General features: G+C 40.0%; 41 protein-coding genes and 2 pseudogenes. 27 read left to right on the forward strand and 16 right to left on the reverse strand.

The genetic code is table 11. The features are described 5' to 3' along the window. Positions 1-42: 42 nt before the first annotated feature. Both B3394_RS18190 and B3394_RS18195 read left to right on the forward strand, forming a co-directional pair. Positions 43-159 (forward strand): annotated as a pseudogene (locus B3394_RS18190) (hypothetical protein); the annotation flags it as partial. A gap of 780 nt (positions 160-939) precedes the next feature. Continuing rightward, positions 940-1,155: pseudogene (locus B3394_RS18195) on the forward strand (T9SS type A sorting domain-containing protein); the annotation flags it as partial. A 225-nt stretch (positions 1,156-1,380) separates the two neighbouring features. Here the strand turns inward: B3394_RS18195 and yajC are convergent. The 4 genes from yajC to B3394_RS13865 all read right to left on the reverse strand — a co-directional run bounded on the left by yajC (position 1,381) and on the right by B3394_RS13865 (position 4,276). Further along, positions 1,381-1,656 (reverse strand): preprotein translocase subunit YajC, encoded by a 276-nt coding sequence (gene yajC / locus B3394_RS13850; protein WP_177734277.1) that lies wholly within the window; start codon positions 1,654-1,656, stop codon positions 1,381-1,383. 7 nt (positions 1,657-1,663) lie between these two features. Continuing rightward, on the reverse strand, positions 1,664-2,122 hold the full coding sequence (locus tag B3394_RS13855; RefSeq protein WP_177734276.1) for a DUF1573 domain-containing protein: 459 nt from the start codon (positions 2,120-2,122) through the stop codon (positions 1,664-1,666). An 18-nt stretch (positions 2,123-2,140) separates the two neighbouring features. Further along, positions 2,141-3,085, reverse strand: coding sequence for a transcription antitermination factor NusB (gene nusB / locus B3394_RS13860; RefSeq protein WP_286925633.1), 945 nt, complete (start codon positions 3,083-3,085; stop codon positions 2,141-2,143). Between the two features lie 87 nt (positions 3,086-3,172). Further along, positions 3,173-4,276 (reverse strand): Glu/Leu/Phe/Val dehydrogenase dimerization domain-containing protein, encoded by a 1,104-nt coding sequence (locus tag B3394_RS13865; protein WP_177734274.1) that lies wholly within the window; start codon positions 4,274-4,276, stop codon positions 3,173-3,175. A 200-nt stretch (positions 4,277-4,476) separates the two neighbouring features. Here B3394_RS13865 and B3394_RS13870 point away from each other — a divergent pair, with 200 nt between their 5' ends. The 4 genes from B3394_RS13870 to B3394_RS13885 all read left to right on the forward strand — a co-directional run bounded on the left by B3394_RS13870 (position 4,477) and on the right by B3394_RS13885 (position 8,868). Beyond that, positions 4,477-6,225 carry an ABC transporter ATP-binding protein gene (locus B3394_RS13870; RefSeq protein ID WP_286925634.1) on the forward strand — a complete coding sequence of 583 codons (1,749 nt, stop codon included), beginning with the start codon at positions 4,477-4,479 and terminating at the stop codon, positions 6,223-6,225. 72 nt (positions 6,226-6,297) lie between these two features. Beyond that, positions 6,298-6,672, forward strand: coding sequence for a PUR family DNA/RNA-binding protein (locus B3394_RS13875; RefSeq protein WP_177734272.1), 375 nt, complete (start codon positions 6,298-6,300; stop codon positions 6,670-6,672). 138 nt (positions 6,673-6,810) lie between these two features. Next, positions 6,811-7,500, forward strand: a complete 690-nt coding sequence (locus tag B3394_RS13880) for a response regulator transcription factor (protein WP_177734271.1) — start codon at positions 6,811-6,813, stop codon at positions 7,498-7,500. Next, positions 7,501-8,868 (forward strand): sensor histidine kinase, encoded by a 1,368-nt coding sequence (locus tag B3394_RS13885; RefSeq protein ID WP_177734270.1) that lies wholly within the window; start codon positions 7,501-7,503, stop codon positions 8,866-8,868. A gap of 161 nt (positions 8,869-9,029) precedes the next feature. On the opposite strand, the gene B3394_RS13890 is transcribed toward B3394_RS13885, so the two are convergent. Next, positions 9,030-10,019, reverse strand: a complete 990-nt coding sequence (locus B3394_RS13890; protein WP_177734269.1) for a helix-turn-helix transcriptional regulator — start codon at positions 10,017-10,019, stop codon at positions 9,030-9,032. Positions 10,020-10,161: 142 nt separating this feature from the next. On the opposite strand from B3394_RS13890, the gene B3394_RS13895 reads away from it, so the two are divergent. Both B3394_RS13895 and B3394_RS13900 read left to right on the forward strand, forming a co-directional pair. Continuing rightward, positions 10,162-10,992: a siderophore-interacting protein gene (locus tag B3394_RS13895; RefSeq protein ID WP_286925635.1), complete on the forward strand. Its 831-nt coding sequence runs from the start codon at positions 10,162-10,164 to the stop codon at positions 10,990-10,992. Between the two features lie 47 nt (positions 10,993-11,039). Continuing rightward, positions 11,040-11,819 carry an ATP-binding cassette domain-containing protein gene (locus B3394_RS13900; RefSeq protein ID WP_286925636.1) on the forward strand — a complete coding sequence of 260 codons (780 nt, stop codon included), beginning with the start codon at positions 11,040-11,042 and terminating at the stop codon, positions 11,817-11,819. Positions 11,820-11,947: 128 nt separating this feature from the next. Here B3394_RS13900 and B3394_RS13905 read toward each other — a convergent pair whose 3' ends face one another. Together B3394_RS13905 and B3394_RS13910 are read right to left on the reverse strand one after the other, a co-directional pair. After that, entirely contained in the window at positions 11,948-14,983 is a 3,036-nt protein-coding gene (locus B3394_RS13905) for a PAS domain S-box protein (protein ID WP_286925637.1), read from the reverse strand. A gap of 2 nt (positions 14,984-14,985) precedes the next feature. Beyond that, positions 14,986-16,128, reverse strand: coding sequence for an FIST signal transduction protein (locus B3394_RS13910; RefSeq protein WP_177734265.1), 1,143 nt, complete (start codon positions 16,126-16,128; stop codon positions 14,986-14,988). Positions 16,129-16,600: 472 nt separating this feature from the next. Between B3394_RS13910 and B3394_RS13915 the strand changes: the two genes are divergently transcribed. From B3394_RS13915 to mgtA, 6 genes are all read left to right on the forward strand, one after another. Further along, entirely contained in the window at positions 16,601-17,305 is a 705-nt protein-coding gene (locus tag B3394_RS13915) for a DUF4919 domain-containing protein (protein ID WP_286925638.1), read from the forward strand. Next, positions 17,306-18,457, forward strand: a complete 1,152-nt coding sequence (locus tag B3394_RS13920) for a helix-turn-helix domain-containing protein (RefSeq protein WP_286925639.1) — start codon at positions 17,306-17,308, stop codon at positions 18,455-18,457. A 150-nt stretch (positions 18,458-18,607) separates the two neighbouring features. Further along, positions 18,608-20,992, forward strand: a complete 2,385-nt coding sequence (locus B3394_RS13925; RefSeq protein WP_286925640.1) for a TonB-dependent receptor domain-containing protein — start codon at positions 18,608-18,610, stop codon at positions 20,990-20,992. A 191-nt stretch (positions 20,993-21,183) separates the two neighbouring features. Then, complete coding sequence (locus B3394_RS13930) at positions 21,184-21,405, forward strand: hypothetical protein (protein WP_286925641.1); 222 nt, start codon at positions 21,184-21,186, stop codon at positions 21,403-21,405. After that, complete coding sequence (locus B3394_RS13935; RefSeq protein ID WP_286925642.1) at positions 21,389-22,105, forward strand: MgtC/SapB family protein; 717 nt, start codon at positions 21,389-21,391, stop codon at positions 22,103-22,105. Before B3394_RS13930 ends, B3394_RS13935 begins: the two co-directional genes overlap by 17 nt. Before the next feature lie 19 nt (positions 22,106-22,124). Beyond that, the gene (gene mgtA / locus B3394_RS13940; protein ID WP_286925643.1) at positions 22,125-24,812 is read left to right on the forward strand and encodes a magnesium-translocating P-type ATPase; all 2,688 of its coding nucleotides are present in this window, start codon (positions 22,125-22,127) and stop codon (positions 24,810-24,812) included. 101 nt (positions 24,813-24,913) lie between these two features. Here the strand turns inward: mgtA and B3394_RS13945 are convergent, their stop codons facing one another. Next, positions 24,914-25,846, reverse strand: a complete 933-nt coding sequence (locus B3394_RS13945) for a DUF4421 family protein (protein WP_177734258.1) — start codon at positions 25,844-25,846, stop codon at positions 24,914-24,916. A 53-nt stretch (positions 25,847-25,899) separates the two neighbouring features. Next, positions 25,900-26,241: a winged helix-turn-helix transcriptional regulator gene (locus tag B3394_RS13950; protein ID WP_273247094.1), complete on the reverse strand. Its 342-nt coding sequence runs from the start codon at positions 26,239-26,241 to the stop codon at positions 25,900-25,902. Positions 26,242-26,451: 210 nt separating this feature from the next. On the opposite strand from B3394_RS13950, the gene B3394_RS13955 reads away from it, so the two are divergent. The 4 genes from B3394_RS13955 to B3394_RS13970 all read left to right on the forward strand — a co-directional run bounded on the left by B3394_RS13955 (position 26,452) and on the right by B3394_RS13970 (position 29,843). Beyond that, on the forward strand, positions 26,452-27,090 hold the full coding sequence (locus B3394_RS13955) for a peroxiredoxin-like family protein (RefSeq protein ID WP_286925644.1): 639 nt from the start codon (positions 26,452-26,454) through the stop codon (positions 27,088-27,090). Then, a complete protein-coding gene (locus B3394_RS13960) occupies positions 27,087-27,881 on the forward strand; it encodes a DNA alkylation repair protein (RefSeq protein WP_286925645.1) in 795 nt (264 codons plus the stop codon). The genes B3394_RS13955 and B3394_RS13960 overlap by 4 nt, the downstream gene beginning before the upstream one ends. A gap of 45 nt (positions 27,882-27,926) precedes the next feature. Next, the gene (locus B3394_RS13965; RefSeq protein WP_286925646.1) at positions 27,927-28,832 is read left to right on the forward strand and encodes a LysR family transcriptional regulator; all 906 of its coding nucleotides are present in this window, start codon (positions 27,927-27,929) and stop codon (positions 28,830-28,832) included. A gap of 66 nt (positions 28,833-28,898) precedes the next feature. Further along, positions 28,899-29,843 carry a YeiH family protein gene (locus B3394_RS13970; protein WP_286925647.1) on the forward strand — a complete coding sequence of 315 codons (945 nt, stop codon included), beginning with the start codon at positions 28,899-28,901 and terminating at the stop codon, positions 29,841-29,843. Between the two features lie 46 nt (positions 29,844-29,889). Here B3394_RS13970 and B3394_RS13975 read toward each other — a convergent pair whose 3' ends face one another. After that, a complete protein-coding gene (locus B3394_RS13975) occupies positions 29,890-30,234 on the reverse strand; it encodes a tRNA-binding protein (protein ID WP_286925648.1) in 345 nt (114 codons plus the stop codon). A gap of 93 nt (positions 30,235-30,327) precedes the next feature. Between B3394_RS13975 and B3394_RS13980 the strand changes: the two genes are divergently transcribed. The 3 genes from B3394_RS13980 (at position 30,328) to B3394_RS13990 (ending at position 33,125) form a co-directional block, all read left to right on the forward strand. Then, positions 30,328-30,885: a thioredoxin family protein gene (locus tag B3394_RS13980; protein WP_177734251.1), complete on the forward strand. Its 558-nt coding sequence runs from the start codon at positions 30,328-30,330 to the stop codon at positions 30,883-30,885. A gap of 272 nt (positions 30,886-31,157) precedes the next feature. Beyond that, positions 31,158-32,726 (forward strand): FMN-binding glutamate synthase family protein, encoded by a 1,569-nt coding sequence (locus tag B3394_RS13985; protein WP_414654274.1) that lies wholly within the window; start codon positions 31,158-31,160, stop codon positions 32,724-32,726. A gap of 12 nt (positions 32,727-32,738) precedes the next feature. Continuing rightward, entirely contained in the window at positions 32,739-33,125 is a 387-nt protein-coding gene (locus B3394_RS13990; RefSeq protein WP_177734249.1) for a GreA/GreB family elongation factor, read from the forward strand. 47 nt (positions 33,126-33,172) lie between these two features. On the opposite strand, the gene B3394_RS13995 is transcribed toward B3394_RS13990, so the two are convergent. From B3394_RS13995 to B3394_RS14020, 6 genes are all read right to left on the reverse strand, one after another. After that, positions 33,173-33,721 (reverse strand): hypothetical protein, encoded by a 549-nt coding sequence (locus B3394_RS13995; RefSeq protein ID WP_177734248.1) that lies wholly within the window; start codon positions 33,719-33,721, stop codon positions 33,173-33,175. Positions 33,722-33,822: 101 nt separating this feature from the next. Next, a complete protein-coding gene (locus B3394_RS14000; RefSeq protein WP_177734247.1) occupies positions 33,823-34,842 on the reverse strand; it encodes an MvdC/MvdD family ATP grasp protein in 1,020 nt (339 codons plus the stop codon). 93 nt (positions 34,843-34,935) lie between these two features. Then, the gene (locus B3394_RS14005; RefSeq protein WP_177734246.1) at positions 34,936-35,907 is read right to left on the reverse strand and encodes an MvdC/MvdD family ATP grasp protein; all 972 of its coding nucleotides are present in this window, start codon (positions 35,905-35,907) and stop codon (positions 34,936-34,938) included. A 56-nt stretch (positions 35,908-35,963) separates the two neighbouring features. Then, positions 35,964-36,242: a microviridin/marinostatin family tricyclic proteinase inhibitor gene (locus B3394_RS14010; RefSeq protein WP_177734245.1), complete on the reverse strand. Its 279-nt coding sequence runs from the start codon at positions 36,240-36,242 to the stop codon at positions 35,964-35,966. Between the two features lie 339 nt (positions 36,243-36,581). After that, entirely contained in the window at positions 36,582-37,514 is a 933-nt protein-coding gene (locus B3394_RS14015; protein ID WP_177734244.1) for a peptidylprolyl isomerase, read from the reverse strand. Positions 37,515-37,589: 75 nt separating this feature from the next. Then, positions 37,590-38,747, reverse strand: a complete 1,158-nt coding sequence (locus B3394_RS14020) for an MFS transporter (RefSeq protein WP_177734243.1) — start codon at positions 38,745-38,747, stop codon at positions 37,590-37,592. 184 nt (positions 38,748-38,931) lie between these two features. Between B3394_RS14020 and B3394_RS14025 the strand changes: the two genes are divergently transcribed. The 6 genes from B3394_RS14025 to B3394_RS14050 all read left to right on the forward strand — a co-directional run bounded on the left by B3394_RS14025 (position 38,932) and on the right by B3394_RS14050 (position 44,643). Further along, positions 38,932-39,732, forward strand: coding sequence for a class I SAM-dependent methyltransferase (locus tag B3394_RS14025; RefSeq protein ID WP_286925649.1), 801 nt, complete (start codon positions 38,932-38,934; stop codon positions 39,730-39,732). 4 nt (positions 39,733-39,736) lie between these two features. Next, positions 39,737-40,183 (forward strand): DUF1569 domain-containing protein, encoded by a 447-nt coding sequence (locus tag B3394_RS14030; RefSeq protein ID WP_177734241.1) that lies wholly within the window; start codon positions 39,737-39,739, stop codon positions 40,181-40,183. A gap of 7 nt (positions 40,184-40,190) precedes the next feature. Beyond that, complete coding sequence (locus tag B3394_RS14035; RefSeq protein WP_286925650.1) at positions 40,191-40,925, forward strand: hypothetical protein; 735 nt, start codon at positions 40,191-40,193, stop codon at positions 40,923-40,925. A gap of 45 nt (positions 40,926-40,970) precedes the next feature. After that, entirely contained in the window at positions 40,971-41,648 is a 678-nt protein-coding gene (gene trmD / locus B3394_RS14040) for a tRNA (guanosine(37)-N1)-methyltransferase TrmD (RefSeq protein ID WP_177734239.1), read from the forward strand. A gap of 169 nt (positions 41,649-41,817) precedes the next feature. Beyond that, positions 41,818-42,168: a 50S ribosomal protein L19 gene (gene rplS, locus B3394_RS14045; RefSeq protein WP_177734238.1), complete on the forward strand. Its 351-nt coding sequence runs from the start codon at positions 41,818-41,820 to the stop codon at positions 42,166-42,168. A gap of 252 nt (positions 42,169-42,420) precedes the next feature. Continuing rightward, the gene (locus B3394_RS14050; protein WP_286925651.1) at positions 42,421-44,643 is read left to right on the forward strand and encodes an NADP-dependent isocitrate dehydrogenase; all 2,223 of its coding nucleotides are present in this window, start codon (positions 42,421-42,423) and stop codon (positions 44,641-44,643) included. Positions 44,644-44,827 lie beyond the last annotated feature (184 nt).

Raw genomic sequence — 44,827 nt, forward strand, 5'->3', positions numbered from 1 at the left:
GCAACGGATGCTAACGGATGTAGTACAACACAATCGTTCACAATTACTGAGCCTGCTGCTTTAGTAGCTTCAGCTTCAGCTCAAACGAATGTTGCTTGTAACGGTGGATCTAATGGTTCTGCTACTGTAGCAGTAACGGGTGGAACAGGTGCTTATACTTATGTTTGGGCTCCAACTGGTGGAACTGCTGCAACCGCTTCTGGTCTTGCTGCCGGTACCTATACCGTAACAGTTACAGATGCTAACGGATGTAGTGCAACACAATCGTTCACAATCACACAACCGGCTGCTGTTAACATTACTTCTCAACCGGGTAACAGTACTATTACTGTTGGTGGAAATGCAACTTTCACAGTTACGGCAACTAACGCAACTGTTTATCAGTGGCAAGTGAGTACTAACAATGGTGGTACCTGGAATGATATCAATAACGGTGGAACAAACCCTGTAGTTTCAGGAGCAACAACCAGTACCCTTACATTAACAAATGTACCGGTATCGTACAATGGATATCAGTTCAGAGCGAATGTGGCTAACGGTACTTGTACTGCAATTGCTACAACCGCTGGTGTATTAACGGTTAACAATCTTGTTATTCTTGCTGTTAATGACAATTTCACTACTACTCCTGTTTATGCTGGTTCTGGTGGTGTTGCTGGTGATGTTACGTTAAACGATACCTTAAACGGTCTTCCGGTTAACGATAACGACATAACCATCACATTAGTTAACAACGGTGGTTTAACCGGTGCTACAATCAATGCCAATGGTGAGATAAACGTACCTGTAGGAACTACTCCGGGAACGTATACAATGACTTACTCTATCTGTGAGGTTGCAAACAGTACTAACTGTAGTACTGCAACAGCAATTGTTTTAGTTGAGCCAGGAATGAGTGTTAAAGATTTCGGCACAATGCTGGTTAACATCTATCCTAACCCGGCTACTACTACAGTAACGATTAAGTTGATGAACAACATTTCTAATGCAAGCGTGACTGTGTTCGATATGAACGGACGTCAGGTGTTGCGTCAGAATTTACACAACGAAGAGAGCAGCATTAATGTTGATCAATTCGAAGCGGGTGTTTACATCTTCAACATCGTAACCGATCAAGGTAAAACAACTAAGAGACTGATCAAAACAAACAAATAGTTCTGATCGAACTCAATAAAAAGAAAACATCCGCTATATGCGGATGTTTTTGTTTTTAGGGGAAGGTGGTTGGGGAAGCAAAGGGCAAAGGGCAAAGAGCAAAAGGCAATAGATAATGATAAATTAGGAATCAGGAATGATGGATTAGGAATGATGGATTAGGAATGGGCATAAAAAAAGCAACTCTTTCGAGTTGCTTTTTTTATGTTGTAATCAAAGTAAGAATTATTTCTGAGCGTTTACTTTCATACTTAATTCCATTGAAATAGCGGAACGCTCATATTTAAGTTTTCCGGCCATCGTTTCAATTACGATTGTATCCTCATAAAGTTCAGCGATTTTTCCATGCATACCGGATTTGGTAACAATCTTATCCCCTACTTTAATATCTTTTTCAAATTGTTTTTCTTTTTTCTGTCTTGTCTGTTGCGGTCTGATCATTAAGAAATAAACCACCACGAACATTAATATTATTGGTAAAAACTGACTTATTTGTCCCATATTTAAATTATTTAGCCTTTGGCGTTACTTCAGCCTTGATTGTAACTGTTTCAGTTCCTTTAGCTGTATTGGTTGTTAATGTAACTGTTTTTTGTTGTTGTCCCGGTTTTCCTGTAGAATCAAAAGTAACTTTCAACGGTACAGAAGCTCCCGGTTTGATTGGTTCTTTTGGCCATTCCGGTACTGTACATCCACAGCTTCCCTGTGCATTTACAATAATTAAATCGGCTTCTCCTTCATTGGTAACTGTAAATACAGTTTCCGCTTTATCTCCTTCGTTGATTGTTCCGAAATTGTGCTCTTCTTCGTTGAATTTAATTACAGGTAATTTCCCTGAAGCTTCGTTGTTTTTAGTGGCAAGCTCAACACTCGCATCATCAATTTTATCCGATGCATTTTCTTTTTTACAAGAAGTTGTTAGCACTAATGAAGCTATGGCTAACATTCCAAGAGTTTTGTTAATCATATTTGTTTTTTTACAATTTTACATTAAACCTCTGCCGGTTTTGATCAGTTTATTTTCTTTTTGATAATCTTTAACCAGATTATCTAAAATTCCGTTGATAAAAATACTACTTTTTGGAGTAGAATACTCTTTCGCAATTTCTAAATATTCGTTAATTGTTACTTTTACCGGAATAGACGGGAATTTTAAAAATTCACAAATCGCCATTTTAAGGATAATGGCATCAATCTCGGCAATACGTTCTGCATCCCAGTTAGGTGTCTTATCAATAAATTCTTTGGTTAATTCCGAATTGTTAAGGATCGTTTTGCGGAATAAGTTTCGAACAAACTCCTTGTCATCAATATCCTTATACAGCTTCGGTACAATAACAGCATCCGGATTGGTATCTTTAATTTGCTTTAACTGCTTCTGAATAGCGGTATTTACCAATGGAATATCATCCACCCATGTTAGTTTGTTATCTTCCAGATAATCGTATAACTTTTCATTCGGTGCAATTATTTCGGTAAAGATATCTTCTACAAACTGCTTGTCTTCCTCAAAGTCATTCACATCATTGCGCATGTAGTCGGCATACAACTTACTGTTTTTGATGTCCTCCAATAAAATAAGGATATAATCGTCGTTATTTTTCCAGTTGTTGATTTTTCTGTCTTCTAACGCAATGCTTAACGAATTGTTTTCGGAAAGGATTTCCAAAACGGCATTACTGACAAATTTTTTATTGGGATTGCGTTCTTCCTTAGTGGCAAGGTGCTTTTTACTCGATTTATCGATGAAATCCTCTTCTGCTCTTTTGATTTCTACCAGAGAAGAAAGCATAATGAGGTATAAATCCTGAATATTTTCTATACTATAGAACAGGAATTTCTCCTCTTTTTCAAGATTATCTGAACTATTTTGATGCATGGCATATATTGACTGCATCACTTTCACACGAATATGTCTTCTGTTTAACATCCTGCTGTAAGAACTTTTAAAAATTAAAGAAGCGAAAGAAAAATTCTTTCGCTCCGCAAAATTATGAAATATATTATTTGAAAACTACTACTTCGTGTTTTCTTTTTTTCTTGCATCAATACGATTCTGCGCCATTCTCATAGCTGCCTGGTGCGTAGTAATGTTATTCTCTTTTGCATAATTGAAAATATCCAATGTAGTATTGAAGATATTTTCTGTTCTGCGCATAGCTTCCTCTTTACCATATCCGGCGATTTCTCCGTATACGTTAATGATTCCACCGGCATTGATTAAGAAATCCGGAGCATATAAAATACCTCTTTCCTGTAATCTTGCACCGTGAACGTTTTCAACAGCTAACTGGTTGTTTGCTGCTCCGGCAATTACTTTTGCCTGGATTTTTTCGATAGTATCGTCGTTGATTGTTGCCCCTAAAGCACAAGGAGCATAGATATCCACATCAGCACTGTACAAATCAGCACCGCTGAATACTTTAGCACCATATTTAGCACCAACTTCCTGTAAACGTCCTTCGTTAATATCTGTAATCTGTACCAAAGCACCTTCCTTAGTGATTAACTCTACTAAAGTTTCACCTACGTGTCCGATACCCTGTACTAAGATTTTTTTACCTTCTAAATTATCCGAACCAAACTGGTATTTAGCTGCCGCTTTCATTCCCATATAAACACCATAAGCTGTTACAGGAGAAGGATTACCGGAACCACCTCTTGATTCTGAAATACCCGTTACATAAGGCGTTACATCACGGATAAGATCCATATCAGCTGTAGTAGAACCTACATCTTCTGCAGTAATATATTTACCGCTTAATGAGTTTACAAACTGTCCGAATCTCGTGATCATCTCCGGAGTTTTATCCGTTTTTGAATCACCAATGATTACCGCTTTACCACCACCTAAATCTAATCCTGAAATTGCTGATTTGAAAGTCATTCCACGAGACAGACGCAAAACATCGTTTAATGCTTCCCATTCGTTAGTGTATTTCCAGATTCTTGTTCCTCCCAAAGCAGGTCCTAAAACTGTGTTATGAACACCAATTATTGCTTTTAAACCAGTATCTTTGTCGTGACAAAATACGATTTGCTCATGATTATCAAATGAAACTTGACCAAAAACCGGGTCAATTTTATGAAGCTCATTAGCAGTTGTAACTTCTGTTATCATGTTTTAAATTTTATTTTGAGGTTGAAATTTATTCAAAAATAGATTGCAAAATTACACTTATATTCAGAATAATTCAACATAAATCGGTATTTTTAATTATTCATTAATAATTATTTTTAAAACCAACTTTTAAAATCACAATAAAAAACACAACATTTTAACACCAAAACAATATATAAAGCAAAACAATTCGTTTAAAAATGAAAGAACTACAATATTTAAACAAATATTTCATCAAATATAAATACCGCTTTTTATTAGGAATCATAATTACAATTGTAGCCCAATTCTTTACACTCTATACCCCTAAACTGGTTGGCGATTCTATAAAGGCATTGGAAAACAGTAAATTAGACGCTTCCGTGGTGCGGAGCCTGCTGTTGGAAAACATCATTTTGATATTGACCACTACCCTGATCGCCGGTTTTTTAACCTTCCTGATGCGCCAGACCTTAATTGTAATGTCCCGTCATGTCGAATTTGATTTAAAGAATGAAGTATTCCAGCAATACGAACGCCTTTCGCAAAATTTCTATAAGAAAAACAGAACCGGTGATTTAATGAACCGTATCAGTGAAGACGTTGGAAAAGTGCGCCAGTATGTGGGGCCGGCCGTGATGTATTCCATCAATACCGTTATCCGCTTTGCCGTTGTTACGGTACAAATGTATATTATCTCGCCAAAGCTTACCTTATATTCATTACTGCCATTGCCTTTCCTGGCCTACAGTATTTTTAAGATCAGCTCCGAGATCAACAAGCGCAGCACCTTATACCAGCAAAACCTCTCCAGGCTTTCCACCTTTACTCAGGAAATGTTTTCCGGAATACGGGTTATTAAAGCCTATTCCATTGAAAATGAAAAACAGGAAGACTTTATAAAACTATCGCAGGACAGTAAAAACAAAAACATGCAGCTGGCCAATGTGAACGCACTTTTCGGTCCGTTAATGATACTGTTAATCGGTGCCAGTAACCTTGTTGTGATTTACGTTGGCGGTATGATGTATATTAACGGCAGTATTCCGGATATTGGCGTGATCGCACAGTTTATACTTTACATCAACATGCTTACCTGGCCGGTAGCCTCTTTAGGGTGGGTATCCTCTATGGTTCAGGAAGCGGAAGCCTCTCAGAAGCGAATCAACGAATTCCTGAAAATTGAACCGGAAATCCAAAACACCGTACCGGAGAAAACCGAAATTGAAGGCGAAATTGCTTTCGAAGACGTTACCTTTGTGTATGAAGACACAAACATCAAAGCCCTGAACAATGTTTCCTTCCGTATCAAAAAAGGCGAAACACTTGCCATATTAGGTAAAACCGGTTCCGGTAAATCAACAATACTCTCCTTAATAAGCAGACTGTATGATGTTAATGAAGGTGCCGTAAAAATTGACCATCGAAACATTGATACCTTAAATTTATTTGATGTCAGAAACAATATCGGCTTTGTACCGCAGGATGCTTTCCTTTTCTCCGATTCGATTAAAAACAACATCAAATTCGGAAATGAAGAAGCAACCGACGAAGAAGTAATCGAAGCCGCTAAAAAGGCAGTCGTTCACAAAAACATCGTTAAATTCAAAAACCAGTACGATACCATATTGGGTGAAAGAGGTATCACGCTTTCCGGCGGACAGAAGCAGCGGGTATCCATTGCACGTGCCTTAATTAAAAACGCTCCGATACTACTTTTAGACGATTGCCTGTCGGCAGTGGATACCGAGACAGAAGAGGCAATTTTGAGCAATTTAATGGAATTCTGTAAAGATAAAACTACAATTATTGTCAGTCACAGGGTTTCTTCAGCCAAAAATGCCGACCAGATTATCATTCTTGACGACGGAAAAATAATCCAGCAAGGAACTCATAATCAATTAGTAAACCAGGAAGGCTATTATAAAGACTTATATTTTAAGCAACTTTCGGAAAAAGAATTACAATAAATGTTGGTTATTTTGGTTTTTTTTTAGATTTTTGAGTTCTACTTAACACAATTAATAATTGACAGAAGGATTATGAGAGAAAATGAAATGTTAGAAAAAGAAGAAATTTTTTCTAAAGTTTTACGAGCAGGAAGAAGAACGTATTTCTTCGATGTGAGAGCTACAAAAGCTGACGATTACTACATTACCATCACCGAAAGCAAGAAATTTACGGAAGATGATGGTTCATTCCATTTCAAAAAACACAAAATTTATTTATATAAAGAGGATTTTGTTGCTTTTAAAGAGATTTTAAATGAAATGACTTCTTATGTTTTAAACCATAAAGGAGAAGAAGTAATTTCTGAAAGACACCAAAAAGACTTTAAAAAAGAATATTTTTCAGAGAAAACAGAAGAAACGAAATCTTCCGGAAGCTTCACTGATATTGACTTTGATGATATTTAATATTGAATAGAACTATACGCTATAAAAGCCTGAAAAATTAATATTTTCAGGCTTTTTTATTTTTAGCTGCTTCCCTTCCGCTTCACTCGATTTATTATTTTATTTTTGTTAAAGCCTAATCCATTAGTCCCGATACCTATGCCTAAAATTTTAATTATTGAAGACGATACAAGAGTAGCCGAACTGCTAAAAAGAGGCCTGGATGAAGAAGGCTATGAAACCCAGCTGGCCTATGACGGGGAAATGGGAAAAAAGCTTTCCTTATACAACACTTACGATCTTGTGATCACCGATATCGTATTGCCCAAGATCAGCGGACTGGATTTGTGCCAGTCGATTAAAAACAGTAATCCCGGCTTGCCGATTATTATGCTGACGGCTTTGGGAACGACCGATGACAAGGTTGACGGTTTCGATGCCGGAGCCGATGATTACCTGGTCAAACCATTTGATTTCAGGGAATTAATGGCACGCATCCGGGTATTGCTGAAACGCAGTACAAACGCACCAAATTATACCGACAAATTCACTTATCAGGATCTGGAACTGGATTATAACACCAAAACCATTAAACGCTCCGGAAAAGAAATCAGCTTAACGCCAAAAGAGTTCAAGCTTCTGGAATACATGATGCAAAATGCCGAACGCGTACTGAGCCGGACCGAAATTGCCGAAAAAGTATGGAACACCCATTTTGATACCGGAACCAATTTTATCGATGTTTACATCAATTACCTCCGCAAAAAGATTGACAAGGATTTCGACAACAAACTGATCCATACAAAATCCGGTATGGGATTTATTCTGAAACTGGAAAGCAACGACTAAATGACAATTACAAACAGACTCAGCCTATTATTTACCTTTCTGACGGCTTCCATCGTGTTGGTCTTTGCAGTCATTATCTACCTGTCCGGCGAAAAAAGCAGGGAAAGAGCCTTCTATAAAAGCCTGAACAAAGAAGCCATCACAAAAGCCAACCTGTTTTTCAAGGCTAAAATTGACACCCAGACCCTACAGGCGATTTACACCAATAACCGTTCGATAATCAACGAAGTTGAAGTTGCCATTTATGACGATTCCTTTAACTTATTATACCATGATGATGTGGATATTGATATCGTAAAAGAAAATAAAAAAATGCTCCATTCCGTTTTGAAAAAAAAGGAAATCCGTTTCTATCTCGACAAATGGCAGGCTATCGGTTTAAAATACGAATATCAAAACAAGAACTATATTATCATGGCGGCGGCCTATGACCAGAACGGTTACCACAGTTCCGATTCCATTAAACGCACCATCCTTATTTTATTCTTCTCCTCCATCCTGTTTATCTACATCATGGGGCGCATCTTTTCCAAAAAAGCCTTATCGCCGGTGAGCAATATTGTAGCCAACGTAAAGGTGATCTCGGCAACCAATCTGGATTTAAGAGTACAAATACCCAATAGCAAAGACGAAATTGCTGAGCTGGCAACCACTTTTAACGAAATGCTGAACCGCCTGGAAAAATCATTTGAAGCACAAAAAGATTTTGTTTCCAATATTTCACACGAACTGCGCACGCCATTAACAGCTATGCTAACCGAACTGCAACTATCAGTGAGCAATATGCGCACCAACGAAGAATATCAAAAATCCATTACAAACGCCATAAATGATGCCCAAAAACTGGTCCGGTTATCCAACAGTCTGCTGGATCTTGCCAAAGCCAATTATGACCAGGCAGAAATCGGACTGAAAGAAATTCGTCTCGATGAAGTCTTACTGGATGCGCGGAACGATGTGATGCACAACCAGCCGGAATTTAAAGTAAACCTTATTTTTGAAAAGGAAATTGAAGACGACGATTTTATATCCGTAAAAGGCAATGAATACCTGCTGAAAGTTGCCTTTATGAATCTGATTGAAAACGGCTGTAAATTTTCGGAAGAAAAGGAAAGCACCGTAGCGATAACCTATTTTAAAACAAAAACAATAATCCGTTTTCAGGACAACGGTATCGGGATCAATAACGAAGATCTGCCAAATATCTTCACTCCTTTTTTCAGAGGTGATAACAAGAATTTTGCAGGAGGAAACGGGATCGGCCTGTCCCTGACCCAAAAGATAATTGCCTTGCATAACGGTAGTATTTCCGTAGTGTCCGAACCCGGCCAGGGAACCACCTTTACAATCGAATTACCCCATATTTAAGCAATTCTATACAGTAAAATAAAACCAACTTCTGCAAAGTACACGATCGAAATGAAAGAAAGCAAAGCTTTTATAGGTGAGATTGTTATTGAAAAAAGGAATTTATGGACCCGTTTTAAATCTTTATTTAAAAAACAGCCCTGGTAAGCCATCGCCTTTGTTTAGGCTTGTAGTTTTCCCGGTGTGATGCCATATTTTTTACGGAAAGCCGTGATAAAATGCTGCACATATTCATAGCCGCAGTAATCGGCTACTTCCTTAATAGTCCTTTCCTGTTCCAGTAGCAAATGTTTCGCTTTTTCCATCCGTAAGTCGTGCAGATAGCCAAAAACGGTAGTATTAAAAATTGCTTTAAAGCCTTTTTTTAATTTAAAATCGTTTAGTCCCACTTCATGCGCCAGCGCTATTAGCGTGTAAGGATTGCTGATGTTCTGCTCCAGTAAATATTTCGCATGATGGATTTTTTCGATATCCTGGAAATTCATCACCTCTTTTTTCTCTTTTAAGGTCGTTTCAAACTGGGCAAGCTGTAACATAAACAACTCAATAACCTTCGACTCGATAAAAAGACGTTTCAGCAAACCGGAACGTTTGCACTGCATGATTTCCGAAATGATAAGATTCATCTGTGGCGTAATAGCCATATTTTTCTCTTTCATTGCCGACATACTCCTTTTTTCAATACCGTTAAGAAACTTATCCAGTACGGTATTTTCAACATTCATAAAACGCTGAAAATAATCTTCTGTAAAATGCACTTCAAAAAAGTTATTCAGATCTTCCTGTTTGGAAAAATTAAAATACCCTTCAAAGTCTTTGGTATAAATAAGATTATGCTGCTGTGGTTCAAAACGAAAGATCTCTTTGGAGCCTAAAGTAGTGGCCTGGCTGGATCCGGAAAGCGTAAAATGCATTTCAAATACGGAATAATTACTCTCTATTTTTAAGGAAATATCTTCTTTGATCCGGGTTTGCCCTTTCGTAATGTGGATTCCCTCAAACCATAAATCTTCGATATCCGACGAACCGAATTTCGGATGAAATATAGCAGTGTTACTTTCGGTATAGGCTTTATCGCTTTTAAAATTCTGTGGCAAATCCCGCTCAAACAAAATATCATTGAGATCTGTATTCGTAATAACCATTTTCATTTAAAAATCCTTTTAGCGTTATCAATAATCCGTTTTGAGTACAACCTTAAAAGGGATAAAGCTGACCTTTGTTCAAAGATAAATATTATTTAGAAACAATCTAAACTATTAATTTATTTTTATCAAAATCATCAATCACACAATGGCAAATACTAAAGAAAACAAATTACTGCACATTATTAATGCAACACTTCAGGTAAAAGCTAAAAAGTATATAACGCCTAATTATTTACGAATTACACTAACAGGGGCATCTGTAAACCAATATGCAGCAGCAACCGTAGGGGAAAACAATAAAATTTTTATTCCGCCGGCAGGTGTTCGCGAGATTCATTTTCCGCATTTTGATAACGGAAAATGGGCACTTCCGCCACAAGAGGTCTGCCCGTCCATCCGTACCTATACCCACAGGGGGATTGATCTTGAAAAAGAAGAAATGTATATTGACTTTGTTGCTCATGGCGATTCCGGTCCGGCTTCTTCCTGGGCAATCCATGCCAATGTTGGCGATCCTTTAGGCGTGGCGATGTACGGCTTAAAAACGGAACTTTACCCGAAAGCCGACTGGTATTTGCTTGCCGGCGATGCTACGGCTATTCCCGTTATCAGTGTTATACTGGAAACCTTGCCCGAAACGGCAACCGGTATTGCCTATATACTTGTTGAAAACGAACAGGAAATACAAACCATTTCAACGCGATCGCAGGTAACGGTCAACTGGTTATTCCATAACGACAATATTTTGACTACTGCACTGGCAGATGCCGTTAAAAACCATCCGTTACCGGACTCGGGTGTCAGCCGTTTTGCCTATGTAGCAGCCGAATTTGCTACTGTAAAAACGATCCGGAACTATATGCGAAAAGAGCAAAAATGGGAACGCAGCGAACTTTATGCCTACTCTTACTGGAAAGCAGGCAATAGTGAAGAACAATCGGAAATGGAACGACGCGAGGAGTTCCAGCTAAAATAAACGAAGCCGTCCGGAATACCGGTAACAGCTTCCAAACAGGATACAAGATGAACTTTAATATAAACAGAATCATACAATTCTTAAACCGGCCATTACTGGAAGTGAATCAGGAAGAAAGCCCGGTCACCTTCGACATACAGTTTGATAATGTCGCTTTTAATGCCGATGGTGAAAAAGCCGTCCGGAGAATTTCCTTTCATGCCGAAGAAAAAAGCGCCACGGCATTAGTGGGATTATCTGCAACCGACAAAATAACGTTAACCACGCTCCTTTCCCACTTTTGGGATATTAAAAAAGGAACCATTAAAATTGGCGGTATTCCCATCAAAAATATCCCGCAGCAGCAACTTTCAGCATTTGTTAGCGAAATTTTCCAGGATAGTGAAGTATTGAACGACAGTATTTACAACAACCTTAAATCGGAAAATCCGGAAGCCACGGACGATGCCATATTTGATGCTACCGAAAAAGCTCAGGTCATTGATTTTGCCTGGGAACTGCCGGAAGGATTGCACACGCGGATAGGAAAATACGGGTACCAACTGTCTGTTAATGAAAAACTGCGCCTCAATATTGCCCGGGCAATACTAAAAAACGCACCGATACTGCTTTTAGATGAAGCTGCTTTTTCTCTGGATGCAGACCAGAACAACGGTATCCAGAAAACCATTCAGGAACTGGTAAAAAACAAAACCCTGCTTATCATTACCGACAGGCTGGAAACCATAAAAAATGCCGATCAGATCGTAGTCCCGGCAGAAACAGTAGAAAAACCGGATGAATTGTTTACTTCCAACGGATTATACTCGTTGCAGCAAAAACGATAACATCCTGTAAAGCACTTTAATTTTAATTTAATTTTTTTTGTTTACGCAAAGTTAAGTATGTACTGACTTTTTCGTTAAGCCTGGCGTTACCACTAACGCCAGGCTTATATTTTTATAGTAGCTCGGGATTACAGAAAATCCCGTTCGTTTTCTTTTAACTGCAAAATCACTTCTTCCAGTTTCGCCCTGATAAAGCCAAACAGTATTTTAATAGCCGTAACATTCTCTGCATTTTTAGCCAACTCTTCCAGTTGTTTCAGTTCGTTACTGATGGAATGAATCCGTAAGCTTTCCACACTCGGCCTTATTTTGTGCATAATACGGCCCACCTCTGTAAAATTATTTTCCGAAAGGGCAATTTCCGTCTTTTGGATGGTCTCGTTAACCTGCTCAATAAAAACCACCAGCAGCTCATTCATAAACTTATCGTTTTCACTGCTTAATCCCTGGATTAAACGCAAATCATAGAGCTTCGTTAAAGTGCCTATCTTTTCAATTTTACCGTTATTCGTATATTTTGCAATCATGTTAATCAGCACGTCTTCGTCAAACGGTTTGGTAACATAATCATTCATGCCTACTTTCTGGCAGCGTTCTACCTCGGTCTTAAACGCATTTGCCGTTAAGGCGATAATCGGTATATCCAGTTTCAGCTCTTCTCTTATAAGCGTTGTTGCTTCAATACCGTCCATTTCCGGCATCTGGATATCCATCAGTATCAAATCAATATTGGCGCCTGTTTTTAGAATTTCAATCGCTTTTAATCCGTTTTCCGCTTCAATAACATTGCATTTATAATGTTTCAGGGAATTTTGTGCCACCATCCTGTTCAGAATATTGTCCTCTACAAGAAGGATCGTAACATTTTCGAGATTCATCCATTCTTCCTGCTGGTTCGCCTTCTGGATCTTCTCTTCATCTCCTTTTTCCAGCTCCAGATACACATGAAATACCGTTCCTTTGCCTTTTTCGCTTTCAATTTCAATCGTACCGCCCATCAGCTCTACCAGTTCCCGGGTAATGAACAACCCCAATCCTGTTCCGCCATAGCGTTTTGTTGTGAGCGCTTTGTCTTCCTGTGTGAACTTTCGGAAAATATCTTTCTGGAAATCAGCGTCAATTCCAATTCCGGTATCGGAAATCGAGATCTTTATTTTTTGCCGGGCATCCGAACTTTCTACAAAACTGCAATCAACTGCAACGCCGCCCTGTGTCGTAAACTTAACCGCATTGCCGATAAGATTAAATAAAATCTGCTCCAATCGCAAAACATCCCCTTTTAAAACCTTCGGAATATGCTCCGAAACCGATTTGCTAAGGTATAGCTCTTTGGCTTCAGCCCGTGGCTTCATCACCGTTACCACGTTATTGATGGTATTCTCAAAAATAAAGTCTTCTTTTTCAAGGGACATTTCCCGGGCTTCAATTTTGGAGATATCCAGTACGTTGTTAATGATCGCCAGCAAATGTTTGGAAGCAATATTACTGTTGTTTACATATTCTTTTTGTGCTGCGGTCAGATCCTGTTTCGATAATTCTCTTAAAAAGCCGACTATCGCATTCAAAGGTGTCCGGATCTCATGGCTCATGTGAGCCAGGAAAGCTTCTTTCGATTTCGAAGCCTGCTGTGCCTTGATTTTTTCATTCTTCAGCTCAATTTCCATCCGCTTTTGTTCGGTAATATCCAGATGGATCCCTATGGACCCGATCCATTCGCCATTGTCGTCATAATTCGGTCCGCCGCTGATGGCCCACCATCGCAGTTCTCCTTTTTTATTTTTAATCGGCAGCTGATACAAATTCGAAATACCTTTTCTTCTCAGTTCCTGTTTGCTTTTCACCAGCTTCAGATCTTCATTATACATAAAAATCTCCGGGGCGCTCTTACCGATAATTTCATCCAGTTCGTATCCGGAAATCGAAAGAAAGCCCTGGTTTGCATACAAGATGATATCGTTCCGGTCCACTTCTATCAGCCCCATATTCATATTGGCAATAATGTTGCGGTATTTTTCTTCCTGTGCTTTAAGGCTGGTTTCCGCCTTTTTTCTTTCGGATATATCCTGAATAAAAGAACAAAAGAATTTTTCTTCATTGTGATTAATCGGCAGTATCGAAATTTCTATAGGAAACTCCTGTCCGTCCCTGTTCAGTCCGCTCAGTTCCAGCTGCCGGTTCAACACCGGCCCTTCGCCGGTTTCCAGGTAATGGTTCATCCCGTTAATATGTCCGCTTGCATACTTTTCCGGAATAATCGTATCGGTCAGGTTTTGCCCTAAAACCTCATCCTGGCTCCAGCCGAATATTTTCTCGGCCTGGCGGTTCCAAAAAGTGATTTTCCCGGCGCTGTCAATATTAATAATTGCATTCAACGCCGCATTCATGATCAGGCGGTTTCGCTCTTCATTTTGCTCAATCAGCGTTAACGTCTGCTTTTTCTCGGTAACATCCGTATATTTCCAGAAATTCCCCTGTAGTTCTCCATTGATAACAATCGGGATATAATCCCTTTCAAAAAAGCGGTTGTCTGTTGTCTCGATCAATTCATTCGTCACAATTTTGCCTTCTTCAAAAATCGTTTCCAGGCGGTTTACAAAATCGTCCGGTTTTCTAAAGATATGCCTGGAACGTTCGGCCGTAACGACACAATCCATTCCAACCATCGTTTCCGGACGCTCTTTTATCCCGAAAAAATTGCAAAACAGCTGATTGATAAATAAGATTTTCCGGTTTTCGTCTTCTACCATAACACCGGACTGAATATTTGCCAGCAGCATTTTAAAAAGCTCAACCGTGTGGTTCAGGCTCTTTTCGGATTTTCTTCTTTTTTCGATTTGCTCACTTAAATATCCGGAGATAAACAGCAGATCGTTTTTATCTTCATCTTTAATATCCTGATACGTATCGTCAATTCCTTTCAGACTTTCATACAGGTTTTCAATAGACCTTTCCTTAAGGTCATTTTCTCTTTTTAAATTTTCATGTACTTCATTGTATTCTTTTTCACTTTCCTGGAATGCCTGGTTCATAATCCCTTTATCTTTCTCATACGAGTTGTAAGAAGTATTAACAGACTCCAGAAAAGCCCTGAAATCATTATGCTGCCTGAAATCTTTCGGCAGGTATTTATTAATCTGTTTTTGTAATAGCTTATGATACGTCATGATCACTCAATTTCATTAAGTCCGGTAATTGTCATCGTTTGGTTATGAAGTTCACAATTAGAGAAAGGCCGCATCGGGGAAATTTCGCCATAAGAGTAAAACCCGGTCAGTAGTGTTGCGGCACCGAAAATATCGGAAACCGCTTCCACCTCTTCCTCTATCCTGTTTCCCAATATCAGTTTTCTTCCCACGCAGCTAATCAGTATAGCGAGCTTGGGAGCGGCATGCTGTATGGCTAAACACGTATTGGCGGCATCACTTGCCGCATCGACCAGTTTATCAAAATTTGCCTTCATAAATTGTACTTCACTTCCCACAGGCAAATCACCGGCAAAAGTCATGCTTTTATTGTTGTTGTCAATGGACAGTATGGTTCTTACTATCGTTTCCCCACTGTCTTTTAAAGTTAGTGCCAAAGGGAATAATAATGCCGATCCGGGCAGTTCGGAAGCATATATCCCCAGGTAGTTTTTATACAGGTCCAGGGCGTTCTTGTTGTCTATTTCATATAATATATTTTCACTCGATTTTGTTACTGTTTTTTTCAATCCGAAAGTCTCCCATCCGCCCAAGGAACCGTGTGAAAGCAAGAGTTTATCGCCATAAAAACCAATGGCAATTATCTTACCGGTTTGCGGAACACTGTTTAAACCCACATAGGTTTTTTCAAACCGGTCGGCATCACCGGCCAGTCCGCCGGTAATTAATACCTGTTTCGATTTGGCCGCATTCATCCCTTTAACCAATTCACTCCCGTTTACTTTTCCGCCATCAGACAGTACAAATATTAACCGCAGTCCTTCATCGGGAAGGTTTTCCACCAGTGCTTTCCCGGCGGTAAAACCGGAATCGTAATCCGCAATATCAATTTGTGATGTTTTGATCGCTGTAGCCGAAAATTCATGTGCCGTTAACGTGATCGTATCGTCTACTACTTCTTTCTGATAAATCTCTCCGGCAGAAGAGCAGAGCGCAATATCGGCCAGCGGAAACCGCTTTCTGAGAAAAGCATACGTATCGGGATCTGAAATTAATCCGGGTGCACCGAAGCCAATAAGCAATTGTGCGGCTTCATAATTCAAACCGTCGTCATTCTTTTCTTTTAAAAATGACGCCTCTTTATACAGGAGTAAAGCTGTTTTCATATTTTTCTAGTAAAACCGGTGGATAAATAATACTACTAAAGCAATCTAAATATCGCTGAAACGGTAGTCTCTTTAAACTTTTCACTATTGAATATGAAAATGTTACATTTTTGTATAACCTGAAAAAAGCAACTGTAGTCATAGGTAATTTAGATTTGGGATCGCTTTCACAAGTTACTAAAAAAGCGTGTATTTTATATATTTTTACACAATAATTTAATTTTTACTCAGAAAATTAAAAATTAAATTAACAACATGATAACAACACCCTTAAAATCAGTTATTTTTAGTAGCTGAACTTTTTATTCAGCACTTAAAAAATAACAATATCTTCCGGAACTATAGCAAACCCCGGCAATCCGGGTACTCCGGCTATCGCAGTATTGCAATCCGGGAAATTTCAAAAATATTTGCAATGATTCCTGAATAGTATAAAAACATAATACTATTTTTAGTCCTTAATTAATTTCTAATGAAAAGAGGCCTTTTAGTCACGCTGTTCGTATTGTTCGTAACCGTTGCTTTTGCTCAGGATTTTGAGTTTAAAGTTCCGGACTATAAACAGATACAGAAAGAAGTACAAAATAAAAAATCGGTTTATTATTATCCGCTATTAAAGGAACGGTTAAGCCGTTATGATGCATCGCTGACAGCAGCAGATTTCCAATACCTGTACTATGGTTATATTTTTGATAAAGACTATGACCCTTACAGGAACTTTTCTAAAGAAGACGATCTAGCCCTTTATTTAAACCGCGAGGTACTCGATCCGAAAGACTACGACAAAATTATCGAACTGACCAAAAGCGCTATTCAGGAATTCCCGTTCGATATCAGAATGATGAACATCCTGGCTTACCTCTATCATTTAAAAGGCGATGAAGAACAATCCAAAAAAGTATCCACTATTTTCCATGGTATTTTAAATACGATCATGCATTCCGGTGACGGGGTAACCTGTGAAACCGGTTTCCACGTTATTGTTGTGGGACATGAATATGTATTGCTCAACATGCTGGAATTAAACAACACCGGACAATCACTTGTTGGCAATTGTGATTTTATTAAAATTGCCGCTACCGAAACATTTAAAATAAAAGGCCTGTATTTTAATATTGAAAAAATGCAGGAGAAAAACCTTGGGATACTGACTTCAAAAAACAATAAAGATCGTTAGATGGATAAAATCAGTTTAATTACGCAGATCGCAAAAATCACCGTTTTTGTTTCCTTTCTTTTAGCGCTCTTCCTGATAACGGTACAAACCCGGAACAAATTGAGCAACCGGCTGTTTGCCTGCTTTATTATTCTGAGTGCTGTTGATATCAGCGGTTTTTTTATGTTCAGCTATACCGGCAGTCATCTCAATCTGGAAATGTTCCGGATCCTGATGTCGCTGTTAATCATGCCGTTTTTTTACCTGTACATGCTATCGGTCTGTTATTCCGATTTTCGCATACAGCCCAAGCATTTGCTGCATGCCGTTCCTTACCTCATCGGGAATATCGTTATGGCACCACGCCTGTATTTTGCCGATACTGCCGGTAAAGAACAACTGTTCAGCCACCTGACAAAATCTCCCGAAATGATCTTTATCCGCGTGGTTACAGAGCTGCAATTTGCCTTTTATATTATTGCCGTTTTCCTGCTTCTGAAAAAATTCAGGGAAATTTACCGGGAAAACTATACCGATCCGACGAGTGCCACATACAAATGGCTGTTCCAGATTACCGTTATCTCTACCGTTGCACACACTATCGTACTTGTAAAGAACACCGTTATTTATACCGATCATGACGGTATTTTTATCTGGCTGAACATAATTGTCGGCCTGATTGCCTTATCTGTATTATGCTGGTTTGTTCTCAAAGCCCTATACTATCCGGAACTATTCAGAAGCGTTGATTCAAAATTACAACTGGTAAAAGACATCGTTCATACGGAAGAGGCCAATCCGCATCCGGAAACCGTAGCGGAACAGGACACTCCCATCACGGCAAAAATCAATCAGCTTAAAAGCTATATGATCGCTCAGGAGCCTTATCTGGATCCGTCGCTGACAATACAGCAGCTGGCCGATCAGATTGAGCTGCCGGTAAAAGAGCTATCCGTTTTGATCAACCACCACATGGATCAGCATTTCTTTGATTTTGTAAACGAATACCGCATTCAGAAAGCCATGCACCTTTTAAGAAATCCCGAAAAAAGCGATGTAACGGTACTGGAAATTTTATATGAAGTGGGTTTTAACTCCAAATCGTCTTTTAATACCTCTTTTAAAAAATATACAAATCTAACGCCCACACAATACCGAAACACCTCATCTTAAAGGCTTTAAAAAAAGTCGAACGCCTCATTTAAGAAAGTCGAACCAATTTTATCTTCAAAAAATGGTTCGACTTTTTTTATCGGTCGCACAGGAACTTTCGCTACCGCAATTTTGCTTCAAATAATTAAAACCAACGCAAAAATTGAGATCATGAAAAAAGTAAACCTGTTTCTGTTATTACTATTACCATTATGCTGTATGGCACAATCATTACAGTTAAAAGGAAAAGTAACCGATGCCGCAGCACCGTTAGCATGGGCAAATGTTGTTATCACCAGTCCCGAAGGAAAAATAATTACCGGTATGACCACCCTGGAAGACGGCTCGTTTGAAATGGAACTGAATAAAGGCACCTACAACCTTAAAATTAGTTTTTTAGGCTATAACGACTGGCAGAAAGAGATCACGATGGATACCCCTGTCGATTTGGGTACTATCGTTGTTAGCGAAAGTGCCAATACCCTGCAACAGGTCGTGATTAAAACCAACAAGAAAATGGTGGAACAAAAAATTGACCGCCTGGTATATACTGTAGATAACAATGCCGCCGCTGCCGGTGGTGATGCCATTAATGCCATGAGTACCGCTCCGGGTCTTGTGGTGCAAAACAATGCCATCAGTATGCTGGGCAAAGGTGCTTCCCGTGTGATGATCGACGGAAGAATTGTAGCTCTGTCCGGTGAGGAGCTAATCAGCTTCCTGAAATCAATATCGGCCAGCGACATTAAGAATATCGAAATCATTACCAATCCACCAGCTAAATATGAAGCTGCAGGCGATGGCGGCCTGATTAACATCATCCTTAAAAAAGGTGCTTCAGATTCCTGGAAAAACAGCACTACGCTAACCTATGACCAGAATACTTACGGCTCCACTACGCTGCGCAATAATTTCCTGTACAACAAAGACAAATTAAAGTTCACTGTAAGCGGTACCGGAAAATCAGGAAATACCCAATCCAGACAGGATTTGGACACTTACTATCCCGGTGGATTATGGGAATTAAAATACAAAGGCAAACAAAAAACGGATCATGCTTCCGGACGCATCACTGCCGATTATGCTCTATCCGACCGTACCAGCATAGGCGCTCAGTACCTGGGGAATTTCAATAGCCCGGACAGTAAGGATAAAGCTGTGATCAATATCTTTAATACCGGAAAAACACTGGATTCTTTATTAATCAATAACGGCCGCAACAAACAGCATTCAAACAACCAGACATACAATGCCCACATCATCTCAAAATTGGATACGCTGGGCAGAAACATTGCCATAGATGTGGATTATTTCACTTTTGATGCTAAAATTGACAACCGTTTTACTGCCGAAACCTTTTCACCGGATACCGCTTTCCTGAACGTTAACCAGGCCGCCAGAAATATTTCTAACCAGAACATCAATAACTTTACTATAAAAGCCGATATGGAACATCCTTTGGCTTTTGCCAGCCTTTCTTATGGTGCCAAGGTAAGTTTCAGCAACAGTAAAGGTGCTATTCAATACTATAACACCATTAGCGGTAGCCCGGAACTGGATCCGAACCGTTCGAATACCTTTGAATACCGCGAACGCAATCAGGCCGTTTATATTAACGGAACTAAAAAAATAAACGACAAATTCAATGTACAATTAGGATTACGCCTTGAAAACACCCAAACGGAAGGATATTCCCAAACGTTAAACCAAAACAATACCAACAACTATTTCAAATTGTTCCCGACCGTTTATCTTTCTTATACCGAAAATGACAATCACAGTTTTCTTTTTAACTACGGAAAACGTATTAACAGACCCGGTTTCCGCGATTTGAACCCGTTCCGTGCTTACCTGAACAGCAACAGCTATTCCGAAGGAAATCCTTTTTTACAGCCTTCCTACAATGATAACTTCGATCTTACCTATACCTACAAAGGAAAATTGCGTACCAACGCCTTCTTTAATGTGATTACCAATGGTTATGGTGTGGTGTTCAGTTCCAATGCAGCAACAAACACTCAGATCATCAGTCGGGAAAACTACTTTAAAGAATACTATTACGGTATCGGAGAAAACTACACGGCAACGATCGCACCGTGGTGGCAAAGTCAGAACTTAATCTATCTATTGGGTTCCAAAACAGTATTTGCAACAAACATCCAGGCGGTTCCTATGAATAAAATGCAGGTGTATCTGGCCACAAACAATACTTTCTCCCTGAACAAGCAAACCAAATTACAGCTGGACTATCTGTATTGCTCTCCTTACAAAAGAGGATTGTATGAATACGGAACCGTTTCCGGGTTAAACCTGGCGGTAAAACGAAGCTTTCTAAACGATAATATGCAGGTTGCCATACTCTTCAATGATATCTTTAATACAACCTATTTAAAAGATTATACTTCAGTTGTAAATGGCATCAAACAAGTTTATAACGAAAACAACAGCAGCCGGTTTGTAAGAGTATCACTGACGTATAACTTCGGAAACAATAAAGTGAAAGTAGACCAGCGAAATTTCGGGAACGAAGAAGAGAAAAAAAGAACCGAAAACTAAACCTTCTCCCCGCTCTAATGATTTTCTAATATTTTTCTAAAACATCTCTAACAGCCCAATCCAATGGGCTGTTTTACTTTTGCATAGTTAATAAAACAAATTATGGACGATTATCCCAATTTAAGTACTAACGTTTCGCTGTAAAGAACATGACCGGTATTGTTCTTCAGGGAACAAAATCTTTATCAGTCATGAAATTTATATTTTTATTCGTAAAGCGTATAAAAAACAAGACGTTTTACAACAACAAGAAAACTCCTGTCACATCCGAATATTACGATATTCACCTCGGTATCGGGACTATGCCCTTTATCGCTATTGGTTCCGAAGAACAGACCATAAAGTCCGGTACGATTCCGAAACCGCAACAGTATCAACCGTCTAATCCTGCTACCTATGCTTTCGGTAACTGAATTTGCAGTGCGGTTAACACTCGCCTTCGTTTTAGGAGCCGCTATAGGCATTGAGCGGCAATGGCGGCAAAAAAGTGCCGGATTGCGCACCAATACCCTCGTATCCATTGGAGCAGCCGCCTTTATACTGCTGTCGGTTTCGATTACCGGCCATTCCGGCGATCCCAGCAGAGTAGCTGCACAGATTGTATCCGGAATCGGTTTTCTGGGTGCCGGCGTGATCATGAAGGACGGCTTGAACGTACAGGGTTTAAATACAGCCGCTACTTTGTGGTGTGCTGCTGCTGTAGGCGCTTTGGTCGGAATAGGATTATTCCCCCAGGCAATACTCACCACAGTTACCGTAATCATTACCCATTTATTATTGCGTACTGTAGGCACAAAGCTTAGTGTATTGACATTTATTCCTAAAAATACCTCCCTGCCTGCCGACTATAAAATTATCATTAACTGTAAAAACAATGTGGAAAACCACATCCGGGTATTGTTAATACAACAATTGGGGAACAATGAAAAAATAGTGCTCCGCTCCCTTGCCAGCAGCGATAATGAAAATCAGACCTCAATTTTAATCGTTGCAGAAATCACGGCAGCCGGCATACAGGATTATATCATGGAACAGATGGTAAGCCGGCTCACCATTGAACAGGAAGTAACCAAAGTGAGCTGGGAATTTACAGGACAACAAGCTGAAATATAAAAAGCAAAACCTTATCAAAATGTTGACAACAAAAATAAAAAACGGGAACAAAGCTTTTTCAAACTTTGAAGAAAGTGCCACTACCCGGCTTAATGCTATTGCAAAAGCCGACGGTAATCTTATATATGCCTTACTGGAAACCAGCGAAGCCGGATTGAGCCAGCAAACGGCGGAAGAAAAATTAAAAAAATTCGGTCCTAACGAAATCCAGCACGAAAAAGCGCCTTCCTGGTACAAACAGCTGTTCATGGCTTTTGTAAACCCGTTTATAGCCGTATTAATTGCTCTGGTGGTTATCTCTGCCGTAATGGATATTATTTTAGCCGCACCGGGCGAACAGGACTATAAAACGGTAATCGTTGTGAGTGTGATGATCATTCTCAGTTCCCTGCTGCGGTTCTGGCAGGAATACAGCAGCAATCAGGCTGCCGAAGCCTTAAAAAACATGGTTACCACAACAGCAACTGTATTGCGCAAAACCATCGGCAAACAGGAAATTTCGTTTAAAGATCTGGTACCCGGTGATATTCTCTATTTGAGTGCCGGCGACATGATCCCTGCCGATATCCGGATAATACAATCCAAAGATTTGTTTGTGAGCCAGGCAATACTCACCGGAGAATCCCTGCCTTTGGAAAAAAGAGAAGCTCCGGTAACGAATCCAACGGCAAAACCGCCTTTGGAACTGGAAAATATCTGCTTTATGGGAACCAATGTGGTAAGCGGAACCGCAACGGCTATTGTGGTTGCCACGGGAAACCTGACCTATCTGGGTGCAATCGGCAAAGCCATTAGCGGCAAACGTTCGGAAACCAGTTTTGATAAAGGCGTCAATAAAGTCAGCTGGCTGCTAATCCGCTATATGCTGGTTATGGTACCTCTGGTTTTTATCGTTAACGGACTGACCAAAGGCGACTGGTTTGATGCCCTGCTGTTTGCTATTGCCATCGCAGTGGGATTAACCCCGGAAATGCTGCCAATGATCGTTACCGCCAACCTGGCCAAAGGGGCAAAAAACATGAGTAAGCGGAAAGTAATCGTAAAACGCCTGAATGCCATACAGAACATTGGCGCAATGGACATACTGTGTACCGATAAAACAGGTACGCTCACTATGGATAAGATCATTTTAGAGCGGCATCTGAACGTTTTGGGCAATGAAGATGATGAGGTCCTCAAATGGGCATACTTTAACAGCTTCCACCAGACCGGCTTAAAAAACCTTTTGGATGTAGCCGTTTTAGAACATGTGGAACTACACGACTACCTGAAAGTGGAAGAAGATTACAAAAAAGTAGATGAAATCCCTTTTGACTTCCAGCGCCGCCGCATGAGTGTTATCCTGGAACAGAAAAACGGCAAACACCTGCTGATCTGTAAAGGTGCCGTTGAGGAAATGCTCGATTTGTGTTCCCATTCTTTTTATCCCGGTGAAAATGCCCGCATACACATCGAAAAAGATGCCATTGTTCCGATTGATGCCGGCATGCGCGAAACGGTCTTAAATACCTCAAGAAAGCTGAACGAAGACGGTTTACGGGTATTGCTGGTGGCAATAAAAGAATACGATAACCGTTCGGCTAACTACAGCGTAGCCGATGAAAGCAAAATGGTCTTAACCGGTTTTATCGGCTTTTTGGATCCGGCAAAACCTTCTGCCAAACCAGCTATTGAAAGTTTACAGAAACTGGGCGTACAGGTAAAAGTACTAACCGGTGATAACGATATTGTGACCCGGAAAATCTGCCGCGATGTTGGCATTCCGTTCCATCACGTTCTATTGGGAAATGAAATTGAGAAAATGACCGATGATGAACTTTCTTCAAAACTGGAAGCAACCAGTGTTTTTGCAAAGCTGAATCCGGTTCAGAAATCCCGGATTGTACAACTGTTCCAGGCACAGCAGCATACGGTTGGCTTTATGGGCGACGGTATCAACGATGCTCCGGCACTGCGAAATGCTGACGTAGGGATTTCGGTGGATACCGCTGTGGATATTGCCAAAGAAAGTGCCGATATTATCCTTTTGGAAAAAGACCTGATGGTATTGCGAAAAGGAGTTATTTACGGCCGCCGGACATTCGGGAACATTATCAAATACATCAAGATGACTGCCAGCAGTAACTTCGGAAACATGTTCAGCATGCTCGGTGCGAGTATCCTGCTGCCGTTTTTGCCGATGTTGCCCATCCATTTACTGATCCAGAACCTGTTATACGATATTTCACAAATATCCATTCCCTGGGACAGAATGGACGAAGATTTCCTGGAAAAACCGCAAAAATGGGATGCTGCCGGAATCAGTCGTTTTATGCTGTATATCGGTCCGATAAGTTCCATCTTTGATTATGCCACATTTGCCGTACTGTTTTTTGTATTCAAAGCGAATGCTCCCGAACATCAGAGCCTGTTCCAGACCGGCTGGTTTGTAGAAGGATTGTTATCGCAAACATTAATCGTACACATGATCCGCACGCGAAAAATACCGTTTGTACAAAGCTGGGCAACGGCTCCGGTTGTCGCCCTCACTTCTTTAGTAATGCTGATCGGTCTGGCAATACCGTTTACACCTTTTGCCAAAACGGTAAACCTGCAGGCTTTACCACTTGCTTATTTTCCATGGCTGATAGGCATACTAACCGGCTATTGCCTGCTGACCCAATTGGTAAAGACACAGTTTCTCAAAAAGTTCGGACAATGGTTGTAGGATACTGTAATCTGCCGTTATTATTTTGGTTTCATTGCCCAAAATAATAACGGCAGATTCGTTCTGTTTAACCGATCCTATACATCCGGCTTTTGAAACATTTAAAATCTTGGTATTTTTTTAAGTATCCGCGAATTACTGTCAAAACGTTTGATAAAAGTAAACTGGAAATTTCCGGAATTAAGGCTGATGTGGTTATCATCCTTATAACTCACATAAAGCTTGTTAAGCAAAAAGGATGCGTTAAGCGACCAGCTGTCGGCATTATAACCGAATGCGGATCTGAAAAAGACACTCGGATTCCAGATTAACGTATCGTTTATATTTTTAAACCCTACCGTCAAACCGGGAGTTACAGAGCCCGTCAGAAAAAAATGACGGTTAATAACCCATGTATAGGCATAGCCGATACTGGGTCCAACCTGGTAAAGGTCTTTATAGAATGCTAAAGAGGTTTCGGCGCGAACCCGTGTATAATAAATACCACCGCCCAGTAACAAACTTCCTGCCGACTTTAACTGCCGTTCCGTCTGGTCAAATGCCGATCGATAGGAAAACTTATTACCATTGAAAACATATTGCCCGAACAGCCCTACTTTGGTTAACTGCATGTCGGGATACATTCCGATGATGTTTTCCTTATTTGTATCTTCCAGGTAAAACCCTTTATAATCCTGTCCGAAGAAATCCAGTACTATTTTCTTTCCGTAATAATGATATTGTAAATCCAGCGAACGGGTTTTTCCCTTTTCCGGATCGGCCAGGAAATTAAAGCCGTGGCTAAAACTGAATGACGAACCGCCCCAGCTAAAGCCTGCACCAATATCAAAAGGATTATTAGGCATGTATTCATCCGTTTTATCGTTACCTGTTTCATGGGACAGCGAAGTGTATTTTCTGGCAATAAAAACCCTTCCGGAATATTCCTGGCTGAACGTACCGATATAGGTACTATCGGTCTGGGCAATGGCATTTTGCTCAAACGCCAATAAAATTAAAAAAAAGAGTATGTGTAATCGTCTGTTTGGCGACATCTGTAGGGCCTGGATTAAAATATACTGAAAGTAACGGGGAATATGCTTTTATATTATATTTTCTCCCGGTTTGCCATCAGTGTTTTCCCCCAATCGTTCAGGCTCCACAGCACTTTTACCAATTCGTCGCCCAAAGCCGTTAAAGTATATTCAACCCTTGGCGGCAGTTCGTTAAATGATTCCTTCCGGATCAACCCGCTTTCTTCCATTTCCTTCAGCTGCTGGTTTAAAACCCTTCGGTCCACAACGGCAATACCCCTTAGAAATTCACTGGGACGTTTCATTCCTTCATTCATTTGCCATAAAATCGGGATTTTCCATTTGCCGCTAATCGTATTGACGGCTTCTTCCAACGGGCATATTTTATTTTCGGTAATGCGGATTTTTGTTTTCATAACAATCGGTATCGGAGAATCACAAAAATACAAACAGGAATTACCGAAACAAAATGTAGCGGAAACATCCCGTGAAAAATATGCCGTTATTTTTTTACAGCTACTACGCTGATACTCTTAAAAGTTGACTTTTTCCACCCTATGGGGTAAAAAAGTGCGGTATTGTGCGTTTCACTGAAACTGGTGATTTTTACACAAAAAAGAAATCTTATGGAACATTTACAGGAGCAAATCGAAGCCCTCAACAAGCAATTGGCCATTCAGCTGCCGCCGGAAGTAATCGCCGCATTCAATGAAGCCATTGCCGGTTTAAAATCCCGGAATATTACCCAAAATGCTCTTAAAACCGGAGCGTCTTTTCCCGATGGAGCCCTGCTCGATCATAAAGGAGAAACTGTTTGGCTAAGCGGGCTGCAGCAACGCAAAAAACTGGTTATTGCCTTTTTCAGAGGTTCCTGGTGTCCTTACTGCAACCTCGAATTAAAAGCATTACAGGACGCCTATCCGCTTATACTGGAAAAAGAAGCCGAACTGATTGCTGTTTCTCCCCAAATGCCCGTTTATAATGCGGCACTGCTGGAAGAGCATCCATTCGGTTTTAAGATTTTTACCGATAAAGACAACGACCTTGCCAAACAATCCGGCATTGCCTTTACACTGCCCGATTCTGTTATTCCTTATTATGAAAGCCTCGGAATTAAATTGCAGGATTTCAACAATACCGCTGCTGCTGTTTTGCCTATTCCTGCTATATTTGTGATAAACGAAGATAACAGCATTGCCTACCGTTTTATCGATGCTGATTATCGGAACCGTATCGTTATTTCAGAACTAATAGCCGCGTTATGACAACAAGAAAAGGAGCCCGGACCATTGCCGCAATACCGCCATCAATTTTAGACCAGCTCAACAAGGGCGAAATTGAATCGGCCAACCTTAACGAATGGCTGGCCATCAACCAGAAGCAGCTGTTGGAAACCGTTTTAACACAGTACAACCGGAAGACCTATTTACAGGATATCCTGACGGACATTTCAAATTTAAAAAAGCAAACGGTCACAACCATCAATGAGGCTATTGGTGTAGGGCTGTTAACGCAAAGCTATATCCATAACGATACGGCGCTTTTTGATCTGCTGTCGCAACATCCGTCGGATACCGTGCGCTGCTGGGCAGTATTCTTTGTCGGTAAAGATGAGGCTACAGTAGCGGAAAAACTGGAACGGATGAAAGTTTTTGCCGCCGACCGTCATTTTGGGGTACGGGAACTCAGCTGGCTGGCGATACGTCCGGACATTACTGAAAATCTGGAAACAACCATCACACTGCTAACGCCCTGGACCCGGTCTGACAACGAATATATCCGGCGTTTTGCCAGTGAGTCCATCAGGCCGAGAGGCGTGTGGTGCAAACATATCGAAGCGTTAAAGGAAACTCCGGAATTAGCCTTACCCATATTGGAACCTTTAAAAGCCGATACTTCCAAATATGTGCGCGACAGTGTTGGTAACTGGCTTAACGATGCTTCCAAAACAAGACCGGAATTTGTGGTCAGCCTGTGTAAAAAATGGGAAAAGGAAAACAATTCCAAAGAAACAGCCTATATCCTGAAAAAAGCAAGGCGAAGTATTCTGAAATAAAAAACTATAAGTCGTATCTTTGAATAGTTACTCCAAATTGAAGTCATGTCGGATACCCGCTTAAAAATCTTTCATACAGTCGCCAGGCATCTGAGCTTTACAAAAGCTTCCGAAGAGTTATGCATTACTCAGCCTGCCGTTACCAAAAACATCAAAGAACTGGAATCTGAATTTGACATCCGTTTGTTTGAAAGAAAAGGTAATAAGATCGAATTAACCGAAGCCGGGCAGCTGCTTTTTAATCACTCGGAAGATATTTTTGAAATTTACAAAAGGATCCATTTCGATTTAAGTCTTTTAAAAGAACGCCATTCCGGTGAACTGCAGCTGGGCGCCAGTACCACGCTAAGCCAGTATATCCTTCCTCCCGTTCTCGCTAATTTTTACAGACATTTTCCGGATATCCGGATTTCGCTTATCAATGCCAATACCGAAAAAATTGAAAAAGCCGTTATCCAGAAAAAAGTAGCTTTGGGAATTGTGGAAGGAAAATCAAAAAATGTAGCCTTAAAATACACGCCTTTTTTAAAGGATGAAATTGTAGCCGTTGTGCACACTTCTCAAAAACTGGCAAACAAAGACAACCTCAGCATGGCGGAATTTTTAAAAACACCGCTGGTATTAAGGGAAGCCGGTTCCGGCAGTCTTGATATTATTTTACACGAACTGGGCAAGCATTCCGTTCACCTGAAAGACCTGAATGTTATTATGCATTTGGGCAGTACCGAAAGTATAAAGTCCTTCCTGGCAAATTCCAACTGTATTGCCTTTGTGTCCATTACAGCCGTTAGCAAAGAAATTGTAAACGGCGAATTTAAAGTTATTGACATTGAAGACCTCGACATCAAGCGCATTTTTTATTTCGCTCATTTACAAGGAAAAACGGAGCGCATCCCGGAAATCTTTATGCGGTTTACCCAAAACAGTATAACCGGAAGTTATAGCTTATAACTATTTATCATTGGCCTGGTGCTGTATATATTCCGAATTTTGTGCTTACAAACAACAAAACAAATCATGGAATCAACCAGCCCAGAAAACAAAATCAAAATACTGTTTTTCAGCATTTTTATCATTTTATGTCTTTTCCCTTTCTTTTCACCGCCAATAGCTTTATTGTCGGGTTTCCTGCTCACTTTGTTCCTGGGCAATCCTTTTCAGAAATTCAGCCACAGTGCCACCAGGATATTATTGCAGTTTTCGGTGGTGGGTCTGGGTTTCGGAATGAACATTACCGAAGCGGTCAAAACCGGAAAGGAAGGTTTTATCTTCACCATAGTATCCATCACTACAACATTGATCGTCGGATTGCTTGTCGGGAAGCTGTTTGCAATTAACCGGAAAACCAGTTTTTTAATTTCCTCCGGAACCGCTATTTGCGGCGGAAGCGCCATTGCTGCCCTGAGTCCGGTTGTTAAAGCCGGAGAAGAAGAAATATCCGTTTCTCTGGCAACGATCTTTATCCTTAATTCAATAGCATTATTTGTCTTTCCGCTGTTGGGACATGTCTTTCATTTAAGCCAGCCGCAATTTGGGATGTGGTGTGCCATTGCCATTCACGATACCAGTTCTGTGGTTGGAGCCGCCCAGCGGTTTGGCGACGAAGCCTTACAGATAGCCACTACTGTAAAACTGCAACGTGCCTTATGGATCATACCGGTTTCGGTTGTAACAGCGCTGGTTTTTAAAAATAAGGAAAGTAAGGTAGTCGTTCCGTATTTTATCTTCCTGTTTATTGCGGCCATGCTTTTCAACAGCTATTTTCCCGCTTTCCAGCCAATAAACGAAGTCATCGTCATGCTGGCAAAAAAAGGACTGACAATAACCCTGTTTCTGATCGGAGCCGGATTAACAAAAGAATCGCTGAAAAAAGCCGGTATAAAACCTTTGGCTCAGGGTGTCCTGTTATGGCTTTTTATATCCGTAGTATCGCTTGTAGTTATTGTGAATGCCATTGCTTAGTGAAGACTATAAAAATTAAAGGGAGCCTAAACTACTCCCTTTTATATTACGCTATTCTGGAACCGTTTTCAACTTTAAAATCCGGAGCCAGTAAAATAACATCCCCCTCTTCGGGAACCGCGCCTAAAACGAGGCACTCGCTCATGAATTTTCCAATTTGTTTTTTAGGAAAATTAACCACCGCTACAATTTGTCTTCCTATTAAAACGTCTTTTGTATATCGTTTGGTAATTTGTGCAGACGATTTGCGGATACCTATTACTGCTCCGAAATCGATCGTTAACTGAAAGGCCGGTTTTCGGGCTTCCGGAAAATCATTGACTTCCAGTATGGTACCCACTCTCATTTCTACTTTTTCAAAATCGCCCCAGCTTATTTTTTCTTGTTCCATAATTAATTTTAAACTATTCGTTTTCCAAAATTAGCAAATCATTTTACATTTATTTATCTTTAACTCTTTTAATAATTATACTACATTTTACAAATGGCACGTACTCCGTCAAACATGTTACCGCTTGGAACCATAGCACCTGAATTTTATTTAAAAGATACCAATTCGGCAGCGGCTTATTATTCCTTCTCCGATTTAAAAGGAGAAAAGGGCACCGTAGTTATGTTTATCTGTAACCACTGCCCTTTTGTACATCATGTTATCGACGAAGTTGTCCGCATTGCTAATGACTATCGCGTTCAGGGTATCGGTTTTATTGCCATATCCAGTAATGATGTTGTGAATTATCCGCAGGATGCTCCGGAGCTGATGACGGAATTTGCCTTTGAGAATAAGTTTGAGTTTCCATACCTGTATGATGAGAACCAGCTTGCTGCCAGAAATTATGATGCTGCCTGTACGCCGGATTTTTATCTATTTGACAACCTGGACAGATTGGTGTACCGCGGACAGCTGGACGACAGCAGACCAGCAAACGGAATTCCGCTAAGCGGCAGCGATTTAAGAGGCGCAATTGACGGTGTTATTTACAACCGGGTTATCAATCCGGAACAAAAACCCAGTTTGGGCTGCAATATTAAATGGAAATGATGCTTATCTAAAAAAATTAGCTACCTTTGCGCTGTGTAAATATACCAGCTATGTTGAGCAATCAGACTTTAACGGTAATCAGGCCACTGTTTTCTGCAAGGAAACGCAGTGTAGCTGTCCTATTTTCACACAACAAAGCCTTCATTAATTAGACCCCGTATATAACAGTTTTTTCTTTTTTATATATACGCGGGTACATTCCTTTCAAACTTTATACAGTAAATTAATTTAATTCGATAGAAAGATCTGTCGGACGCTTTTGCTTATTTATCATGACATCTAAAAAGTTTTTTGCAACGTTGGTTGCACGCCAAATTATCTGGTTCGTCACTATTTTGTTACTTTTAACAGGATTGTATCTTGTTCAATTCCACAATATCGCCTGGGAAGTCCTTTTAATTCCTATTGCTATTCTTGCGGTTATTGCTGTTGATACCTTTCAGTCCAAGCATTCCATTCGCCGTAACTACCCGCTGGTAGGACGGATGCGTTATCTTTTTGAATCCGTTCGCCCGGAATTCAGACAGTATTTCTTTGAAGGGGAACTGGACGGAAAACCATTTAACCGCAGGCAGCGTTCCATTGTGTACCAACGTGCTAAAAACGAAAAGCAAACCATTTCTTTTGGAATGCAGGATGATCCGAACCGCATTGGCTATGAGTGGGCAGCCCATTCAATATATCCCAAAAAAGCAAACGAAAAAGATTTCAGGGTTACTATTGGTAATACCCAGTGCCTGCAACCGTATAGTGCCAGCATTTTAAACATCAGCGCCATGAGTTACGGGGCATTGAGCAAAACTGCCGTTACCTCGTTGAACAAAGGAGCCAAAATGGGGAATTTTGCCCATAATACCGGCGAAGGCGGCATCAGTGATTACCATTTACAGGGTGGTGATCTGATCTGGCAGATCGGAACCGGATATTTCGGCTGCCGTAATCTGGATGGCAGTTTTTCAAATGAATTGTTTGCCGAAAGAGCTGCCTATCCGGAAGTTAAAATGGTGGAGTTAAAACTGTCACAAGGGGCAAAACCGGGACATGGCGGTTTACTGCCGGCTGAGAAAAACACTCCAGAAATTGCAAAGATCAGAAGTATCGAACCGTACACTACGGTACACTCACCGTCGGCACATACCGCTTTTAGCAATGCTATTGAACTGATGTATTTTATAAACCAGCTGCGTCAGCTTTCCAATGGGAAACCGGTAGGATTCAAGATCTGTATCGGACGTCAGGATGAGTTTATCAATATCGTGGAAGCCATGATGGAAACCCGCATTTTCCCTGACTTTATTACCGTTGACGGAGCAGAAGGCGGAACCGGGGCAGCACCTTTGGAGTTTATTGATTATATGGGTATGGCCCTTTCTGATGCTTTGGTGTTTGTGAGTTCCACTTTAAAAACCTACGGTATTCGCGAACAGGTTAAAATTCTGGCAGCCGGGAAAATCATTTCGGCATTCGACCTTGCAAAAGCGTTTGCTTTGGGTGCCGATGCCTGTTATAGTGCCCGCGGAATGATGTTCTCATTAGGCTGTATCCAGGCATTGCAATGCGACAGCGGTAAATGTCCGGTAGGGATTGCCACGCAGGATAAAGCGTTATACAAGGGAATTGATATTACCGACAAGAGCGTACGTGTTGCCAATTTCCATAAAAATACCATGAAAGCCCTGAGTGAATTTATCGGTGCCTGCGGATTTGAAAAACCAAAAGAGATTACGCCAGCCGTATTTTTCAGAAGAACGGAAGGCAGTGCCAACCGCAGTTTTGCAGACCTTTATTTTAAAGGAAAGCTGCAGGATCACAACAGCAAAAAAGAAATGTCAAATTTTTAAAAGATAAAAGTTATGAAACCAATACCCGTTTTATCATTGACCGACTATCAACTACTTCGTGAGTTGACAAAAAATAGCGGCGACAATAAAAGTGCAAAAGAAATCATGCAGCTGTCAAATGAATTGGATCGTGCTATCGTGAACAAAGATGATATTGTAGCCGATAATATTGTCAGAATCAACTCTTTTGTAGAAATTGAAGATACTAAGGCAAAACAACGCATGAAAATTCAGATTGTACTGCCACAATTATCAAACATTAAGGAAGGGAAAGTTTCTGTAATCGCTCCGTTAAGTATCGCACTGATAGGATTTAAAGAGAATGACGAAGTAGATTGGGAAATGCCTGCCGGAATAAAATCACTGCGCATCATATCGGTAACCAATCCTGTCGTTTAATGCTTCTTTACAAAACACCTTCTTTTGGGAACGGTGTTTTTTTTATGCTACTCCCGTTCTAAAATAATTTCCACCGGCCGGTTCGTTCTGGGTCCGAATTGCTGTGCCTGACGTTCGTTTTGTGCCGAACATAGAACATACATATTGAAACTGTTTAGCTGCAAAGACTGTGTTTTAAAACGTCCGCCGTTAGCTTCCCCGTCTGTATCCTCTACTTTAATAAAAAAATTATCGGCCGGAAACGTGTTCGCTACAGACAACAGGTAATTGTCTTTTGCAAAGGGAAAAAACCATCTTGTTTTCTGATCCTTTACTTCTTCGGTTACCCGGTTGCCGTTTTCGTCAATTTTATAGTTGGATGAAAAAACCAATGGCTTGTTGCTGTTTGTCCAGCTATAGATATTGTTGACATTGATGATTTCCTTTCCGGATTCGTCAGCAATAGTGATCTTTAAATTTTTAATGTTTTCTTTTTTCCCGTTTTCATGCACATTCAGTACCAGGTAAGATGTAAAATCATATCCGCAATGCTGGGCAGGCAATTGGGCTTTCGCCGTAAAAAAGGTAAACAGAAGAAGAAAACTTAAATAACGCATGTTCATAAATTATGGGCGTAAAAATACGAAAGCAAATGATAATTCAATAAAAAAAGCCCTCAAAATGAGGGCTTTTCTATTTATCAGTATGAGAGCTGTGGTTAAGCTAAACTTTCTTCAAAAACCGGTGTGTATCTGCGTTTGGCTTTGCCTAAAAGCACTTTCGCGATCTGGTCTGAAATCTGGTTGTCCGGCAACAATCGGTCTAACCAGAAAAATTCTCCTGCCGAGTTTATTTCCAGGAAATAATATTCATCATCCGGAGTTACAATAATATCAATGGCGCCGTAATTCACATCATACATGTCCATCATCTGTAATAATTTCACTCTCAGATCGGCCGGTAATTCATACGGTTTCCAGTCTTCCAGCAATTCAATACCTTCCCTTCTCCAGTCCAGTTTGGCATTATCCATTTTTTGAGAATCGATTTCAAAAGCATAAATTTCCTCACCAACTATCGTGATACGCAATTCTACTTTCTTATCTAATTTTTCCTGAAACTGCATCGGGCAATATTGCAGCGTCTCGATATTATCCAGGTCTTCTTCTTTTATTAAGTTGGTAAAAACAACATTTTCAACACCGTTTCTTTCAATGGCAAAAGAACTCTGCATTTTTGTGATAACGCCTCCCGGATGGTCTTTTACAAAACGTTTTGCTTCTTCCGGGCTATTGGTAATACAGCTTTCCGGAACTTTCATCCCCAGATAGGCTGCGATTTTCATTTGCTCTTCCTTACTGTCCAGACGTCTGTATTTGCTGTATTTCCCTAACTGGAAACAGTTCATGCTTTCCAGCATTCCGAAAAAAGTAGCGCGGATTTCGCCATAAACACTGCCCAGATATTCTCTTTCCAGAACAGTATCCAAACGGCCACCCAAATTATGGCTGCGTCGGTACCATAACGATGCAATATCATGTATGGATACCCGTTCTCCTTCATAATCAAGATATGTTTTCCACTCGCCGTTTTCATAGCAGGTGCTCAAACCGTATTTCAGAGGATATTCGTCTACATTAAAACGAATCGGCTCACCGCCGTGTTCTCTAATTTTTCTTGAAACAATATCAATACATTCATTATCCAGAGTATGCGTAATAATCAATACTTTTTCCATAAATATTTTTTTATGTTATGCCTCGTTTGCCAATAAGGTTCACTATATAACAGTTATTAATAATTTCCTGATTTAAAAAAGCAATTCTATAAACTATATTCTTGCTATGAGTTTTTCAGCGATGGTTTCTCCGATCGGATATCCCAGATCCCGCTGAATCATCCCCCATTCTCCTTGTGGGTTAACTTCTAAAAAAACATAATCGCCATCTTTCCGGCGGATTATATCGATTGCTCCAAAATACAGACCGATATTTTTCATCATCGTATCCAGAGCGGTACAAACGGTATCCGGCAGCACATAAGGCTCCCAGGACGGCTTGATATCATTGGCCGCGCGCCAATCGGTCTTACCGGCTTCCGATGCTTCGGCATTAATTTTTCCGGTATAAAAAGTACCGTCAATATAAATGACCCGCAATTCATACAGCTTCGCAATATTGCGCTGAAAAATCATCGGACAATAGGGCAAAGTGTCTAATCGTTCCAGGTCGGATTCCTGAATGAGCGTTGTTGGAAAAAAAGGAGTGTTTCCTTTCATACTGCGCGATAACGAGCCATGTAATTTGGCTATCATATTCCCCTGACAAACCGAATAAAAGAAATCTTTTACTTTATCCGGGTCATTGGTAAAAAGACTTTCCGGAATGATTAATCCTGCCTCGCGGGCAAAGGATAATTGTTCCAGTTTGTTCTCTCCTATTCTGTGATCGAGTTCCATCGGGTTCATCCAGGGAACATCTTTGAGTGATGCAAAGAACAGGTTGCGCATTGTGGTATATTCCTGAAAATAAATATTTTTAAACGAATCATCCAGATCATCGGGAAGTGCAATCCTCCATAACTTCCTGTAATAAACCGCTTCAATATCTTTTACTGTAAAAGAATGGTCTCCCTGCTGTATGCTCACTGAAACTTCCTGTGAATCACAGGAATAATCAAATTGCAGCTGATGGGAAAATTCATCAGAATTTAACCTGAAAACTTCTTTACCTAATTCTTTTAATCGCTTAATTACTATGTCAATAGTATAAAAATCATTACTGTGGCTTATACATAATATCATCTAAAAACAGAAAAAGCAATGACTTGTCAAACAAGCCATTGCTATTAAACTTATAATTACAACTCTGTAAACGGTCCTCCAGGCTCAAGGATTGGCCCTCCGGTTTCATCGTTATCAGATGGATATTTCATAGTTTGTAATAAATCGTATCTTGGTACAGTTACCGGTCCAGGTCCGTCTTCGTTGTCAGATGGGTATTTTAATGTTTGTAAAGTATCAGTAGCTTTTAAAGTTATGATATCTCCACCTTGAACAGAATTCTTCTCTTCGTTTGTCAATTGGTTCTCTAAGAAATTAGCAAAGAAAGGCTTTTTAAGGTCTTTATTGTTTTTCATAATTATTAAATTTTTAAAGTTAATTGAATTGTCTGATCTTATTTGCAAATAATTGACATTCCAAAATACTATTTTTTTACGCTTTTCAGCAAAAAAAATAATTTTATATGAAAAATAAAATCAAGTTACTGGTTTAAAGAATTTTACAACTCTTAACAAAAGTTTTAATTTAATAAATAAATGTTAAATTTAACACTTTTTTACTATGCATACACAGCAAAAAAATGTTAAATAAGTATAAAATGAAAAATACAGGCGTTAAAAAACACACAAAATGTATAAAAACGGCATAAAAAAAACTGCCATATAAGGCAGTTTTTACTATAAATGTGATATGGACTATTTTACATCCATTAATTCTACATCAAAAATCAACGTAGCATCCGGCGGAATAACACCACCTGCACCACGGGAACCGTATCCTAAATAGGACGGAATTACAAAACGGGCTTTATCGCCTACCTGTAATAAAGCAATACCTTCATCCCATCCTTCAATAACCTGTCCTCTTCCTAATGGAAACTCAATAGGCTGTTTTCTTTTGTATGAACTGTCGAAGATCGCTCCGTTCTCTAATGAACCGGAATAGTGTACAGAAACGATTTTACCTTTTTCTGCTTTTTTCCCGCTTCCTTTCTGAATCATTTTATAACGCAGTCCGCTTTCTGTTTTTTCAAAACCGGCTGCTAATTTTTCCAAAGCCTCTTCAGCCTGACGTTTTTGCTCTGCTAAACGTTTTTCTCTTGAACCTTCAAAAGTACGGAACGCTTCAATGGCATTCCATTTCTGAGCTTCTTCCCCTACTCTGATGATTTCCAGGCTATCGATAAGATCACCCTGCGCAACAGCATCAACAATATCCTGTCCTTCGATTACGTGACCGAAAACGGTGTGTTTATTATCCAGCCAAGGTGTTTCAACGTGTGTGATAAAAAACTGAGAACCGTTTGTTCCGGGCCCTGCATTTGCCATCGATAAAACTCCCGGTACATCGTGTTTCAATTCCGGATGAAATTCATCATCAAACTGGTATCCCGGTCCGCCAACACCGCTTCCAAGAGGACAACCTCCCTGAATCATAAAGTCGGCAATAACTCTATGGAATTTTAAACCGTCATAGTATGGTTTTCCCTGTGGTTTTACATCATTTTCTAAATTCCCTTCCGCTAAACCAACAAAGTTCCCAACAGTTCCAGGGGTTTTATCATGCGTTAACTTTACCAAAATAGCTCCTTTGGTAGTATTAAATTTTGCGTAAATTCCGTCTTGCATTTTTTATACTTTTTTAAATAATGAGCAACAAATATAATGTTATTTTATAAATTTATAATTTAAGGCTTCCCGCTTTTATTTGCGTTTGTAAGTCAGTGCATAAATTATGATGGCTGCCACAGACAGCATCGCACCTCCAATTGAGAAAGCATGCCATTTGCCGTAATTCCACAGCCACAAACCAAATGCCGATCCTAAAGCTGTTCCTAAAAAACTGAACGACATATAAACCGTATTCATCCTGTTCCGGGCTTCCGGAAGCAACGAATAAACCCTGGTCTGGTTCGAGATATGTACCGATTGCAGACCTACATCAATAAAAACAATTCCGATTAATATCCCGATTAAACTCCCGGAAGAAAAATAGAATATGATAAAACTGATCAGCAGCAGCAAACAGCCATAACCAATCACGACCCGCGGATTACCCTTATCGCCTAATTTCCCGACAAGCGGTGCCGCCAAAGCTCCGGAAGCACCTACAATTCCGAAAAGGCCTATCGTTGCACTGTTATAATGAAACGGTTCCCCGGATAGCAACAAAACCATAGTGGTCCAGAAAGCGCCAAACTGGGCAAAGCTTAACGCATTGATCAGGGTTGCTTCCCGCAATAAAGGCTGTTCTTTGATCAGCGAAAATAAAGATCCTAAAAGTTCTCCGTAAGTTCCTTTAAAATTCGGTCTGTTTACCGGGAATTTCTTTTGTATCACAATCACGATTAGCAAACATAAAACGGCAGCAATCCAGAACATTCCTCTCCAGCCGAGCCAGGCACCAATAAAGCCGCTGACCGTTCGTGAAATTAAAATGCCGACCAACAAACCGCTCATGACCGTACCGATCACCTTACCTCTTTGTTCCGGCGAAGCCAGGCTTGCCGACAACGGTAAAATCAACTGGGGTACGATGGACGAGGCTCCGATTAAAAAACTGGCGATCTGAAGCATCTTAAAGTTTGTGGCGGTAGCCGCAATGATCAAAGCTGCCACTGCAGCAAGCGTTGTGATTTGTATTTGTTTTTTACGTTCCAGCTTATCGCCCAGCGGAACCATAAAAAACATACCGATTGCATAACCGGCCTGTGTTAGATATGTAATGGTTCCAGCCTGGTCTTCGGGTATAGAAAATTCTTTAGCAATAAGAATTATCAGGGGCTGGCAGTAGTACAGATTGGCAACAATCAAACCTGTACAGATGGCCATAAAGCCAACATCTGTTCGGGATAAATTCATGCCGCAAAATTAATTCTATATCTCTTAATTAAATCTTAAATTACCGGAAAAATTTCTTCCGGCATCACCGGATTTTAATACAAACTGTATCTTTGTGAAAACCGTTTTTTTAGCATAAAACCAACTATATTCAAACGGATTTGTAACTTTAAGCAATCAAAAAACAACTATTAAAAACCGAATCATGGATATTCCTGAAGATTACCTTGAAACCAATAAAGCGACCTGGAATGATAAAGTGGATTATCATATCGCTTCCGATTTTTATCAAATGGATGCTTTTTTAAACGGTGAATCCACGTTAAACGAAATCGAACTGGCGTTATTGGGACCGGTTTCCGGCAAAAAGATCCTGCATCTGCAATGTCATTTCGGGCAGGATACCATTTCTTTAGCCCGCATGGGTGCAAAGGTTACCGGAATTGATTTATCCGATAAAGCAATTGCAAAAGCAACGGAATATGCACAGCAAATGACTATCGATGCGACCTTTATCTGTAGTGACGTTTATGATTTACCGAATCATCTGGACGGGCAGTTTGACATTGTTTTTACCAGCTACGGCACTATTGGCTGGTTACCGGACCTGAACAAATGGGCAAAGGTTGTCAACCATTTTCTAAAACCGGGCGGGAAGTTTGTATTTGTGGAGTTCCACCCTGTGGTATGGATGTTTGACAGCAATTTCACGGAAATACAATATGATTATTTCAATACCGAAACCATTATCGAATCGGCCACCGGTACCTATGCCGATAAAGAGGCTCCTATTAAAAATGAATCCGTGAGCTGGAATCACCCGTTAACAGAGGTTATGAGTGCTTTAATACAACATAATCTGGAAATTAATATCTTTGAAGAGTATAATTATTCGCCTTATCCGTGTTTTAACGAAGTGGAAGCATTTGCCCCGAATAAATTCCGTATCAAACATTTAGGCAATAAATTACCCATGACATATTCAATAGTAGCGACAAAAAAATAAACCTATGAAGAGCCTTTATAATCCTGCTTCCAATCAGGACATCATCGACCGCATCAATCAATTGTCACCACATTCTCTTTCTCATTGGGGAAAAATGACCGTAAGTCAAATGATGGAACATTGCCAGGCACCCATAAAAGTGGCTTTTGGAGAACTAACGCTTAAGCAGAACCTGATCGGGCTGTTGTTCGGAAGAATAGCCAAAAAGAAATTGGTAGAAGACAAACCGTTTGATCCCAATATCCCGACAGCCAAAGAATTTATTATCACTCACGAACCGGATTTCGATGCGGCAAAAACAGCATTAATAGACCGGGTTAGCCGTTTCCAGCAGGGACCCAGCGTTATCAAAAACCTGAAACATCCGTTTTTTGGCCCGATGACACCGGAAGAATGGGATATTTCCCAATGGAAGCACCTGGATCACCATTTAAGACAATTTGGCGTTTAATCCAAAAATGATGATTTCTCTAAATAAAATAGGATTACTCGTAACCGGATTGCTCTTTTTATCCTGCGAAACAAAAAAGCAGGACATTGCGTTGTCCGGTACCTTTGTTAATGTTTCTTATTTAGAGAAATCAAACCATATACTGCTTGCCGATATTCCGTTTTATGCGGTTGAAATGACTTTTTTAAAAGACAGTGTTTTATTTTCCAATGGTTTCGAAACCGGAAAAATAGCATTTCATAAAAAAGGCAGCCTGTACACGCTTCACAATGCCTATCAGCATAACGGCACTTTACAGGACATGCAGCTCGAAGCGACTTCCGACAGTACTTTTATTGTAAAAGACAGTACCTATACAAATACCAAAGGGAATACTGTTTTTTCAAAATCGGCCGCTTCATTTGAAAGCCGGTTAGCCCAAACCATGATTGCCGGAACGTATGAATTTATCTTTCCGGAAACCTTAAAAACAAAAAAGGTACATTTCACCGATAAGGAAATTACCGGTTTTCCCGGTTACAGCCGCTATGAATTGTGTTATTCCGGTGACTGTATGCAAATGATTACCGATAAGATCAATGCAATTTACCTTTCCGATGCCAACACAACAACCCTGTTTGGCTGGAAATACGGACCGGACAATACTGTCGCACTATATAATGTAACCGCTCCCGTTCCGGATATAAAGGGCGATCAGAAGATTACAACCCGGGCTTATCTGCTTAAAAAAGTGCAGAAATAAATTGATTTCTATTTTTTAAGCTATTTTTGCCAAAATTTTCACTCTATGCGCATTGACATCATTACCCTGTTACCCGAACTGATCCGAAGTCCGTTTGAAGCTTCTATTTTAAAAAGAGCTGTCGATAAAGGCCTTGTAGAAGTTCATTTTCACAACCTTCGCGATTACAGTACCAACAAACACAAAAATGTGGACGATTATCAGTTTGGCGGCGGAGCAGGAATGGTCATGAGTATCGAGCCGATCGATGCCTGTATCAGTAAGCTGAAAAGCGAACGCGAATATGACGAAGTGGTTTATATGACTCCGGATGGCGAAACCTTAAATCAAAAGATGGCCAACTCCATGTCCCTGTTAAAAAACATCATCATTTTATGCGGCCATTATAAAGGAGTGGACCAGCGCGTTAGAGATCATTTTATTACCAAAGAGATCTCCATTGGCGATTATGTCCTTTCCGGAGGCGAATTAGGAGCTGCCGTTCTGGCCGACAGTATCATCCGTTTGATTCCGGGAGTACTGAGCAATGAAACATCGGCTTTAACCGACAGTTTTCAGGATAATCTGCTCTCTCCTCCTATCTATACACGTCCGGCGGAATACAAAGGATGGAAGGTGCCGGATATCTTATTGAGCGGTAATTTTCCGGAAATTGAAAAATGGCGGGAAAACCAGGCTTACGAACATACCAAAACAAGACGTCCCGATTTACTTAACGACTAATAATCAACAAAATAGGCACTCTTAGAAATATTTCAAGAAAAGTAAGTTTTTTAGCTATAAAAGACTTGTCTGTTTCGTTAAAATCATTATCTTTGCGCCCATATTTGGACTAACCTCTGACGATAACCGTGAATGTTGCTCTGATTCAAAACAATTAACATTATCTATCATGTCAAATTTATTAAAATTTGTTCAAGACGAATTCGTAGCGAAAAAAGATTTCCCTGAATTCAACGCAGGTGATACTATCACTGTTTATTACGAAATTAAAGAGGGTGAAAAAACCAGAACTCAGTTCTTCAAAGGAGTTGTTATCCAAAAAAGAGGTGCTGGTGTAACGGAAACTTTCACAATCCGTAAAATGTCAGGTGCTGTAGGTGTTGAGCGTATCTTCCCTTTAAACATGCCTGCTTTACAAAAAATTGAATTGAACCAAAGAGGTAAAGTTCGTAGAGCTCGTATCTTCTACTTCAGAGAACTTACTGGTAAAAAAGCAAAAATCAAAGAAAGAAGAAGATAATCTGCTTTCCGATTTTCATAGAACAAGTCCCGATATATTCGGGACTTTTTTTTTGATAAAATCTTACCTTTTAAATTATCATTTTAGCATTTTTCAAACGCCAAATTAATAAAATACTAATTCGAGCGTTAACCCGCTTATTTCGACCGCTTTTTCTTTTCATTTTCTTATCTTTGCTACGCTTTTTTTAAAGGCAAAAAAGAGAACAAACACTACTATATTATTTTCGATACGATTTTAAAAATTCAAACGATGACACAAAAATCAAAGATTATTTACACCATTACAGATGAGGCGCCAATGCTGGCTACACATTCATTATTGCCAATTGTAAAAGCATTCACGGCTCCGTCTGGTATTGAAATAGAAACAAGAGACATTTCTCTTGCAGGAAGAATACTGGCTAACTTCCCGGAATTCCTGAAAGAAGAACAACGTATTAATGATGACCTGGCAGAATTGGGACAACTGGCAACAACTCCTGAGGCAAACATCATCAAATTACCAAATATTTCTGCTTCTGTTCCACAGTTAAAAGCAGCTATCAAAGAATTACAGGCACATGGTTATGCTGTTCCCGATTTTCCGGAAGAGCCTAAAAACGATGCTGAAAAAGAAATTAAAGCAAAATATGCTAAAGTATTGGGTTCTGCCGTAAACCCGGTTTTACGTGAAGGAAATTCCGATCGTAGAGCACCAAAAGCGGTTAAGAATTATGCAAAAGCCAATCCGCATTCAATGGGACCATGGTCGGCAGATTCCAAAACCCATGTAGCCAGTATGGAGCAGGGTGATTTCTACGGAAGTGAAACATCGGTAACAGTAAATGAAGCTACAGACGTTAAAATCGAATTCGTTGCTGCCGATGGTACTGCTACGGTATTAAAAGCAAGTACGCCTTTAAAAGCCGGTGAAATCATCGACAGTTCGGTAATGAGCCTAAAAGCTTTAAAAAGCTATGTGGCTAAAGAAATTGAAGATGCCAGAGCTAAAAATGTATTGCTTTCGATTCACCTGAAAGCAACAATGATGAAAATTTCCGATCCGATTATCTTCGGAGCGATCGTAGAAGTTTATTTTAAAGAGGTATTCGAAAAATATGCTGCTTTATTTGAAACTTTAAATATTGATACCCGTAACGGTTTGGGGGATGTTTATGCAAAAATTGCCGGACATCCGCAACAGGCTGAAGTGGAAGCGGCTATTCAGGAAACGTATAAAAAAGGACCTGCATTGGCAATGGTTAATTCCGATAAAGGAATCACGAACCTGCACGTACCTTCAGATGTGATCGTGGATGCTTCGATGCCTGCTATGATCCGCACTTCCGGACAAATGTGGAATGCCGAAGGAAAACAGGAAGATACCAAAGCATTAATCCCGGACAGATGCTATTCCGGACTTTACACGGCTACTATTGATTTCTGTAAAAAGAACGGTGCTTTCGACCCTAAAACAATGGGAAGTGTACCAAATGTTGGTTTGATGGCTCAAAAAGCAGAAGAATACGGATCGCACGATAAAACGTTCCAGGCTACTGCTACCGGTGTTATCCGTGTAGTGGATACTAATGGTACCGTATTATTACAGCAAAATGTGGAAGCTGGTGATATTTTCAGAATGTGTCAAACAAAAGATGCACCTATCCAGGACTGGGTTAAACTTGCCGTAAACAGAGCAAAAGCAACCAATACACCAACGGTATTCTGGTTAGATGAAAACAGAGCACACGACAGAGAATTAATCAAAAAAGTAACTGCTTATTTAAAAGATTATGATACAACCGGATTGGATATCAGAATCCTTTCTCCGGTGGATGCTACGATTTTCTCTTTAGAAAGAATCAAAGCCGGATTGGATACTATTTCGGTAACCGGAAACGTATTGCGTGATTATTTAACCGACTTATTCCCTATTTTAGAATTAGGTACTTCTGCCAAAATGTTATCGATCGTTCCTTTAATGAACGGTGGTGGTTTATTTGAAACAGGAGCCGGAGGTTCTGCACCGAAACACGTAGAACAATTCCTTGAAGAAGGTTACCTACGTTGGGATTCTCTTGGAGAGTTCCTGGCATTAGCGGTATCTTTAGAGCATTTAGGAAATGTATTCAACAAAAACAAAGCTTTGGTTCTTTCGGAAACATTAGACCAGGCTACTGAAAAATTCCTTGCAAATGATAAATCTCCTGCCCGTAAAGTAGGACAGATTGACAACAGAGGTTCTCACTTCTATCTGGCATTATACTGGGCTGAAGCTTTAGCCACACAAACTAAAGATGCAGAATTACAGGCGCAGTTTGCTCCTATTGCAAAAGAACTTTTTGAAAATGAAGCACAAATTAACGGTGAGTTAATCGGTGCTCAGGGGAAAGCTCAGAATATCGGCGGTTATTACCACCCAGCGCAGACATTAACAGACGAGGCAATGCGTCCAAGTACGACTTTAAATACAATTTTAAATAAAATTGCTTAATTAGTTTTGTCATTATAAAAACAAAAAGGCAACCATAACGGTTGCCTTTTTTTATGGCGATAACCTTTGCTAACAACCATAAAAAAGCCCGCTCTTTCGAGCGGGCTTTTTACATTATTATCACAATCTAAAACTAATTATCGTTTTAACGAGAAGTGCGCCTTAAATTCTTTTAATTGTCCTT

Source organism: Flavobacterium sp. UBA4197 (assembly GCF_002379575.1).
Classification (GTDB): Bacteria; Bacteroidota; Bacteroidia; order Flavobacteriales; family Flavobacteriaceae; genus Flavobacterium; species Flavobacterium inviolabile.

What these genes read in the sequence shown, in the direction of transcription:
- yajC (WP_177734277.1), bottom strand. Translation starts at nt 1,656, where the DNA reads ATGGGACAAATAAGTCAGTTTTTACCAATAATATTAATGTTCGTGGTG.
- B3394_RS13855 (WP_177734276.1), bottom strand. Translation starts at nt 2,122, where the DNA reads ATGATTAACAAAACTCTTGGAATGTTAGCCATAGCTTCATTAGTGCTA.
- nusB (WP_286925633.1), bottom strand. Translation starts at nt 3,085, where the DNA reads ATGTTAAACAGAAGACATATTCGTGTGAAAGTGATGCAGTCAATATAT.
- B3394_RS13865 (WP_177734274.1), bottom strand. Translation starts at nt 4,276, where the DNA reads ATGATAACAGAAGTTACAACTGCTAATGAGCTTCATAAAATTGACCCG.
- B3394_RS13870 (WP_286925634.1), top strand. Translation starts at nt 4,477, where the DNA reads ATGAAAGAACTACAATATTTAAACAAATATTTCATCAAATATAAATAC.
- B3394_RS13875 (WP_177734272.1), top strand. Translation starts at nt 6,298, where the DNA reads ATGAGAGAAAATGAAATGTTAGAAAAAGAAGAAATTTTTTCTAAAGTT.
- B3394_RS13880 (WP_177734271.1), top strand. Translation starts at nt 6,811, where the DNA reads ATGCCTAAAATTTTAATTATTGAAGACGATACAAGAGTAGCCGAACTG.
- B3394_RS13885 (WP_177734270.1), top strand. Translation starts at nt 7,501, where the DNA reads ATGACAATTACAAACAGACTCAGCCTATTATTTACCTTTCTGACGGCT.
- B3394_RS13890 (WP_177734269.1), bottom strand. Translation starts at nt 10,019, where the DNA reads ATGAAAATGGTTATTACGAATACAGATCTCAATGATATTTTGTTTGAG.
- B3394_RS13895 (WP_286925635.1), top strand. Translation starts at nt 10,162, where the DNA reads ATGGCAAATACTAAAGAAAACAAATTACTGCACATTATTAATGCAACA.
- B3394_RS13900 (WP_286925636.1), top strand. Translation starts at nt 11,040, where the DNA reads ATGAACTTTAATATAAACAGAATCATACAATTCTTAAACCGGCCATTA.
- B3394_RS13905 (WP_286925637.1), bottom strand. Translation starts at nt 14,983, where the DNA reads ATGACGTATCATAAGCTATTACAAAAACAGATTAATAAATACCTGCCG.
- B3394_RS13910 (WP_177734265.1), bottom strand. Translation starts at nt 16,128, where the DNA reads ATGAAAACAGCTTTACTCCTGTATAAAGAGGCGTCATTTTTAAAAGAA.
- B3394_RS13915 (WP_286925638.1), top strand. Translation starts at nt 16,601, where the DNA reads ATGAAAAGAGGCCTTTTAGTCACGCTGTTCGTATTGTTCGTAACCGTT.
- B3394_RS13920 (WP_286925639.1), top strand. Translation starts at nt 17,306, where the DNA reads ATGGATAAAATCAGTTTAATTACGCAGATCGCAAAAATCACCGTTTTT.
- B3394_RS13925 (WP_286925640.1), top strand. Translation starts at nt 18,608, where the DNA reads ATGAAAAAAGTAAACCTGTTTCTGTTATTACTATTACCATTATGCTGT.
- B3394_RS13930 (WP_286925641.1), top strand. Translation starts at nt 21,184, where the DNA reads ATGAAATTTATATTTTTATTCGTAAAGCGTATAAAAAACAAGACGTTT.
- B3394_RS13935 (WP_286925642.1), top strand. Translation starts at nt 21,389, where the DNA reads ATGCTTTCGGTAACTGAATTTGCAGTGCGGTTAACACTCGCCTTCGTT.
- mgtA (WP_286925643.1), top strand. Translation starts at nt 22,125, where the DNA reads ATGTTGACAACAAAAATAAAAAACGGGAACAAAGCTTTTTCAAACTTT.
- B3394_RS13945 (WP_177734258.1), bottom strand. Translation starts at nt 25,846, where the DNA reads ATGTCGCCAAACAGACGATTACACATACTCTTTTTTTTAATTTTATTG.
- B3394_RS13950 (WP_273247094.1), bottom strand. Translation starts at nt 26,241, where the DNA reads ATGAAAACAAAAATCCGCATTACCGAAAATAAAATATGCCCGTTGGAA.
- B3394_RS13955 (WP_286925644.1), top strand. Translation starts at nt 26,452, where the DNA reads ATGGAACATTTACAGGAGCAAATCGAAGCCCTCAACAAGCAATTGGCC.
- B3394_RS13960 (WP_286925645.1), top strand. Translation starts at nt 27,087, where the DNA reads ATGACAACAAGAAAAGGAGCCCGGACCATTGCCGCAATACCGCCATCA.
- B3394_RS13965 (WP_286925646.1), top strand. Translation starts at nt 27,927, where the DNA reads ATGTCGGATACCCGCTTAAAAATCTTTCATACAGTCGCCAGGCATCTG.
- B3394_RS13970 (WP_286925647.1), top strand. Translation starts at nt 28,899, where the DNA reads ATGGAATCAACCAGCCCAGAAAACAAAATCAAAATACTGTTTTTCAGC.
- B3394_RS13975 (WP_286925648.1), bottom strand. Translation starts at nt 30,234, where the DNA reads ATGGAACAAGAAAAAATAAGCTGGGGCGATTTTGAAAAAGTAGAAATG.
- B3394_RS13980 (WP_177734251.1), top strand. Translation starts at nt 30,328, where the DNA reads ATGGCACGTACTCCGTCAAACATGTTACCGCTTGGAACCATAGCACCT.
- B3394_RS13985 (WP_414654274.1), top strand. Translation starts at nt 31,158, where the DNA reads ATGACATCTAAAAAGTTTTTTGCAACGTTGGTTGCACGCCAAATTATC.
- B3394_RS13990 (WP_177734249.1), top strand. Translation starts at nt 32,739, where the DNA reads ATGAAACCAATACCCGTTTTATCATTGACCGACTATCAACTACTTCGT.
- B3394_RS13995 (WP_177734248.1), bottom strand. Translation starts at nt 33,721, where the DNA reads ATGCGTTATTTAAGTTTTCTTCTTCTGTTTACCTTTTTTACGGCGAAA.
- B3394_RS14000 (WP_177734247.1), bottom strand. Translation starts at nt 34,842, where the DNA reads ATGGAAAAAGTATTGATTATTACGCATACTCTGGATAATGAATGTATT.
- B3394_RS14005 (WP_177734246.1), bottom strand. Translation starts at nt 35,907, where the DNA reads ATGATATTATGTATAAGCCACAGTAATGATTTTTATACTATTGACATA.
- B3394_RS14010 (WP_177734245.1), bottom strand. Translation starts at nt 36,242, where the DNA reads ATGAAAAACAATAAAGACCTTAAAAAGCCTTTCTTTGCTAATTTCTTA.
- B3394_RS14015 (WP_177734244.1), bottom strand. Translation starts at nt 37,514, where the DNA reads ATGCAAGACGGAATTTACGCAAAATTTAATACTACCAAAGGAGCTATT.
- B3394_RS14020 (WP_177734243.1), bottom strand. Translation starts at nt 38,747, where the DNA reads ATGAATTTATCCCGAACAGATGTTGGCTTTATGGCCATCTGTACAGGT.
- B3394_RS14025 (WP_286925649.1), top strand. Translation starts at nt 38,932, where the DNA reads ATGGATATTCCTGAAGATTACCTTGAAACCAATAAAGCGACCTGGAAT.
- B3394_RS14030 (WP_177734241.1), top strand. Translation starts at nt 39,737, where the DNA reads ATGAAGAGCCTTTATAATCCTGCTTCCAATCAGGACATCATCGACCGC.
- B3394_RS14035 (WP_286925650.1), top strand. Translation starts at nt 40,191, where the DNA reads ATGATGATTTCTCTAAATAAAATAGGATTACTCGTAACCGGATTGCTC.
- trmD (WP_177734239.1), top strand. Translation starts at nt 40,971, where the DNA reads ATGCGCATTGACATCATTACCCTGTTACCCGAACTGATCCGAAGTCCG.
- rplS (WP_177734238.1), top strand. Translation starts at nt 41,818, where the DNA reads ATGTCAAATTTATTAAAATTTGTTCAAGACGAATTCGTAGCGAAAAAA.
- B3394_RS14050 (WP_286925651.1), top strand. Translation starts at nt 42,421, where the DNA reads ATGACACAAAAATCAAAGATTATTTACACCATTACAGATGAGGCGCCA.